The 52,059-nt window shown below is 66.9% G+C and carries 49 protein-coding genes and 1 tRNA gene; 34 read left to right on the forward strand and 16 right to left on the reverse strand.

The window, feature by feature from the left end:
- The first annotated feature begins 37 nt into the window (after positions 1–37).
- Positions 38–2,347, forward strand: coding sequence for an amino acid adenylation domain-containing protein (locus XINFAN_RS14695; RefSeq protein ID WP_233352221.1), 2,310 nt, complete (start codon positions 38–40; stop codon positions 2,345–2,347).
- On the opposite strand, the gene XINFAN_RS14700 is transcribed toward XINFAN_RS14695, so the two are convergent.
- Complete coding sequence (locus XINFAN_RS14700; protein WP_124087621.1) at positions 2,344–3,195, reverse strand: alpha/beta hydrolase; 852 nt, start codon at positions 3,193–3,195, stop codon at positions 2,344–2,346. The genes XINFAN_RS14695 and XINFAN_RS14700 overlap by 4 nt on opposite strands.
- Before the next feature lie 160 nt (positions 3,196–3,355).
- Between XINFAN_RS14700 and XINFAN_RS14705 the strand changes: the two genes are divergently transcribed.
- The 7 genes from XINFAN_RS14705 to XINFAN_RS14735 all read left to right on the forward strand — a co-directional run bounded on the left by XINFAN_RS14705 (position 3,356) and on the right by XINFAN_RS14735 (position 10,638).
- Entirely contained in the window at positions 3,356–4,819 is a 1,464-nt protein-coding gene (locus tag XINFAN_RS14705) for a YncE family protein (RefSeq protein WP_124087622.1), read from the forward strand.
- 104 nt (positions 4,820–4,923) lie between these two features.
- Positions 4,924–6,018, forward strand: coding sequence for an ABC transporter substrate-binding protein (locus XINFAN_RS14710; protein WP_124087623.1), 1,095 nt, complete (start codon positions 4,924–4,926; stop codon positions 6,016–6,018).
- Positions 6,018–7,055, forward strand: a complete 1,038-nt coding sequence (locus tag XINFAN_RS14715; RefSeq protein ID WP_124087624.1) for a FecCD family ABC transporter permease — start codon at positions 6,018–6,020, stop codon at positions 7,053–7,055. Before XINFAN_RS14710 ends, XINFAN_RS14715 begins: the two co-directional genes overlap by 1 nt.
- On the forward strand, positions 7,052–7,834 hold the full coding sequence (locus tag XINFAN_RS14720) for an ABC transporter ATP-binding protein (protein ID WP_124087625.1): 783 nt from the start codon (positions 7,052–7,054) through the stop codon (positions 7,832–7,834). Before XINFAN_RS14715 ends, XINFAN_RS14720 begins: the two co-directional genes overlap by 4 nt.
- Entirely contained in the window at positions 7,834–8,406 is a 573-nt protein-coding gene (locus tag XINFAN_RS14725; RefSeq protein ID WP_124087626.1) for a TRAP transporter small permease, read from the forward strand. The genes XINFAN_RS14720 and XINFAN_RS14725 overlap by 1 nt, the downstream gene beginning before the upstream one ends.
- Positions 8,403–9,668, forward strand: coding sequence for a TRAP transporter large permease (locus XINFAN_RS14730; RefSeq protein ID WP_124087627.1), 1,266 nt, complete (start codon positions 8,403–8,405; stop codon positions 9,666–9,668). The genes XINFAN_RS14725 and XINFAN_RS14730 overlap by 4 nt, the downstream gene beginning before the upstream one ends.
- Before the next feature lies 1 nt (position 9,669).
- On the forward strand, positions 9,670–10,638 hold the full coding sequence (locus XINFAN_RS14735) for a TRAP transporter substrate-binding protein (protein ID WP_124087628.1): 969 nt from the start codon (positions 9,670–9,672) through the stop codon (positions 10,636–10,638).
- Positions 10,639–10,715: 77 nt separating this feature from the next.
- Here XINFAN_RS14735 and XINFAN_RS14740 read toward each other — a convergent pair whose 3' ends face one another.
- Positions 10,716–11,111 carry a hypothetical protein gene (locus XINFAN_RS14740; RefSeq protein ID WP_160144629.1) on the reverse strand — a complete coding sequence of 132 codons (396 nt, stop codon included), beginning with the start codon at positions 11,109–11,111 and terminating at the stop codon, positions 10,716–10,718.
- A 177-nt stretch (positions 11,112–11,288) separates the two neighbouring features.
- On the reverse strand, positions 11,289–12,353 hold the full coding sequence (selD, locus tag XINFAN_RS14745; protein WP_124087630.1) for a selenide, water dikinase SelD: 1,065 nt from the start codon (positions 12,351–12,353) through the stop codon (positions 11,289–11,291).
- Between the two features lie 337 nt (positions 12,354–12,690).
- Here selD and XINFAN_RS22610 point away from each other — a divergent pair, with 337 nt between their 5' ends.
- From XINFAN_RS22610 to XINFAN_RS14795, 11 genes are all read left to right on the forward strand, one after another.
- On the forward strand, positions 12,691–13,290 hold the full coding sequence (locus XINFAN_RS22610; protein WP_124087631.1) for a molybdopterin-dependent oxidoreductase: 600 nt from the start codon (positions 12,691–12,693) through the stop codon (positions 13,288–13,290).
- Positions 13,291–13,302: 12 nt separating this feature from the next.
- Positions 13,303–15,771, forward strand: a complete 2,469-nt coding sequence (gene fdnG, locus XINFAN_RS14755) for a formate dehydrogenase-N subunit alpha (protein WP_494338102.1) — start codon at positions 13,303–13,305, stop codon at positions 15,769–15,771.
- Complete coding sequence (gene fdxH, locus XINFAN_RS14760) at positions 15,768–16,784, forward strand: formate dehydrogenase subunit beta (protein WP_124087633.1); 1,017 nt, start codon at positions 15,768–15,770, stop codon at positions 16,782–16,784. Before fdnG ends, fdxH begins: the two co-directional genes overlap by 4 nt.
- A complete protein-coding gene (locus XINFAN_RS14765; protein WP_124087634.1) occupies positions 16,784–17,491 on the forward strand; it encodes a formate dehydrogenase subunit gamma in 708 nt (235 codons plus the stop codon). The genes fdxH and XINFAN_RS14765 overlap by 1 nt, the downstream gene beginning before the upstream one ends.
- A gap of 45 nt (positions 17,492–17,536) precedes the next feature.
- Positions 17,537–18,463: a formate dehydrogenase accessory protein FdhE gene (gene fdhE, locus XINFAN_RS14770; RefSeq protein ID WP_233352222.1), complete on the forward strand. Its 927-nt coding sequence runs from the start codon at positions 17,537–17,539 to the stop codon at positions 18,461–18,463.
- Complete coding sequence (selA, locus tag XINFAN_RS14775; protein ID WP_124087635.1) at positions 18,463–19,839, forward strand: L-seryl-tRNA(Sec) selenium transferase; 1,377 nt, start codon at positions 18,463–18,465, stop codon at positions 19,837–19,839. Before fdhE ends, selA begins: the two co-directional genes overlap by 1 nt.
- On the forward strand, positions 19,836–21,740 hold the full coding sequence (selB, locus tag XINFAN_RS14780) for a selenocysteine-specific translation elongation factor (protein ID WP_124087636.1): 1,905 nt from the start codon (positions 19,836–19,838) through the stop codon (positions 21,738–21,740). Before selA ends, selB begins: the two co-directional genes overlap by 4 nt.
- Before the next feature lie 48 nt (positions 21,741–21,788).
- Positions 21,789–21,881, forward strand: a tRNA-Sec gene (locus tag XINFAN_RS21785).
- Positions 21,882–22,108: 227 nt separating this feature from the next.
- Positions 22,109–22,465 carry a cupin domain-containing protein gene (locus XINFAN_RS14785; protein WP_124087637.1) on the forward strand — a complete coding sequence of 119 codons (357 nt, stop codon included), beginning with the start codon at positions 22,109–22,111 and terminating at the stop codon, positions 22,463–22,465.
- Positions 22,466–22,669: 204 nt separating this feature from the next.
- Positions 22,670–22,981, forward strand: coding sequence for a hypothetical protein (locus XINFAN_RS14790; protein ID WP_124087638.1), 312 nt, complete (start codon positions 22,670–22,672; stop codon positions 22,979–22,981).
- Between the two features lie 577 nt (positions 22,982–23,558).
- Positions 23,559–23,813 (forward strand): hypothetical protein, encoded by a 255-nt coding sequence (locus tag XINFAN_RS14795; RefSeq protein WP_124087639.1) that lies wholly within the window; start codon positions 23,559–23,561, stop codon positions 23,811–23,813.
- Positions 23,814–24,245: 432 nt separating this feature from the next.
- Here the strand turns inward: XINFAN_RS14795 and XINFAN_RS14800 are convergent, their stop codons facing one another.
- Complete coding sequence (locus XINFAN_RS14800) at positions 24,246–24,446, reverse strand: hypothetical protein (protein WP_124087640.1); 201 nt, start codon at positions 24,444–24,446, stop codon at positions 24,246–24,248.
- 69 nt (positions 24,447–24,515) lie between these two features.
- Complete coding sequence (locus XINFAN_RS14805; RefSeq protein ID WP_124087641.1) at positions 24,516–25,214, reverse strand: spermidine synthase; 699 nt, start codon at positions 25,212–25,214, stop codon at positions 24,516–24,518.
- A 315-nt stretch (positions 25,215–25,529) separates the two neighbouring features.
- Here XINFAN_RS14805 and mnmH point away from each other — a divergent pair, with 315 nt between their 5' ends.
- On the forward strand, positions 25,530–26,579 hold the full coding sequence (mnmH, locus tag XINFAN_RS14810) for a tRNA 2-selenouridine(34) synthase MnmH (protein ID WP_124087642.1): 1,050 nt from the start codon (positions 25,530–25,532) through the stop codon (positions 26,577–26,579).
- A 133-nt stretch (positions 26,580–26,712) separates the two neighbouring features.
- Here mnmH and katG read toward each other — a convergent pair whose 3' ends face one another.
- Positions 26,713–28,914 (reverse strand): catalase/peroxidase HPI, encoded by a 2,202-nt coding sequence (gene katG / locus XINFAN_RS14815; RefSeq protein WP_124087643.1) that lies wholly within the window; start codon positions 28,912–28,914, stop codon positions 26,713–26,715.
- Between the two features lie 313 nt (positions 28,915–29,227).
- Here katG and XINFAN_RS14820 point away from each other — a divergent pair, with 313 nt between their 5' ends.
- The 3 genes from XINFAN_RS14820 to XINFAN_RS14830 all read left to right on the forward strand — a co-directional run bounded on the left by XINFAN_RS14820 (position 29,228) and on the right by XINFAN_RS14830 (position 32,145).
- Entirely contained in the window at positions 29,228–29,842 is a 615-nt protein-coding gene (locus XINFAN_RS14820) for a DUF6778 family protein (protein WP_124087644.1), read from the forward strand.
- Between the two features lie 135 nt (positions 29,843–29,977).
- On the forward strand, positions 29,978–31,744 hold the full coding sequence (locus XINFAN_RS14825) for an NAD(P)/FAD-dependent oxidoreductase (RefSeq protein ID WP_233352223.1): 1,767 nt from the start codon (positions 29,978–29,980) through the stop codon (positions 31,742–31,744).
- A gap of 50 nt (positions 31,745–31,794) precedes the next feature.
- Positions 31,795–32,145 (forward strand): cupin domain-containing protein, encoded by a 351-nt coding sequence (locus XINFAN_RS14830; RefSeq protein WP_124087645.1) that lies wholly within the window; start codon positions 31,795–31,797, stop codon positions 32,143–32,145.
- Positions 32,146–32,313: 168 nt separating this feature from the next.
- Here XINFAN_RS14830 and XINFAN_RS14835 read toward each other — a convergent pair whose 3' ends face one another.
- Entirely contained in the window at positions 32,314–34,599 is a 2,286-nt protein-coding gene (locus XINFAN_RS14835) for a glycosyltransferase family 61 protein (RefSeq protein ID WP_124087646.1), read from the reverse strand.
- 256 nt (positions 34,600–34,855) lie between these two features.
- Here XINFAN_RS14835 and XINFAN_RS14840 point away from each other — a divergent pair, with 256 nt between their 5' ends.
- The 4 genes from XINFAN_RS14840 (at position 34,856) to XINFAN_RS14855 (ending at position 38,606) form a co-directional block, all read left to right on the forward strand.
- Complete coding sequence (locus tag XINFAN_RS14840; RefSeq protein WP_233352224.1) at positions 34,856–36,727, forward strand: glycosyltransferase family 2 protein; 1,872 nt, start codon at positions 34,856–34,858, stop codon at positions 36,725–36,727.
- 133 nt (positions 36,728–36,860) lie between these two features.
- A complete protein-coding gene (locus XINFAN_RS14845) occupies positions 36,861–37,676 on the forward strand; it encodes a hypothetical protein (RefSeq protein WP_124087647.1) in 816 nt (271 codons plus the stop codon).
- Positions 37,677–37,734: 58 nt separating this feature from the next.
- Positions 37,735–38,367 (forward strand): DUF1989 domain-containing protein, encoded by a 633-nt coding sequence (locus XINFAN_RS14850; RefSeq protein ID WP_124087648.1) that lies wholly within the window; start codon positions 37,735–37,737, stop codon positions 38,365–38,367.
- Between the two features lie 86 nt (positions 38,368–38,453).
- Complete coding sequence (locus XINFAN_RS14855) at positions 38,454–38,606, forward strand: entericidin A/B family lipoprotein (RefSeq protein WP_124087649.1); 153 nt, start codon at positions 38,454–38,456, stop codon at positions 38,604–38,606.
- Between the two features lie 6 nt (positions 38,607–38,612).
- Here XINFAN_RS14855 and XINFAN_RS14860 read toward each other — a convergent pair whose 3' ends face one another.
- Positions 38,613–39,506 (reverse strand): DMT family transporter, encoded by an 894-nt coding sequence (locus tag XINFAN_RS14860; protein ID WP_124087650.1) that lies wholly within the window; start codon positions 39,504–39,506, stop codon positions 38,613–38,615.
- A 183-nt stretch (positions 39,507–39,689) separates the two neighbouring features.
- Here XINFAN_RS14860 and XINFAN_RS14865 point away from each other — a divergent pair, with 183 nt between their 5' ends.
- Positions 39,690–40,580 carry a LysR family transcriptional regulator gene (locus XINFAN_RS14865; protein ID WP_124087651.1) on the forward strand — a complete coding sequence of 297 codons (891 nt, stop codon included), beginning with the start codon at positions 39,690–39,692 and terminating at the stop codon, positions 40,578–40,580.
- Positions 40,581–40,818: 238 nt separating this feature from the next.
- The gene (locus XINFAN_RS14870; RefSeq protein ID WP_124087652.1) at positions 40,819–41,175 is read left to right on the forward strand and encodes a hypothetical protein; all 357 of its coding nucleotides are present in this window, start codon (positions 40,819–40,821) and stop codon (positions 41,173–41,175) included.
- 1,647 nt (positions 41,176–42,822) lie between these two features.
- Here XINFAN_RS14870 and irrA read toward each other — a convergent pair.
- Positions 42,823–43,254: an iron response transcriptional regulator IrrA gene (gene irrA / locus XINFAN_RS14875; protein WP_124087653.1), complete on the reverse strand. Its 432-nt coding sequence runs from the start codon at positions 43,252–43,254 to the stop codon at positions 42,823–42,825.
- A 203-nt stretch (positions 43,255–43,457) separates the two neighbouring features.
- On the opposite strand from irrA, the gene fabA reads away from it, so the two are divergent.
- From fabA to XINFAN_RS14890, 3 genes are read left to right on the forward strand one after another with little or no spacing between them, the layout of a single operon-like run.
- On the forward strand, positions 43,458–43,967 hold the full coding sequence (fabA, locus tag XINFAN_RS14880; RefSeq protein WP_124087654.1) for a bifunctional 3-hydroxydecanoyl-ACP dehydratase/trans-2-decenoyl-ACP isomerase: 510 nt from the start codon (positions 43,458–43,460) through the stop codon (positions 43,965–43,967).
- A gap of 24 nt (positions 43,968–43,991) precedes the next feature.
- Positions 43,992–45,218: a beta-ketoacyl-ACP synthase I gene (gene fabB / locus XINFAN_RS14885; RefSeq protein ID WP_124087655.1), complete on the forward strand. Its 1,227-nt coding sequence runs from the start codon at positions 43,992–43,994 to the stop codon at positions 45,216–45,218.
- 11 nt (positions 45,219–45,229) lie between these two features.
- Positions 45,230–46,018, forward strand: a complete 789-nt coding sequence (locus XINFAN_RS14890; protein WP_124087656.1) for an enoyl-ACP reductase FabI — start codon at positions 45,230–45,232, stop codon at positions 46,016–46,018.
- A gap of 462 nt (positions 46,019–46,480) precedes the next feature.
- Here the strand turns inward: XINFAN_RS14890 and XINFAN_RS14895 are convergent, their stop codons facing one another.
- From XINFAN_RS14895 to XINFAN_RS14925, 6 genes are all read right to left on the reverse strand, one after another.
- The gene (locus XINFAN_RS14895) at positions 46,481–46,714 is read right to left on the reverse strand and encodes a glutaredoxin family protein (protein ID WP_124087657.1); all 234 of its coding nucleotides are present in this window, start codon (positions 46,712–46,714) and stop codon (positions 46,481–46,483) included.
- A 346-nt stretch (positions 46,715–47,060) separates the two neighbouring features.
- A complete protein-coding gene (locus XINFAN_RS22530) occupies positions 47,061–48,662 on the reverse strand; it encodes a deaminase (protein WP_160144630.1) in 1,602 nt (533 codons plus the stop codon).
- 535 nt (positions 48,663–49,197) lie between these two features.
- Positions 49,198–49,398: a hypothetical protein gene (locus tag XINFAN_RS14910; RefSeq protein ID WP_160144631.1), complete on the reverse strand. Its 201-nt coding sequence runs from the start codon at positions 49,396–49,398 to the stop codon at positions 49,198–49,200.
- Between the two features lie 156 nt (positions 49,399–49,554).
- Entirely contained in the window at positions 49,555–49,920 is a 366-nt protein-coding gene (locus tag XINFAN_RS14915) for a ubiquitination-like system serine protease family protein (RefSeq protein ID WP_124087661.1), read from the reverse strand.
- The gene (locus tag XINFAN_RS14920; RefSeq protein ID WP_124087662.1) at positions 49,908–50,093 is read right to left on the reverse strand and encodes a hypothetical protein; all 186 of its coding nucleotides are present in this window, start codon (positions 50,091–50,093) and stop codon (positions 49,908–49,910) included. Before XINFAN_RS14920 ends, XINFAN_RS14915 begins: the two co-directional genes overlap by 13 nt.
- Positions 50,090–50,665, reverse strand: coding sequence for a peptidoglycan recognition protein family protein (locus tag XINFAN_RS14925; protein WP_124087663.1), 576 nt, complete (start codon positions 50,663–50,665; stop codon positions 50,090–50,092). The genes XINFAN_RS14920 and XINFAN_RS14925 overlap by 4 nt, the downstream gene beginning before the upstream one ends.
- 130 nt (positions 50,666–50,795) lie before the next feature.
- On the opposite strand from XINFAN_RS14925, the gene XINFAN_RS14930 reads away from it, so the two are divergent.
- The gene (locus XINFAN_RS14930) at positions 50,796–50,984 is read left to right on the forward strand and encodes a type II toxin-antitoxin system HicA family toxin (protein ID WP_124087664.1); all 189 of its coding nucleotides are present in this window, start codon (positions 50,796–50,798) and stop codon (positions 50,982–50,984) included.
- Between the two features lie 52 nt (positions 50,985–51,036).
- Positions 51,037–51,438 (forward strand): type II toxin-antitoxin system HicB family antitoxin, encoded by a 402-nt coding sequence (locus XINFAN_RS14935; RefSeq protein WP_124087665.1) that lies wholly within the window; start codon positions 51,037–51,039, stop codon positions 51,436–51,438.
- Here XINFAN_RS14935 and XINFAN_RS14940 read toward each other — a convergent pair whose 3' ends face one another.
- Positions 51,439–51,690: a hypothetical protein gene (locus XINFAN_RS14940; protein ID WP_233352225.1), complete on the reverse strand. Its 252-nt coding sequence runs from the start codon at positions 51,688–51,690 to the stop codon at positions 51,439–51,441.
- Between the last annotated feature and the right edge of the window lie 369 nt (positions 51,691–52,059).

A 52,059-nucleotide genomic window follows, 5' to 3' on the forward strand; every position in this document is an offset into this window, starting at 1 on the left:
CCCCCTGCCCCCCCCCGGCACCGCCCAAGGTGCCGGGATGGCTGCAAAACCCGCTGTCGGCCCGATGCGCGCCATCGTCGCGCCCGCAGCCGGCGCGGCACCCGCGGCCGACACCGGCGCGGCCCGGAGTATCCCGCTGGCCACCGGCAGCACAGCCGACCCTGCCGCCGCTGCTCTGCTGCCCGGCATCGCGGCCGCCTCCGGCTCTGCCGCCATCCGATCGGGCACTGGCACAGCCGAGCTCCCGCTTCCCTCACCCGCGCCCCATAACCTCGCCTATGTCATCTACACCTCGGGCTCGACCGGCGAGCCGAAGGGGGTGATGATCGAACAGCAGGCCATCGTGAACCGCCTGCTGTGGATGCGCGAGCATTACGGCATCGGCCCGGGCGACCGCATCCTGCAAAAGACCCCGGCCACCTTCGATGTCTCGGTCTGGGAGTTTTTCCTGCCCTGGCTCTCGGGCGCGGAACTGGTGATGGCGCCGCCGGGCGCGCATCGCGACCCGACCGCACTCGCTGCGCTGATCCGGCACCACCGGATCACCACGCTGCATTTCGTGCCCTCGATGCTTTCGGCCTTCCTGGCCGCGCCCGCGTCCGAGGGGCTGAGCATCGCCCGCACCTTCTGCTCGGGCGAGGAACTGACCGCCGACCAGCGCGACCGCTTCCATCGCCGCGTCAAAGGTGAGTTGCACAACCTCTACGGTCCGACCGAGGCGGCGGTGGATGTCAGCTGGTGGGACGCCGCGCCCGAGGACCGCTCGAACCCGCTGCCGATCGGCTGGCCGGTCTGGAACACCCGCCTCGTGGTGCTCGACGACCGGATGCGGCCGGTGCCCCCGGGCCTGCCGGGGAACCTTTACCTCGGCGGCATGCAGCTTGCGCGCGGCTATCTCGGGCGGCCCGATCTGACGGCGGAACGCTTCATCCCCGACCCGCACCATCCACGCGAGCGGCTCTATGCCACCGGCGATCTGGCCCGGCTGCGCGCGGACGGGGCGGTGGTCTATCTGGGGCGCTCGGACCATCAGGTGAAGATCCGCGGGTTGCGGATCGAACTGGGCGAGATCGAGGCGGCGATCATGGCCTCGGGGCTCGCGCGCGAATGCGTGGTGCTGGCGCGCGAGGACCGCGCGGGCGAGAAGCGGCTGGTGGCCTATCTGGTGCCCGAGCCCGGCTACGGGCCGGGGCTGCTGGCGCCGTGCCTCGCCGCGCGGCTGCCCGCCTATATGGTCCCCGGGGCCGAGGTGGTGCTGGACGCGCTGCCGGTCACTTCGAACGGCAAGCTCGACCGCAAGGCTTTGCCCGCGCCGGAACTGCCCACCGGCGGGCGGGCGCCCGCGACCGGGGCCGAGCGGCTGCTGTCGCGGCTTTACGCCGAGGTGCTGCATCTGGAGACCCCGCCCCCGGCCGAGGCGGATTTCTTCTCGCTCGGCGGCGATTCCCTTTCCGCGGTGCGGCTGGCGCTCAGGATCGCGACCGAGACCGGACGCGATCCGGGGCTGGGGACGATCTTCGAAAACCCGGTGCTCGACATGCTGGCGCGGCGGCTGGAGGAGGCCGGGCCGACCGATGACGGCCTCGGGCCCCTGATCCGGCTGACGGACGGCGCGGGCGATCCCTTGTTCCTGATCCATCCCGCCGGGGGCCTCGGCTGGGGCTACCGGGCGCTCGCGCGCAGCCTGCGCGGGCGCATGGTCCAGGCCGTGCAGCATCCGGGGCTGGACCCGGAGGAACCTTTGCCCGGAAGCCTCGCTGCGCTCGGGGCGCGCTACGCTTCGCTGGTGGCAAAGGCCCGGCCCGAGGGGGTGATCCATCTGGCGGGCTGGTCGGTCGGCGGCATCCTCGCCCAGGAGATGGCGGTGGAGCTGACGGCGATGGGGCGCGAGGTCGGCCTTGTGGCCCTTCTCGACAGCTACCCCGCCGATGTCTGGCGCGACGAGCCCGAACCCGACCCGGCCGCCGCGCTGCGGGCGCTGATCGCCATCGCGGGCCACGACCCCGAGGCGCATCGCGATCTGGACACCCGCGACAAGGTGGTGGCCTTCCTGCGCGCGGGCGACAGCGCGCTCGGCGCCCTGCCCGCGCAGGTGCTCGACGGCGTTGTGCGGCTGGTGACGGACACCAACCGGCTGGTGCGCGGGCACCATCACCGGCGCTACGGCGGCACGCTGACCCATATCCGCGCCGGGCGCGACCATGAGGGGCGCGGCCTGACCGCCGATCTGTGGCGGGATTACGCCGGGCGGATCGAGACGCTGGAAATCCCGTTCCTGCATGCCGAGATGATCTCGCCCGCCGCGGTGCTGCTGATCGCGCCGGAACTGGCGCGGCGGATGGATTAAGCGGCGGCGAACGGCAGCGCCAAGGGCAGCGATCCGGCGATGGTCTCGATATGGACGAGGCCCGGCAGCACATGCACCCGGGGCGCGAACCCCGGATGCCGCGCCAGCCCGGCGACGAAATCCATCGTCGCGGGCGCCGGCCCGTCGGGCGGCGGCCCGCCTGCGCCGGTGCGCTTCTCGCGGTCGCCGAGCGCGACCAGCAATTCGGGCGGATCCTCCAGCGGCGCGGCCCCGGCGGCGATGCGGCGGATCAGCGCCTCATCCCACCAGATCGAGGGGCTGATCGCAGCGAAACGCGCGAAGGAGCGCGGCCGGGTCAGCGCGGCGTAAAGCGTGAACAGCCCGCCAAAGGAATGACCCCAGAGCGTGCGCCGCGCCGGATCGACCGCGACCCCCTCTTCGGCGGCCGCGCGCAGCGGCCCGGTCAGCCGGTCGAGGAACTGCGCCGCGCCGCCGGCCAGCCGCCCCTCGTGGACGTGATCGGGACGGATGCCGTCGCCCGGCCCACCAGTTGCCTCATAGTCGGGCGCGGTGAAGTCGAGCGTCCGGCGCTCGCGCGCGAACTGCCGGTCGGTGTCGTAGCCCACCCCCACCAGCATCAGCCCCGGCACCATGGCCAGATGCCCGGGCGTCAGGAAATCGAACGCCGCATTGCCGTCGAGCAGATAGAGCACCGGCCAGCCGCCCGCAGGCGCCGCGCCACGCGGCACCGCGAGATAGAGCCGGTGCCCCGGCCCGGTCTCCACCCGCTTTTGCGAGAGGGTATGGCTGGGCACATCCGCGCTCAGGATCCGCAGTTCGGCGGGTTTCCTCGCATGGTCCGGGCCGGTTTTCCCCGTGTCAGACATTTTACGCTCCCCTCCCGCCGGAAACGGCCGGGTCCGGCGTGGAATAGTGGCGGGGGAATTAGTTGACAATCCCCGTCAAGAATATACTCCTGCGGGCAACAGAAGCCAGACCGGCACAGCCTGCCAGACCCGCAGCGACAGATCAAACGAGGAAAAAACCATGGTGCTTCCAACCCGTTCCGCCCTGCGCAGCCTTCTGGGCGCCTCGGCGCTGGCGCTGGCCCTGGCCGCCGGTCCGGCCGCCGCGGACACGATCTTCACCTCCACCTCGGACGGTTTCGCCGGTTCGGTGCGCGCGGGCGCGGCCGAGCAGGGCGCGGCGGTCGTCGCGGGCAGCAAGGTCGCCATCACCGGCGAGCGTCTGGTACCCGGCCAGGAGATCACGCTGATGCGCGGCAATACCGTTCTGAACGAGGGCGGCCCGATCACCGTCGACGCCGAGGGAAAATTCCGCTTCGATCTGACGCTGGACGCGGGTGCCATGAGCGGCTTGCAGCCGATCCTCGTCATCGCCGAGAAACCGGCGGCCGCCACCGTGGTCGATCTGAAAATCTCGCCCGATGTGCCGGTCTCGGGGGCGGAGAATTTCGAGATCACCAGCGCGCCGGTGACGCGCGGCCTCTACCAGGTGGCCTGGAGCCCGTCGCAAAAGGCGCTGTTCGTCACCGCCGCGGTCGGCCGCCCGCCGGTCAAGGATTCGTCCCTGAACAAGGTCGACGCGGAAACCCTTGAACTGCTGGCCAGTGTCGTCCCCGGCGAGGCGCCGCCCCCGCCGTCGCGCGCGGGGGGCGAAGGCGCCCCGGCTGCTGGCGGAGCCGCCCCCGAGGATGACGGCCGCCCGCCGCTCTACGCCGTCTACGGCGTGGCCGTGGACGAGGCGAACGGCAATATCTGGGTAAGCAACACCCGCCAGAACACCGTCGCGGTCTACCGGCTGGACGATCTGTCGCTGGTGAAGCAATTCGAGCCCGGCGACGTAACCCATTCCTTCAGCATCGAAATCGACGAGACGAACAACCGCGCCTATGTCAGCGAGGCGCGCCAGTCGCAGATCGCGGTCTTCGACACGAAGACGCTGGAGCAGCTCGATCCGATCGAACTGAGCTCCGACAGGCGCGGCGAGAGTTTCGCGGCCCAGGGCATCCATGTGGACGAAACCACCGGCCAGTTGTTCACCGTCAGCCTGGAGACCAGCGAAGTCGCCGTCACCGATCTGAAATCGGGCGAGACCCGCAACATCGCGCTGCCGGGCGCGCTTGGCGCGGCCTCGGTCGCCTATGATCCGGTCGAGGATCTGATCTTCATCTCGTCGCAGCAGACCGACAATCTGCTGATCGTGAAGGGCGCCGACGGCACCGTTCTGCATGACGTGGAGACCGGCGCAGGCGCGCTTTACACCACGTTCGAGCCGAAAAGCCGCCTCGTCTTCGTCGGCAACCGCGGCGCGGGCACCATCACCGTGGTCAACACCTCGGGCGAGATCGTCGCCAATCTGGAATCGGGCAGCTATCCGAACCAGCTGATCGCCGATGGCGAGGGCAACGTCTGGGCGGTGAACAAATCGCGCGGCGAAGACGACGAAAGCGGCGACCGGATCTGGAAGATCACGCCCAAAGCGCAGTAAGACAGCGCGCAAGGCCAGTTTTGCGGGGGCGGTCATGAACCGCCCCCGTCTGCCGTTCCCGGCTTCCGCCAGGCGAGGCCGGGCTATCCGAGAGGACCCGAAGGATGATCCGGTTTCGCCCCCTTGCAGCTTTCGCCCTGCTTCTGTCGCTGGCCCTGCCCGCCGCGGCCGAGATCCGGGTGACAGACATCCTCGGGCGCGAGGTGGTGCTGGAGGCGCCGGCGAAGCGGATCGTGCTGGGCGAAGGGCGGCATATGGCGGTGCTTGGCCTCCTGCACGACGACCCGGTGGCGCTGGTCGCGGGCTGGCGGCTCGACAAGGCGCTGGACGATCCGACGCTGGCCGCCTACCGCGAGAAATTCCCCGCCATCGACGGGATCCGCCCGGTGGGGTCCGGCAACCGCGACATCTCGGTCGAGACGATCATCGCGCTTGATCCCGATCTGGTGGTGCTGTCCCTGATGGATCAGGGAGATCCGGGGATGGAGCGCGCGCGCGATCAGATCGAAACCGCAGGAATCCCGGTGGCTTATGTCGATTTCTTCGCGCATCCGCAGGAGAATTCCATCCCCTCGCTGCGCATCCTTGGCGCGCTGACCGACGGCGCCGGACGCGCCGAAGACTTCGCCGAATTCTACGAGACCCGCCTCGCGCGCATCCGCGAGCGGCTGGCGGATCCGGGCATCCCCCGCCCGCGCGTGTTCTTCCATGTTCATGCCGCGCCGGTGAACTGCTGCTCGACCGTCGGCTCGGGCGTGTTCAACGATTTCATCGCCACCGCCGGCGGCCAGAACATCGGATCTGAGGCGGTCGACGGCGTTCTGGGCAATGTCAGCCTCGAATTCCTGATCGGCTCGGACCCCGATTTCTACATCGCGACCGGCGGCGCCCATATGGCGGCGCGCGGCGGGCTGGTGCTGGGCACCGGCGTCGCGGAAGACGACGCGAAGGCGAGTTTCGCCGCGCTGACCGGGGCGCCCGGCTTCTCCTCGTTGCGCGCGGCGGAAGAGGGCCGCGCCCATGGCGTCTGGCATCTGTTCAACGACACGCCCAGCCATATCGCGCTGATCGAATATCTGGCGAAAACCTTCCACCCCGACCTTTTCCCCGATGTCGACCCCGAAGGCACCCTGCGCGAGATCGAGAGCCGCTTCTCGCCGGTCGCGGTGCCCGGAACCTGGTGGGTCGGGACCGAGTGATGTCCGACGCGCTGATCGCTCGCTATCACCGGCAGAACCGCCGCCGCGCCGTCCTCGTGGGCACGATGGCGCTCGGCGCGCTGCTTGCGGTGGTGCTGGACCTGATCACCGGCCCCGCCGGCCTGCCGTTGTCGGAAACGCTTCGGGCGCTGACCGGGGGCGAGGTTTCGCGCGGCACATCCGTCATCATCTGGCAGGTGCGGCTGCCGGTGGCGATCATGGCCTTGCTCGTGGGCGCGGCGCTGGCGCTTGCCGGGGCCGAGATGCAGACCGTGCTGGAAAACCCGCTTGCCGAGCCCTTCACCCTCGGCGTCTCAGCCGCCGCCGCCCTTGGCGCCGCCACCGCCATCGTGCTTGGCCTGACGCTGCCGTTCCTGCCCGCGGTCTGGGGCGTCTCGGCCAATGCCTTCCTGTTCGCGCTGGCAGCCCTTGGCCTGTTGCAGCTGATGGGGCGGATCCGGGGTGGCGGGCCCGAGGTGTTGATCCTGTTCGGGATCGCGCTGAACTTCACCGCCGCCGCCTTCCTGTCGCTTCTGCAATTCGTCGCCTCGGCCGATGCGCTGCAACAGCTGGTGTTCTGGACCATGGGCAGCCTCTCGGCCGCAAGCTGGACCGGGGCGGCGCTGCTCGCCACAGCGATCCTGATCACCGCGCCCTTCGCGCTGCGCGCCTCCTGGCAGCTCACCGCGCTACGCCTGGGCGAGGAGCAGGCGCGCAGCTTCGGCGTCGATGTCACCGCGCTTCGTCGCTGGGCGCTGTTGCGCGTCAGCCTGTTGTCGGCGGCGGCGGTGTCGATGGTCGGCGTGATCGGCTTCGTCGGCCTTGCCGGGCCCCATATCGCGCGGATGCTGGTGGGCGAGGATCACCGCTTCTTCCTGCCCGCAAGCCTTCTGACCGGCGCGCTGGTGATGTCGCTGGCCTCTGTTCTCTCGAAGACCATCGTGCCCGGGGTGCTGCTGCCGGTGGGGCTGGTGACCTCGCTGATCGGCCTGCCGGTGTTCTTCTCGCTGATCCTGCGCGGAAAGGGTCGGCGATGAGCGGGCTGTCCATCCGCGACGTTTCCGTCAGCTACGGCCGCCGCCCGGTGCTGGCGGGCCTCAGCCTGCCCGATCTGGCGCCGGGCGAGGTCACGGTGCTGGCCGGGCCGAACGCCGCCGGGAAATCGACGCTTCTGCGCGCCATCGCCGGGCTCGCGCCCGCGCGCGGGCAGATCGCGCTCGGGGGCGAGGATCTGGCGCGGCTCAGCGGCCAGCGCCGCGCCGCGCTGATCGGCTTCATGCCGCAGACCCTGCCCTCGGGCGCCTCGCTCGTGGTGCTGGAGACGGTGATCGCGGCCCTGCGCGCCGGGTCGGGGCGCGAGGAAACCAGCCCCGAGAGCCGCGCCATGGCGGTGCTCTCGCGCCTCGGCATCGCGTCCCTCGCGCTGGACCCGCTCGACCAGCTTTCCGGCGGGCAGCGCCAGATGGTCAGCCTCGCCCAGGCCGTGGTACGCGACCCGCGGCTGTTGCTGCTCGACGAGCCCACTTCGGCGCTCGACCTCGCCCGCCAGGTGCGGCTGCTGACCGAAGTGCGCCGCATCGCCGCCGAGGGCCGCGTGGTGCTTGCGGTGCTGCACGATCTGGCGCTGGCCGCCCGTTGGGCCGACCGTATCGCCATCCTGCACAAGGGCGGGCTCTACAGTTTCGGCCCGCCCGCCGAGGTGGTGACGCCCGCGATGCTGGCCGAGGTCTACGGCGTCAGCGCCCGGATCGAGACCTGTTCGCGCGGCCATCTGATGGTGCAGATCGACGGCGAGATCGCCGCCCCCGCCCTGTGATGTCCGGGGCGGATCTGCATATCCCGCAGGCCCCCCACGGCCCGCTCGCACGGCTGAGCCATCTGGTGATGCGCGCCGAGGCGGCCCTGGGCGGCGCGATCTGCGGCGTGATCTTTCTGCTGATGCTTGCCAGCGCCACCTTCCGCGGCCTGCGCCATCCGCTGATCTGGGCCGACGAACTGGCGGTGCATCTGATGGTCTGCCTCGCCTTCCTCGGCGCCTCGCTCGCCATCGCGCTGCGTGGCCATATGACCATGGGCCTGTTGCCCGAGACCCTGCCGCCCCGCCCCCGCGCCTGGCTTGCGCTGGCGGGGGATGTGCTGATCCTGATGTTCCTGCTCGTGATGGCGCTGGTGATCTGGCGCTGGCTCGACTTGCCCGGGCTGATCCGCGCCGGATCGGGCGCGGCGCTGGCGCAGAAGACTTTCAGCTTCATCTACACCGACCCGACGCAGACGCTGGGGATCAGGAAGATCTGGTTCTGGCTGATCATGCCCGCAACCGGCCTGACCGGCCTGATCCATGTCACCGCGCAGATCGCGGGCGACCTGCGCGACTTGAGGCAGCCATGATCGCGGGGCTTTCCTTCACCGTCCTTCTGCTGCTCGGGGCGCCGATCGCCTTCGTGCTGGTCGCCGCCGCGCTGATCCTGATCCATGAGGGCGGCAACCAGATCCTGCTTGAGGGCCTGCCGCAGCAGTTCTTCGCCGGGATCGAGAGCTATCCTTTGCTGACGCTGCCCCTCTTCATCCTTCTGGGTGAGCTGATGGGCGCGGGCGGCATCGGGCGGCGGCTTCTGGCCTTCGCGGCGGCGCTGATGCTGCCGGTGCGGGCGGGGCTGGCCTATGTCAACCTGCTGGCCAATCTGATGATGGCCTCGGTCCTCGGCTCGACCGTGGCGCAGCTGACGGTGATGTCGCGGCTTGCGGTGCCCGAGATGGAGCGCGCGGGCTATCCGCGCGACCTTTCCGCCGCCGTCACCTCGGCCGGAGGGCTGCTGGCGCCGGTGCTGCCGCCCTCGATGAACCTGATCGTTTTCGCCGCGGTGGCGCAACTGCCGGTGGGCGATCTGTTCCGCGCGGCGCTGCTGCCGGGCCTCGCGCTGGCGCTGGCCTTCGCGCTGGTGATCGGCTGGCTCGGCTGGCGCCACAACCTGCCCCGGATCGGGCGTCAGAGCCTGAGCGCGCGCCTCAACGCCGCCCGCGCCGCCCTGCCCGCGCTTCTGGTGCCGGCGGTGGTGGTCGGCTCGATCCTCGGCAGCGTGGCGACGCCCACCGAATCCGCCGCCCTCGCCTCGCTGGTGACGATCCTCGTCGCGGTCTTCGTCTACCGCGAGATGCGGCTGAGCGACCTGCCCCGGGTGCTGGTGCGCACCGCCGTCACCTCGGGCGCGGTGCTCTATCTGGTGGCGGCGGCGCAGCTTCTGGGCTGGGTGATGACCTTCGGCAACCTGCCCCATGAGGCCGCCGCGATGATCCGCGATCTGGCAGACTCGCCGCTGATGTTCCTGATCCTCATGAACATTCTGCTTCTGCTCATCGGCACGGTGCTGGAGCCGGTGCCGGGCATCATCCTGACCGCCCCGGTGCTGCTGCCGATCGCCACCGATGTCTATGGCATCGACCCCTTGGCCTTCGGGGTGATCCTCTGCCTCAACCTCGCGCTCGGGCTGCTGACGCCGCCGGTGGGCGCCGGGCTCTACACCGCCTCGCTGATGACCGGGGTAAGCGCCGGGCGGCTCTCGTGGCTGCTGACGCCGTTCTTCGGCGCCGTGCTGGCGGTGCTGGCCGGTCTGACCGTGATCACCGCCCTGCAATCATCCGTGGGAGGATAAGATGACCCCGCTTCGCCGCCTGTTCGCCGCGCTGTTCGCGCTGACGCTCGCCGCGCCCTCTGCCCGGGCGGACGAGCTGCGCATCGGCCTGATCACGCCGCCGCCGCATCAATGGACCCGCTCGGCCGAGGCCCTGGCCGCGGCGCTGGACCAGGAGACCGGCGGGCGGCTGAAACTGGCGGTCTTCCCCTCGGGCCAGCTCGGCTCCGAGGCGCAGATGCTGCAACAACTGCAATCGGGCGCGCTGGACCTGGCCTTCCTGACGGTGGGAGAGCTGACCAACCGCGACGAGGCTTTCGGCATCCTCACCGCGCCTTACCTCGTGAAAGACGCCGAGGCCGCGGCGAAACTGCTGGAAGGGCCGACGGCTTTGAGGCTCCAGGACCATCTCGGCCCGCTCGGGCTGAAGGGCCTTGGCTATGGCATGGCCGGGATGCGGATCGTGGCGCTGTCGAAGCCCCTTGACGGCACCGTGGCGGGGCGCAAGATCCGCACCGTGCCGCTGGCGCAGGAGCTGGATTTCTGGACCCGCGCCGGCGCCGCCCCCACGCCGCTGCCGCTGCCCGAGCTGTTCGACGCCTATACCAACGGCCAGATCGACGGGATGCAGATCGACTACGAGGGCACGTTCAACAACCGTTTCCACGATTATTCCGCCGTGGTGCTGGAGACGGAACATATGATCTTTCCGATGGTGGCCGTCGCCTCGGCGCGCAAATGGCAGCATTGGACGCCCGAGGATCAGGCCCTGATCGCCCGGCTGGTGGCCGAGGAAACCGCCCGCATCCGCGAAGCCTATCCGCAGATCGACGCCGATTACCGCGCGAAACTGGAAGAGGCCGGGGCCAATCTGGTCCGGGTGGGCCCCGAGGTTTTCGGCGATGCGGTCGCCACCTGGTATGAGCACTGGCGCAGCCGGACCCCGCTGCTGGTGGAACTGGAAGCCGAGGCGAAGGCGCTGAACGAGTGAGCGGGGAGCCGTCTCCAGCCGGGGTTCAGGCTGCATGCAGAGTGCCTGCTTTGCGGACAGAGTTGCCGGTCGGACAGCTAAACCGGCTCTCCGTAGATAGTCGCAAATTTGCCCATCACTACGCTGAGGCGATGCATTTGGTCGTCAGATAATTGCAACCGTGACAGGGAAGCCGACAAGGACTGAAGTTCCTTCCGATCCAGATCCTTGTTCTCGCCGACAGTCAACTCAAAGACCTGCTCGAACTGATCTAAAGCAGTAGCAGCCTCGCCAGCCAATGCCGCAACCCTCCATGCAAAAGCTGATGCGCCAACGGTTTGACCATGTTCACGGATGAGAAGAACGGCAAGAGGGACAAGGCTCATGAACTCGATAAGAACCCCTTCATACCGCTGGAGGTCCGATAGCGATGGGTTGGACAGAACCTTGCTCAGCTTTTCTGTATGGCTGCTTATCGGTTTCAAGACATGCACTGCGCCTTCCCTCTCTCATCTAACCTGGTCTCTTGGCTCAGGCCTTTGCCAGTATTGTGGCAGGCTACTGAATGACCGCAAAGGGCTCGAAACCGCCCACCGGCCAGTGCGGGCCCGGATCCGTGTCCTCATGATCCCGGGCGATCACGGGGGAAGCGTTCTCTCCGGGCAGCCCCCTCACACGATGGTCAGCCCCGGCGCGGCCTCGCCCACCCTGCCGATCACGGCGGCCTCGGAGAAGCCGTCCTCGCGGAAGATGCGCAGCACCTCGTCCGCCGCTTCGGGCGCGCAGGCGACCAGCAGCCCGCCCGAAGTCTGCGGATCGCTCAGCAGCGCCTGGTCCACCGACGACATCTCGCGCGCGAAGGCGATCTCTGCGCCATAGCTGGCCAGGTTGCGGCCCGAGGCGCCGGTGACGAACCCTTCGCCGGCCAGCGCCACCGCGCCCGCGAGCATCGGCACCGCGGCCCAGTCGATGCGGATCCCGAGGCCCGCGCCGCGCGCCATTTCCAGCGCATGGCCGCCCAGGCCGAAGCCGGTCACATCGGTCATCGCATGGACGCCGGGCAGCCGCGCCAGCCGCGGCCCCGGCGTGTTCAGCCGCGTGGTGGTGCCGATCATCTCGCGATAGCCCGCAGCATTGAGTTTGCCCTTCTTCAGCGCCGCCGAATAGACGCCGACCCCGAGGGGTTTGCCGAACACCAGCACGTCGCCCGCCCGCGCGGCGGCGTTCTTCTTCACATGCGCCGGATCGACCACCCCAAGCGCCACCAGCCCGTAGATCGCCTCGACCGAGTCGATCGTATGGCCCCCGGCGATCGGGATCCCGGCGGCGCGACAGGCCTGCGAGCCGCCTTCGAGGATCCGGCCGATGGTCTCGACCGACAGCACGTTGATCGGCATCCCCACCAGCGCCAGCGCGAAGATCGGCGTGGCGCCCATGGCATAAACGTCCGAGATCGCATTGGTCGCGGCGATGCGGCCGAAATCCTCGGGGTCGTCAACGATGGGCATGAAGAAATCGGTGGTGGCGACGATGGCCTGATGCTCGTTCAGCTGGTAGACGGCGGCATCGTCCGAGGTCTCGATCCCGACCAGCAGCGCCTCGGGCACCGGCAGCGCCGAGGTGCCGCGCAGGATGCCCGACAGCACGCCAGGCGCGATCTTGCAGCCGCAGCCGCCGCCATGCGACAGCGAGGTCAGCCGCGGCTCCCCGGCGGGAATGGGGGCTGTCTGGGTCATGGCGCGGATCTTCCTCTCGGTCGGGCCGGTCCCCGGCCAGTCTCCGGCCGGTACCGGGATTGTGCCACCGCCCGCCCCCTGCGGCAAGAGGGCGAGCCCCTGCCCGGCGCGCTCACGCCGGATTTACCCGGAGGATCGTCGCCGTAAATCCGGCAAGATCAAGGGCCTGACGGCTTCCGCAAGTCGTTATGTCGGAAGGGAAATATTGCCTCTTTCCTTGACAGGCCCGCGCAACCAGGGGACGATTGAGCCTGTCAATACCGTGATTGAAGCAACCCATCACGCCCGGGACCGGCAAGCCCCCCGCGCATGACAGGCAGTAATAAGGAGAGGTCACATGAACATCGACCTTTCGCGCCGCGGCTTTATGAAGCTGGCGGGCGCGGGGGTGGCCACCACGTCTCTGGGCGCCATGGGCTTCCACGAGGCCGAGGCAGCCGAAGCCGCCCATGTGCGCGACTTCAAACTGGCCACCACCACCGAAACCCGCAACATCTGCACCTATTGCTCGGTCGCCTGCGGGATCATCCTTTACTCGAAGGGCGATCTGGCCGCGGGTGAAAAGGCGGAACTCCTCCATATCGAGGGCGACGCCGACCATCCGACCAACCGCGGCACGCTCTGCCCGAAGGGCGCGGCGCTGAAGAGCTACGTCAGGGCCGAGACCCGGCTGACCCGCCCGCGCTACCGCGCGCCCGGCGCCGACAAATTCCAGGACATCTCCTGGGACGAGGCGCTCGACAAGATCGCCCGCGCCGTCAAGGACGACCGCGACGCCAATCTGATCGAGCGGAACGCCGAGGGCGTGCCGGTCAACCGCCTGACCACCACCGGCTTCCTTGCGGCTTCGGCCACCACGAACGAGACCGCCTGGGCGACCTGGAAAGTGGTGCGCTCGCTGGGGATCGTAGGATTCGACAACCAGGCGCGCGTCTGACACGGCCCCACGGTGTCCAGTTTGGGCCCGACCTTTGGCCGTGGAGCGATGACGAACTCCTGGACCGATATCAAGAACACCGACCTCGTGGTCATCATGGGCGGCAATGCCGCCGAAGCGCATCCCTGCGGCTTCAAATGGGTGACCGAGGCCAAGCACCACCGCGGTGCGAAACTGATCGTCGTCGATCCGCGCTTCAACCGCTCGGCGAGCGTGGCGGATTACTATGCGCCGATCCGGCCCGGCTCGGACATTGCCTTCCTGATGGGGGCGATCCGCTGGATGATCGCGAATGACAAGATCCAGTGGGATTACGTCCGCAACTACACCAACGTCTCTTACCTGGTGCGCGACGACTTCGGCTGGCAGGACGGCATGTTCACCGGCTATGACGAGGAAAAGCGCAGCTACGACCAGACCAGCTGGGAATATCAGATCGGCGAGGACGGCTATGTCCTGACCGACGAGACCCTGACCCATCCGCGCTGCGTCTGGAACCTGCTGAAAGCGCATGTCGACATCTACACGCCGGAATTCGTGGAAAACGTCTGCGGCACGCCGAAGGACCGTTTCCTGAAGATCTGCGAGATGATCGGGGAAACCTCGTCGCCGACGAAGACGATGACCTCGATGTATGCGCTCGGGTGGACGCAGCATTCCAAGGGCTCGCAGAATATCCGCGGCATGGCGATGTTGCAGCTTCTTCTGGGCAATATCGGCGTGCCCGGCGGCGGGATGAACGCGCTGCGCGGCCATTCCAACATCCAGGGCCTGACCGATGTGGGTCTGATGTCGAACCTTTTGCCCGGCTATCTGTCGATGCCGCGCGAGACGGAACCCGACTTCGCGACCTATATGTCCTCGCGCGGCAACAAGCCTTTGCGCCCGAACCAGATGAGCTATTGGCAAAACTACGGCAAGTTCATGGTTTCCTTCATGAAATCGCTGTGGGGCGACAAGGCCACCGCCGGGAACGGCTGGGGCTACGACTGGCTGCCGAAGCTGGACATCCCGCAATACGACGCGATGCGGATGTTCGAGATGATGACCAAAGGCGAGGTGAACCTCTACTTCTGCCAGGGCTTCAACGCGCTGCTCAGCTTCCCCAACCGGGGCAAGATGACCGAGGCCTTCTCGAAGCTGAAGCTGATGGTCGTCATGGACCCGCTGGAGACCGAGACCGCCTCGTTCTGGGAGAACCACGGCATCCACAACGACGTGGACAGCGCGGCGATCCGGACCGAGGTGCTGGAGCTGCCCACCACCTGCTTTGCCGAGGACGAAGGCGCCACGGTGAATTCGGGCCGCTGGCTGCAATGGCACTGGGCGGGGGCGACCCCTCCGGGCGAGGCGAAGTCCGATGTGTGGATCATGGCGCAGATCTATCAGCGGGTGCGCAGGCTCTACGCCGAAGAAGGCGGCAAGGCGCCCGAGCCGATCCTGAATCTCGCCTGGGATTATGAGGATCCCGAAGAGCCGACCGCGGCGGAACTTGCGCGCGAGCTGAACGGGCGGGCGCTGGAAACGCTGTATGACGCGGCCGATCCGACCAAAGTGGTGCTGGAGAAGGGCAAGCAATTGTCGGGTTTCGGCCAGATGCGCGACGACGGCACGACCTCGGGCGCCTGCTGGATCTATACCGGCTGCTTCACCGAAGACGGCAACAACATGGCGCGGCGCGACAATGCCGATCCGTCGGGGATGGGCGTCTATCAGAACTGGTCCTTCTCCTGGCCGGCGAACCGCAGGGTGCTTTACAACCGCGCCTCCTGCGACCTCGACGGCAAGCCATGGGATCCGAGCCGGGTGCTGATCGAATGGAACGGCGAGAAATGGGCGGGGGCGGATATTCCCGACATCGCCGTCACCGCCAATCCGCGCGAAGTGGGGCCGTTCATCATGAACCCCGAGGGCACCAGCCGGCTGTTCAGCCGCAAACTGATGCGCGACGGGCCCTTCCCCACCCATATGGAACCGTTCGAGAGCCCGATCGCCAACCCGCTGAACCCGGAAATGCGCGGCAACCCCGTCGCCCGCATGTTCCAGGGCGACGTGGCGCAACTGGGCGACCGGACCGAGTTCCCCTTCGTGGCGACCTCTTACCGGCTGACCGAGCATTTCCACTACTGGACCAAGCACAACCATGTGAATGCCGTCACCCAGCCCGAATTCTTCGTCGAGATCAGCGAAGAACTCGCGGCCGAGCGCGGCATCCGCAAAGGGGGCCGGGTCCGGGTGTGGTCGGCGCGCGGCCAGGTCTGGGCCAAGGCGGTGGTGACGAAACGGATCCGCCCGCTGACCTGCGACGGCCAGACCGTCCATGTCATCGGCATCCCGATCCACTGGGGCTTCAAGGGCGCGGCGCGCAAGGGCTTCGGCCCGAACACGCTCGGGCCCTTCGTCGGCGACGCCAATATCGAGACGCCGGAGTTCAAGGCCTTCCTCGTCAACATCGAACCCGCATCGGAGGGCGTGGCATGACAACCGAACGCGCACCCCAGCCGACCACGGCGGCGGCGAACCCGCCGGTTCAGCCGATGGCCTCGAACCTGTTGCCGACGGATCTGGTCCGTATCTCGGCCACGGCCAATGTGCCGGCCCCCGAGCGGCAGCTCACCAAGGTCGCGAAGCTGATCGACGTGTCGAAATGCATCGGCTGCAAGGCCTGCCAGACCGCCTGTATCGAGTGGAACGACACCCATCCCGCGGTGGAGGAAAACGTGGGGGTCTACGAGAACCCCCACGATCTGACGCCCGAGATGTATACGCTGATGCGGTTCTCGGAATATGAAAACCCCGGGACCGGCGATCTGGAATGGCTGATCCGCAAGGACGGCTGCATGCATTGCGAGGATCCGGGCTGTCTGAAAGCCTGCCCGGCCCCCGGCGCCATCGTGCAATATTCCAACGGGATCGTCGATTTCATCTCGGCCAACTGCATCGGCTGCGGCTATTGCGTCTCGGGCTGTCCGTTCGACATCCCCCGCATCCACCAGACCGCGCATGTATCGAAGAAATGCACGCTCTGCTCGGACCGGGTGGCGGTGGGGCAAGGCCCGGCCTGCGCCAAGGCCTGCCCGACCCAGGCGATCACCTTCGGCACCAAGGACGACATGATCGCGCTGGCCAACGAGCGGATCGAGGATCTGCAATCGCGCGGCTACGACAATGCCGGGCTCTACGATCCGCAGGGCGTGGGCGGGACGCATGTGATGTATGTGCTGCATCACGCCGACAAGCCGGGGCTCTATGCCGGGCTTCCGGCGGATCCGCGGATCTCGCCGGTGGTGGAAAGCTGGAAGGGCACCACCAAGACCGTCGGCCTCGCCGCCATCGGCCTTGCCGCGGCGGGCGCGGTGCTGCACGGCATCTTCGCCAAAGCCAACAAGGTCTCGGCCGAGGAAGAGCATGAGGCCGAAGAGCTGGTGGTCAAAACCGCCTCCGCGCCTGTGCCGCCGTCTTCGGTGCCGCCGGAAAACCGGGGGGGTCTGTGATGCGCCGCGAATATTCGCATGAGGGCGACCATATCGAGGCGCTGAAACCCGTGGTGACGGTCAGCCGCTACCGCGGGATCACCCGGGCCAACCACTGGGTGACGGCCTTGTCGCTGATCCTGCTGGCGCTGTCTGGGCTCGCGCTGTTCCACCCGTCGCTCTACTTCCTGTCGGGCCTGTTCGGCGGCGGCCAGGTGGTGCGCTGGCTGCATCCGATCATCGGCGTGGTGCTGTTTCTCAGCTTCTTCCTCTTGTTCTTGCAGATGTGGAAGCTGAACCTGCCCCGCAGGGAGGATGCCACCTGGGTCGCCCGTATCGGCGATGTGATGGCCGGACATGAGGAGAAGCTGCCCGAGCTCGGCAAATACAACGCCGGGCAGAAGGGGGTGTTCTGGGCGATGACGGTGCTGATCCTGGTGCTGATCGTGACCGGGCTGATGATCTGGGAGCAGCAGGTGCATCTGTGGCGCGACTATGCGCCCTGGGCCGCCACCATCCCGGCACGGCGGATCGCGCTGCTGGTGCATGCGCTCTCGGCGGTGGGGATCATCCTCGTCTTCATCCTGCATGTCTATGCCGCCTTCTGGACCCGTGGCACCCTGCGCGCTATGACAAGGGGCAACGTGACCGGGGGCTGGGCCTTCCGTCACCACCGCAAATGGCTGCGCGAAGTGGCGCGGCGGCAGAATACCCCGCCGGCGGAGTGATCCGCCGGACCCGGCCCCTCGCGGGCCGGGCGGCCCGAGGCACGCATGACCAAAGACATCCAGCCCGACCCTTCGATGCCCGATCCTTCAATGATCGGCGGCGTCCCTCAGGCGCCGCTGGTTTTTCTGCCCGATCCGGTGCGGGTCTTCGACACCCGCGCGAAACGCTTCGCCTTTCTGGCAGAAACCAGCCGGCTTGGGCCGTATCTGAGCTTCCTCGCCGCTCTGACGGAACTCCAGGCCCGGCTGGCGGCGGAAGACCCCGCCCCCGGGGGCCCTTCGGCGGAACAGATCGCCCGGGCGAAAGCCGCGAAAATGCCGCCCCTCGACCGGGCGGCATTGGCGGACGACCCGGCGCTCATTCGCCTGCTGGATCGGTTCTGCGACGAGGCGGCGAAGCTGGAGATGCCCGAGCCCGCCCGCCTCGCGCTGAAAGCGGTCATCGCCGCCGATGAGGGCGACCGGCGATGGCTGCTCACGAACGTGCTCTCGGACACCATCCCCGAGGACAGCGCTGCGCCGCATCTCTTCGCCTCGGCCGCGGTGCAGGTCCATCTCGCGCGCCTTGCCGCCACGCTGAACGCCAAAGATCTGCAACCGATCCGCACCGGCCTCTGCCCGTGCTGCGGCGGCCGCCCCACATCGTCGCTCGTGACCGGCACCCCGGGGATCGAGAACGTGCGCTACGCAAGCTGCATGTCCTGCGCGACCTTGTGGAACGAGGTGCGGATCCATTGCCTCGCCTGCGGCACCAACAAGGGGATCTCCTACCGTTCCGCCGAAACCACCGAGGCGACCGTCAAGGCGGAATGCTGCCAGGAATGCCACTCCTGGGTGAAGATCTTCTACCAGGTGAAGAACCCGAGCCTTGACGCGGTGGCCGATGATGTCGGCAGTATCGGTCTCGACATGATGATGAAAGAGACCGATCTGAAACGGGCGGGCTTCAACCCCTATCTCGCGGGCTACTGATGGACGGGTTCCGCGCCCTGCCCTCGGTGGATCAGGTCCTGCTCTCGCCCGCGGGCGCGGCGCTGATCGCGGGCCATGGAAGGGCCTCGGTGCGCGAGGCTTTGCGCGCAAGGCTCGACGAGATGCGCGACGCGATCCGCGCGGGCGAGGATGGCGCTGTGCTGGCCGCCCGGCTGCCCGACCTCGTGGGCGCCGATCTGGCGGCGCGGGCGCGCACCCGGCTGCGGCCGATGCTGAACCTGACCGGCACGGTTCTGCATACCAATCTGGGCCGCGCGATCCTCGCCGATGAGGCGGTGCGGGCGGCGGTTGTCGCCATGGCCAACCCGCTGGCGCTGGAATTCGACCTGGAGACCGGCGGGCGCGGCCAGCGCGACGACCATCTGCGCGGGCTCCTGGTCGAGCTCACCGGCGCCGAGGACGCCACCGTGGTCAACAACAACGCCGCCGCCGTGCTGATCGCTTTGAACACGCTCGCCCAGGGCCGCGAGGCCGTGGTCTCGCGCGGCGAGCTGATCGAGATCGGCGGCGCCTTCCGCATGCCCGACATCATGGCGCGCGCAGGCGCGAAGCTGGTCGAGGTCGGCACCACCAACCGCACCCATCCGCGCGACTACCAGGACGCGATCACCCCCGGGACCGGGGTGATCCTCAAGGTCCATACCTCGAATTACCGCATCGAAGGTTTCACCGCCGAAGTGCCCGCGCCGCAGCTCTCGCTGATCGCGCGCGAGGCGCGGGTGCCGCTGGTGAACGACCTCGGCGCGGGCTCGCTGGTCGATCTGTCGGCCTGGGGGCTGACGCGCGAGCCGACCGTCGCCGAGGCGGTCGCCGAAGGCGCCGATCTCGTCACCTTCTCGGGCGACAAGCTGCTTGGCGGGCCGCAGGCCGGGTTCATCGTCGGGCGCAGGGATCTGATCGCGGCGATCAACCGCAACCCGCTGAAACGCGCGGTGCGGCTCGACAAGATCCGCATCGCGGCGCTGGAGGCCACTTTGCGGCTCTACCGCGACCCCGACCGGCTGGCGGAACGGCTGCCCACGCTCAGGATGCTGGCCCGCCCGGCGGCGGAAATCGCCGCCCAGGCCGCGCGGCTGGCGCCGAAGATCCATGTGCTGCTGGAACCCCTCGGCTTCGCTGCCGCCCCCTGCGGCTGCGCCAGCCAGACGGGCTCCGGCGCGCTGCCGGTCGATACCTTGCCCTCGGCCGGGCTGCGGCTGACCGGCCAGGGCGGCGATGCGCCCGACCGGCTGGCGGCGAAGCTGCGGGCGCTGCCCTGCCCCGTCATCGGCCATATCCATGACGGCGCGCTGATCCTCGACCTGCGCTGCCTCGACGACGATCAGGCGCTCATCTCGGCGCTCACCGCGCTATGATCATCGGCACCGCGGGCCATATCGACCACGGCAAGACCGCGCTGGTGCGCGCCCTGACCGGCCAGGACACCGACCGGCTGGCCGAGGAAAAAGCGCGCGGCATCACCATCGAACTCGGCTTCGCCTATGCCGATCTGGGAGGCGGAGCCATCACCGGCTTCATCGACGTGCCGGGGCATGAGCGGCTGGTCCATACCATGCTGGCGGGCGCGGGCGGCATCGACTTTGCGCTGCTCGTGGTCGCCGCCGACGACGGGATAATGCCGCAGACCCGTGAGCATCTGGCGATCCTCGATCTGCTTGGCCTCACCCGCGGCGCGGTGGCGCTGACGAAAGCCGACCTTGCCGACGGGCCCCGCCGGGCTGAAGTCACCGCGCAGATCCGTGCGGCGCTGGCGGGCAGCGGGCTCGCCGATGCGCCGGTGATCCCGGTTTCCTCGCTGACCGGCGAGGGCATCGCCGGGCTGCGCGCGCTGCTGGCCGAGGCCGAAGCCGCCACCACCCTGCGCCGCGCCGGGGGCGGTTTCCGCCTTGCGGTGGACCGCAGCTTCACGCTGGCGGGCACCGGCACCGTGGTGACCGGCACCGTGCTCTCGGGCCGGATCACCCCGGGCGAGACGGTGACGATCAGCCCGAAAGAGGGGCTGAGCGCACGCATCCGCGGGGTCCACGCCCAGAACCGCGAGGCCGGAGAGGGCCGCGCCGGCCAGCGCTGCGCGCTGAACCTCGCGGGCGAGAACATCCATAAAGAGGCGATCCACCGCGGCGACGTGGTGCTGACGCCCGGGCTGCACGCCCCCACCGACCGGATCGACGCCGATCTCACGGTGCTGGGGTCCGAGCCGAAACCGCTCGGCACCTGGTTTCCGGCCCGGCTGCACAGCCATTCGTTCGAGTGCGGCGCGCGGATCGTGCCGCTCGCGGACCCGATCGTCCCGGGGGCCTCGGGCCTCGTGCAACTGGTGCTCGACCGCCCCATCGCCGCCGCCCTGGGCGACCGCTTCGTGCTGCGCGACGTTTCGGCCAGCCGCACCATCGGCGGCGGGCGCTTCCTCGACCTGCGCGCCCCTGCCCGCAAGCGCCGCGCGCCCGAACGGCTGGCATGGCTGACAGCCGCGCGCCCCGAAGACCCCGCCGAGGCCCTGCGCGGCCAGCTTGAGATCGCCCCGGTCGATCTGCCCGGCTTCCTGCGCGACCGGGCGCTGCTGCCCGCCGCGGGCCCGGCGCTGACCGTCGCCGCGGGCGCGCAGATGATCGGCCCGCTCGCGCTCTCCGCCGCCCGCCTCTGCGGCCTGCGCGAGGGGCTGGCGGCGACGCTGGCGCAGTTCCACGACGACAACCCCGATCTGCCCGGCATGGGCCGCGAGCGGCTGCGCCTCGCGCTCACCCCCCGTCTGCCGAAAGACGTGTTCCTGACCTTCCTGCGCCAGGAGACCGACGCGGGCCGCGCCGCGCCCGATGGCGCCTTCGTCCGCCTGCCCGGCCATGAGGTGCGGCTGTCGCCCGAAGACGAGGCGCTGCTCAACCGCATCCTCCCCGCGCTTTTGGGCGAGGCCCGTTTCCGCCCGCCGCGCGTGCGCGACTTCGCCGATGCCTTCGGCGTGGACGAGCGCGAGATCCGCCGGGTGATGCGCCACAGCCAGAAGATGGGCCGCACCGATCAGATCGCCCATGATCATTTCTTCGCCCGCGAGGTGACGCGCGAGATGGTCGCCATCCTGCACGACCTTGAGGAAGCCACCGAGGGCGGCTGGTTCACCGCCCCGGCCTTCCGCGACCGGGTGCAGAACGGGCGCAAGGTGGCGATCGGGATCCTCGACTTCTTCGACCGCCACGGCCTGACGCTCCGGCGCGGCGATCTGCGCCGCATCAACCCGCACCGCGCCGATCTGTTCGACTGAGCAGCCTTGCGGCAGGGCGCGGGGGCCACTAGCCTGACGTGTCGATATGGAAGGGAATCGTCCCCGGTGGGGCGGCCGGTCTTCAAAACCGGTTGGGGCAGCGAGCCTGTCCCGGGTGGGTTCGACTCCCACTCCCCTCCGCCGGAATTCCGAAAGCATCCGCGAAGGGCACGGCTTACGGGCGATGCTTTCCGCCCGGCCGCTCCGCGCACTCCGGCGCCGGGATCGCGCCTGTCAATCAGGATTTCAGGCATAAGAAACAAAGTTTCCTTGAATGACACAAGATCCCGGGCCATCCTGCCCCGGGGCGCCTGCCGCCCCTGCAACTTGCCAGGAGAAACAGTCTCTTCAGACTGCGGGAGGACATAATGGCTATCAGGAAGTTCGGAACGTGGAAGGCGCCCGGGGTCGAACCGATCACCTCGGACCTCGACTGGTGGCATCCGGTGGAAGGCTCGCCCACCATGAAGACCTGGATCGAATATCAAAGCCCCGACGGCAAGTATCTGAGCGGATACTGGGAAGCGACGCCGGGCAGCTACCGGGTCAAATACGAGGTGGACGAGTTCATCCACTTCTTCGAAGGGAAGGCGACGCTGATCAACGACGGCGAAGAGCCCCGCAGCTTCGTGGCGGGCGACACCTTCCTGATCGAAGCCGGTTTCGACGGGATCTGGCGCACCGAGGAAACCGTGCGCAAGACCTTCGCCATCCGGGTGCGCTGACAGCGCCGGGCAGCTTAGGCGGACCCGGCCCGGTGCCCTGTGCCGGGCCGGGCTGGCGCCGCCGGGGCCTCCTGCGGGGTCTTCCGCGGGGTCTTCTGCGGGCGATGTGCAGGTCTTTCTCCATTCAATCCGCGCCCGCCGCGTGAAAAACCTGCGGCGGCGGGTTGTGGCGGCGGCGGTTTCGCCGGATGTTCGACGCCGAGAATGCAGACTGGTCAGGACATGCCCGCAAACAGCCTCTCCCGGATCCTCTTGTCCGGCCTGTGCCTCGCCGCACTTTCCGCCTGTAGCCGCTCCGGCGAGATATCGGCCGCCTCCGGCGATCAGGTGACGATCCGCCTGGAGCAGGGGACGCATCGCGCCGCCGAGGCGCAGGCCGGGGCCGAACGGCTCTGCGCGGACTTTGGCCGGAAGCCGCAATTCCTGGCCATGACGACCGAGCCCGGCAGCCTTGCCCGCCACATCATCCGCTACGATTTCGCCTGTGTGGCGCAAGGAGATCCCGCGCTTTCGTGATGGTGCGGGGCCTCGTAGTAGAGCCGCCGCGCGGGCGCGCGCCTCAGATCAGCCCCGGATCACCATCCGTCATCCGGCCGACGATATCGCCAGCCGGCCTGTCGTCGCGCCCGGGGCCCGTCACGGGGCAGATCCTTCAGCAAACGGCCCGACCCGGCAGCAGGGACCACCACAGATTTCCGACCCGCCCTTCGGAGCAGGTGGAAGAGGAACATTCCAGGGACGCTGTGGTTTAACCCGGGCGGAACAACCGGCTGCGAAATCCGTCGCTGCGCGCAGGGGCGGTCCCGGAGATCGGCGGCCTGCGACCCGCGGCGAATCCGGCTTTCCGGCGAGGCTGGCGGAAAGCCGCATAGAAGGCAGTCTGGTGAAACAGACCGCCAGGAGACCGCCAGGAGACCAGGCAGAGAAAGTGTCGCCCGCCTTCCCTGCCCGCCCCCGGCGGCCGGTGGGGGCGGAACAGATTTCGCGCCTTGCGGTTTCCCTGTCCGGGCGGCCCCCGGACCGGACCGTATCGCCTGCGGCACCTTCCACCCCACCGCGCGCCGCCCGGACCAGACGAAAGGACGCAGCACAGATGACGAAGCCCTGGACCTATCGCCCTGCCGATTCCGGATCGCCCGGCTGGCAGGACAATGCGCTCAGCAATGCCATGGCCTGGGCCTCGGATACGTTCCTGAGCAACTGGTGCACCCGCGAGGGACACTGGTCTTTCGCCGTGGCGAACCCGCTCTGGGCGGAATGCAGTTGCTGCCTGACCTTCCGCGGCCTCGTCCTCGGCCTGATCGCAGGCTTTGCGGCAGGCCTGATCGCGGGGGCCTGGCTCTTCTGATCCTTCGTCCGGCAGGCTTCGCAACCGGGCGGGGTAAAGCACAAGCGCCGCACAGAGGCCCCTGAAATGGCCCCTGAAATCAGGGGCGCCCGAAGAGGACCGGGCACTGGTGCGCGTCTCAGAGACGGAAGAATTGCATCGGGACCGCCTCATCGCCCTTCTGTCCCCCCGTGGCGCGTGAACCGGCGGCGATCTTCGCGGGGCTCCGCGAGGCGGGCGGCCACGACGGAGCCGGGCAAGGCCGGCCATCACTCGGGGTTTCGAGCGCGCGCCAGCGGCAGGCATGGCGCATATCCTGCGCCCATACCGCCCCGCCCCGGGACCAGGCGCCGGGCCGCGCCATCCGGTATTTCCCGAACCGCGCGCGGTCTTTCCGGCCCCGCGGCGCCTGCGCGGCGATCCCGGTCGCGCGGCCAGGATCCATGCGCCCTTTCAGCAATCATTGTCCTTGTCGATCATGCCCGGACGGTCGCGGTCCTCGCACATGGCGCTGTCGGGGTTGCGGCCGCGGGGAATCGAGGGCTCGGGGTCATTCTGCCGCCTCGCCTTCTCGCGCACCACCCCGGGCTCCACCCGGCGCTGTTCGGGGGTCTTCGCATCGTCCTTGCCGGTGATATTTTCTGCGGATTTCATCCTGGCCTCCTGTTGTCCGATCACAGGGGAAACCCGCATCCCGGCGTGTTGTTCCGGGATGCGGCCGCGTCAGCCGGCCTTGCGCAACCCCAGCCGGGCGGCATCCGCCGAGCAGCTGTAGATATGGTGCATGGCATCGACCCGCCCCGGCATCAGCGCGATATCCTCACGGATCCAGGCCCAGGGATGGGCCGCCAGCGCGCGCTCGAACGGCGCCGAGACGGTGGCCGACCAGAAGGCGGCGATCCCGCCCGGCCGCAGCGCCCCCGCCACCGCGGCAAGGCCCTGCCCCTGGTAAAGCCCGGTGTTTTCCGGCCGCACCAGGAAATCCGGCCCATTGTCGGTGTCGAGCAGGATCAGATCGTATGCGCCCCGCGCCCCGGCGAGATGCGCCTGCACGTCGCCGGGGATCAGCCTGGTCCGCGGATCGTCCAGCGGGCGCCCCGCGAGAGGCCCGAGCGGGCCGCGGTTCCAGGCAACGATCTCCGGCTCCAGCTCGCAGACCGTGACCTCTGCGCCCTGCCCCACCAGATCGAGCACGCCGCGCAGCGTATAGCCCATCCCCAGGCCGCCGATCAGCACATGGCGCGCCGTGAAATCGCAGCGCCGCAGCGTGCGCAGGGCAAGCTGATCCTCGGAATGGTGGTTCAGGTTCGACATCAGTTCGATGCCGTTGTAGCGGATCTCGAAGATCTCTGCGCGCCGGCGCAAGACGATCTCGTCGCCCGAGGCGCTTTGCGCCCGTGCGATGGTTTCCCACAATGTCATGTCGTTTCCCGTGATGAGGCGAGGCCCGCGGCAAAGCGCGGGCGGTTTCAGCGCGAGGGGCCGGGTTGCCGGGCACAGACGGCCCGACAACCCTCAGACATTGTTCGCGCGAAGCCCGATCAGAAGCGGAAACAGCGCCGGAAGGTTGGACAGGTTCGACATATGCCCTCCTTCTGCGGCGCGGGTCGGGGGCACTATGCCCGCCGGGGGCCGGGGGTGCAACCTGCCCCATTGAGACGCAGGCGGCACCGGCCTATAGACGGGCGAAAGCACTCCTCAGGCTGAGGGTCGTATCATTCAGCCCACAGGCGAGGAATGCCGATCACCCTGACCTCTGTAAGCCAGCCGCTGAGCCTCGGCTTCGACGCCATCATCGACGTGCGCGCGCCCTCGGAATATGCCGAGGATCACCTGCCCGGCGCGATCAACCTGCCGGTGCTGAGCGACGAGGAACGCGCGCAGGTCGGCACGATCTACAAGCAGGTCTCGCCGTTCGATGCGCGCAAGCTGGGCGCCGCGCTGGTGGCGCAGAATGCCGCGCGCCATCTGATCGGGCCGCTCGCGGCGATGCCCGGGGGCTGGCGGCCGCTGGTCTATTGTTGGCGCGGCGGGCAAAGGTCCGGCTCGTTCGCCACGATCCTTGGCCAGATCGGCTGGCGGGTGGAGCGGATCGGAGGCGGCTACAAGGCCTGGCGCGGGCTGGTGGTCGAGGCGCTGTATCAGCGGGCCTTCACGGCCCCGGTGGTGCTGCTCGACGGCAATACCGGCACCGCCAAGACCGGGATTTTGCAGCTTCTGCCGGGGCTTGGCGTGCAGGTGCTGGATCTGGAGGGGCTGGCGGGGCACCGCGGCTCGCTGTTCGGCTCGGTGGGGCCGCAGCTCGGCCAGCGTGCCTTCGAGGGGCGGCTGGCGCTTGCCATGGCGGCGCTGGACCCTGCCCGTCCGGTGGTGATCGAGGCGGAAAGCGCGCAGATCGGCGCGCGCCGCCTGCCGCCCAGACTGTGGAAGGCGATGGCCGCCGCGCCGCGGATCGTGATCGAGGCGCCGGGAAAGGAGCGCGCCCGCTACCTCGCCCGCGCCTATGCCGACGTGACCGGAGATTCCGCGCGGCTCTTGCGCACGATTGCGGCGCTGAAACCCTGGCAGCCCGCGGCGCGGATCGCCGCCTGGGAGGGGATGGTCGGCTCCGGCGATCACGAGGGGCTCGCGCTCGAACTGATCACCTGGCATTACGATCCGCGCTACAGCCGCCACCGCAACCGGCTGGCGGTGAAGATGGCGCCGCTGGTGGCGGAGAGCCTTGCGCCCGAAGCCCTGCCCGGTCTCGCCCGCCGGGTGGCGGCGCTGGTGCCCGGACTGGTCTGAGCACTTTCCATTATCGAATATTCTGTCCGTCGCAATCACCAGAATGCGCCAGACGGCTTTCCCTTATCGAACATCAGGGAAAGGAAAACCCCGGCGGTCGCCCGCCGGGGTTCGTCATTTCGTCAGACCGCGATCAGCGCAGATCGAAACGGTCGGCGTTCATCACCTTGTTCCAGGCGGCGACGAAATCGCGCTGGAATTTGCCCCGGGCGTCGTCCTGGGCATAGACCTCGGCCAGCGCGCGCAGTTGCGAGTTCGAGCCGAACACCAGATCGACGCGGGTGGCGCTCCAGCGCGGCGCGCCGGTGTCGCGGTCGGTGCCCTGGAACAGCCTGCCGCTCTCATCGACCGGCTTCCACACCGTCGCCATGTCCAGCAGGTTGACGAAGAAATCGTTCGTCAACTGGCCGGGGCGGTCGGTGAAGACGCCATGCGCCGCGCCACCGTGGTTGGCGCCCAGCACCCGCAGCCCGCCCACCAGCACCGTCAGTTCCGGCGCGGTCAGGGTCAGAAGCTGGGCCTTGTCGACCAGCATTTCCTCGGGCGACAGGCTGAAGTCGGTGCGCTGCCAGTTGCGGAACCCGTCGGCGCCCGGCTCCATCACCGCGAAGCTGTCGATCTCGGTCTCTTCCTGGCTGGCGTCGGTCCGGCCGGGCAGGAACGGCACTTCGACCGGCTGACCCGCGGCCTGCGAGGCCGCCTCGATCGCCGCGGCACCGCCCAGCACGATCAGATCGGCGATCGAGACCTTCTTCGCGCCTTTCGCGTCGAACCGGGCCTTGATGCCTTCCAGCACGTCGAGCACACGCGCCAGTTGCGCGGGCTGGTTGACCTCCCAGTCCTTCTGCGGTGCGAGACGCACGCGCGCGCCATTGGCACCGCCGCGCAGGTCGGAGCCGCGGAAGGTCGAGGCCGAGGCCCAGGCCGCCCCGACCAGTTCCGCGACGCTCAGCCCCGAGCCGAGGATCTCGGCCTTGAGCGCGGCGATGTCGGAAGCATCGACCAGCGGGTGATCGACGGCAGGAATCGGATCCTGCCAGATCAGATCCTCGGCCGGCACTTCCGGCCCCAGATACAGCGCCTTCGGCCCCATATCGCGGTGGGTCAGCTTGAACCAGGCGCGGGCGAAGGCATCGGCGAACTTGTCGGGATTGTCGAGGAAGTCGCGCGCGATCTCGCGGTAGACCGGGTCTTCGCGCAACGCGAGGTCCGAGGTCAGCATCGACGGCACGGTGCGCTTGCCCTTCACATGGGCGTCGGGAACGGTGTCCTTGCCCATGCCGTGTTTCGGGATCCACTGATGCGCGCCGGCGGGCGAGCGGGTCAGTTCCCATTCATAGCCGAACAGGTTCCACAGGAAGTTGTTCGACCATTTGGTCGGCGTGGTGGTCCAGACCACCTCCAGCCCCGAGCCGATGGTGTGTTCGGCATTGCCCTTGCCGAAGCTGTTCGTCCAGCCAAGGCCCTGGGCCTCGATCGGCGCCGCTTCCGGGTCGGCGCCGACGTTATCGGCCGGGCCCGCGCCATGGGTCTTGCCGAAGGTATGGCCGCCCGCGATCAGCGCGACGGTTTCCTCGTCGTTCATCGCCATCCGCGCGAACGTGTCGCGGATGTCGCGCGCCGAGGCCAGCGGGTCCGGGGTGCCGTTCGGGCCTTCGGGGTTCACGTAGATCAGGCCCATCTGCACCGCAGCGAGCGGGTTCTCCAGCGAGCGGTCGCCCGAATAGCGCTGATCGGCCAGCCATTCGCCCTCGGAGCCCCAGTAGATGTCCTCCTCGGGTTCCCAGACATCGGCGCGGCCGCCGGCGAAGCCGAAGGTCTTGAATCCCATGCTCTCAAGCGCGACGTTGCCGGCGAGGATCATCAGATCGGCCCAGGACAGGCTGCTGCCGTATTTGCGCTTGACCGGCCACAGCAGACGCCGCGCCTTGTCGAGGTTCACGTTGTCCGGCCAGGAGTTCAGGGGCGCAAAGCGCTGCGTGCCCGAACGGGCGCCGCCTCGGCCATCGGCGGTGCGGTAGGTGCCGGCCGAATGCCAGGCCATGCGGATGAAGAACGGGCCGTAATGGCCCCAGTCTGCCGGCCACCAGCTCTGGCTGTCGGTCATCAGCGCGGTCAGATCCGCCTTCACCGCCGCCAGATCGAGCTGTCTGAACGCCTCGGCATAGTCGAAGGCCGCGCCCAGCGGATTTGCCGCGGTGCTGTTCTGATACAGAACCTTCAGATTGAGCTGATTCGGCCACCAGTCACGATTCGAGCGCCCCCTGCGCGCCGCGCCGCCACCGGCACCATGAATCACCGGGCACTTGCCGCCGCTTACGTCGTTTCCGTCCATTCTCATCCTCCCTGGGCTGCGCCCGACAGCCGTTTCGCCCCCCGGATCGGAGGCAGACTGTTCAACTGCCGGCGTGACGCGCTGCATATTACCAAAGCCGCCGGCCTTGGATAGAGTAAAATTAGAATAAGTATAAATCCAGAGTGCCAGAGCCGGGCAGACCCGGATTCCGGCCGCGCCGGTGGGTCATTTCCCCCGGATTTTTCTGGATTTTTGCCGCCGGGGGCGTCATATGAACGAAATCAGGCCATGAAACCGCCGTGTTGCAGCGGCAGAACCGGATCCGATTATCAGACGTATGCGGAGAGCCGGAATGCTCAGAAAAACCTTTATCACCCTGGGGCTGACCCTGTTTCTCGCGGGCTGCTTCGGCAGCGGCACCTTCCAGACCAATTATCAGCAGATCGACCGCAGCATCGCGCGGGACTGGCGCGTGGCGAAGATCTCGGTCGAGGTGCCGCGCAGCCTCTCGGTCTCGGAAAAGAACAGCTATATGCCGAGAGCCGATATCGTCTGGCACGGCGATCCGATGGGTGACCGCTACGCCCAGATCGAGGCGATCTTCCGCGATGCGCTGCAAAAGGGCACCAGGGATTTGCGCGGCAGCCGGCCGGTGACGATCCAAGCGGTGGTGACCCGGTTCCATGCGCTGACACCGCGCGCGCGGGGGATGGACGGCAATGTCGGCGTGCATGACATCCGCTTCGACATCACGGTCTTCGACGCCCGCACCGGCGCGGCCCTGACCGCGACGCAGGCGGTCGAGGCCGATTTTGCCGCGCTGGTGGGCCAGGCCGCAGCCGATGCCGATGCCCGCGGCTATACCCAGAAGGAAGAGATCGGCGAACATCTGGTCAAGGTGTTCCGCAACTGGCTGGGCGGCTATGGCGAAGACCCCCGCAACAGCTTTTCGCGCATGGGGCGCTGACCGCAATCAATGCCATCGCAAGGCCCGCCCGGCAGATCCGGGCGGGCCTTTCTGTGCCGCACCGCCCCGCCGCGGGCCATTGTTTTTCAATACACCCTTTCAGGCACCCCGGCCCGGAAACGGCTGTAAAGAATCATGACTGAATTTCAGCACCACCTCGGGTGCCTGTTCGCCCGCCAGTTCATCCGCGAAAACCTGATCCTGCGCGGCGCATATCGCGTGACGGGCACTGAGACCGCGGCAGACAGCGGCAGCGTCGCGATCCTGTCCTGCGGCAAACCCCATCCGGGGGCGGCTCTGCCCCGGGGATGTAGCCGTCCAGCCCCCGGCACCGGCGAGGGCCGCGGGAATGTGCCGACCGGCACGCTGCGCGAGACGATTTATCCCGGCCCGGCGATGAAATACGAAAGGGTGCTGCCCGACGCCCCCCTCGTCGCAGGCAGAGCGACAGAGGAAAGGCTCCGATCTAGCTGGCCCTGGGCGGCGAAGGACGGCATTGACAGGACGATGATGATGGATGCGAAGACCAACGGCGAAGTTTCCTTCTGGTATGCCGATATCGGCGGCGTGCCGGGCTGTCGCAAACCGCTGCCCGGCAGTATCGAGGCCGATGTCTGCATCATCGGCGCCGGGTTCACCGGACTCTGGACCGCATATTATCTGACCGAGGCCGAACCCTCGCTGCGCATCGTGGTGGTCGAGAAGGAATTCGCCGGTTTCGGCGCTTCGGGCCGCAACGGCGGCTGGTGCACGGGCGAATTCGGCTGGAACCGCGAGAGATACCTCTCGACCGGCAGCCGCGAGGGCGTGATCGACTTCGAGCGCCAGCTGCGCGCCACCGTGGCCGAGGTGAAACGGGTGACGGAAAAGGAAGGCATCGACTGCGACTTCCTGATGACCGACTGCCTGACCTTCGCGCAATCCCCGGCGCAATGGGACCGTCTGCAAGCCGACCACGCCGCCGCCATGTCCTGGCAAGTGCCCCCCGGGCGGCTGGAGCTGATCGACGGGCCCGAGGCCACGTCGCGCATCCGGGTGCCGAACGCCCATGGCGCGCTGGTGCGCCACAACGTCGCGCGCGTGCAGCCCGCGAAACTGGTGCGCGGCCTCGCCGACGCGGTCGAGCGCCGCGGCGTGAGGATTTACGAGCAGACCACCGTCACCGGCCTTGAGAAGGGCCGCGTCATCACCGACCGCGGCACCGTCCGCGCGAAACGCATCGTCCGCGCGACCGAGGGCTTCACCCATGGCATCGCCGGACAAAGGCGCGAATGGGTGCCGATGAACAGCGCCATCCTGGTGACCGAGCCGGTCCCCGACGCGCTCTGGGATCAGATCGGCTGGGACGGCTGCCAGCTTCTCGCCGACGCTTCCCACGCCTATTGCTACGCCCAGCGCACCCGCGAGGGGCGGATCGCCATGGGCGGGCGCGGCGTGCCCTACCGTTTCGGCTCGAAAACCGACGTGCGGGGCCAGACCCAGCCCGCAACGGTGGAAAAGCTGAAAGAGATCCTCTTCCGCATGCTGCCGCAGACCCGAGGCCTCGCCCTCGACCATGCCTGGTGCGGGGTGCTGGGCGTGCCGCGCGACTGGTGCGCCACCGCCGGCCTCGACCGCGAAACCGGCATCGGCTGGGCCGGAGGCTATGTGGGCCTCGGCGTCTCAACCTCGAACCTCTCGGGCCAGACCCTCGCCGATCTGGTGCTGGACAAACAGACCGGGCGCACCACGCTCCCCTGGGTCAACCGCAAGCCCCGCAAATGGGAGGTGGAGCCCTTCCGCTGGCTCGGCATCCATGGCATGTACCAACTCTATCACATGGCCGACCGGCAGGAGCGCGCGAAGGGCGGCAGAACCACCTCGCCGCTGGCGATACTCGCCAACACGCTGACCGGACGCTGACGCCCCCCGCAAGGGCGCCGCCCTTCCCATTCCTCAGGAGTTTCCCGACCGTGATCGACCTTTCCGTCTTCACCGGCCTCGCCGGCATCGACCTCGGCACGCTTGCCGACAAGCCGACCACCCTGACCCCGGGCCAGCAGGAAGCCGCGACCTCGCTCTGGACCTCGCCCGACGGCGCGCTCGACATCGGGCTCTGGGAATGCAGCCCGGGCCGCTTCACCGCCGACCGCTCGAACGCGGCCGAGTTCTGCTATTTCCTGCAAGGGAAAATCGTGATGACCCATGTCGACGGCACGAAAAAGACCCTCGGCCCGGGCGATGCGGTCATGCTGCCAAGGGGCTGGAAAGGCACCTGGGAGATCCTGGAGCATACCCGCAAGATCTACGTCTTCCAGTCCTGACCAGGCGTCAACAGCCCCGGGGCCTGCGCGGCGGCACCGGAAGCTTTTCTCCGGTCCTGATCTTCATCCTGACCGAAATACCCTCGGGGGGAGGCGCCGCCTGCGGCGCCCGGGGGGCAGACGGCCCCCCGCCTTCCTTCCCCCGCCCGGTTCAGGCCGCCGCGCCGCTCATTCTTCCTCGTCGCCATGGCGCTCGCCCGGGGTGAGCGCGCGGAAAGGCTGATCGCGCCGGTCCTCGAACGTATCGAGCATGGCGCGGATCGCGGCCTCGTCGGGCAGATCGGGGCGGAAGTCCGGCGGCACATAGCCCAGGGCCTTCAGCCGGTCGAACAGCGCCCCGAAACCGATCTCGCCGACCGAACGGAAATCGGGCCGGGTCGCCTCGCCCGCCACCCAGTCGCGGCGGATCACGTTGATCACATCGGGAACGACGCCGCAGAACGAGCGGAACTGAAGATCGTAATCCGCCACATTGGCAAGCGAGCGGCGCAGGATCATCGCCACCCGGCTTTCCGGCCGCAGCACATAGGCCGCCAGATGCAGCGCCGATCCATCCAGCGCCACGATCCGGCGCGCGGCCTTGTAACGCGCGATCTGCACGTCCAGCGGATGTTTCTCGGGATGGAAGATCTCATAGCCGAGCCGCGCGAGATTCTCCTCGATCACCGTCTCGCCCAGGATGCCGCCCCGCGCCGCGTTGAGCCGCGCGCGAGAGATGTAAAGATCTTCTGCCCCCTCGGCGGGCGCGGCGCCGCGCAGCCGTTCCTGCATGAAAGCGCGATAGGCCGGCGAGCCGGCATAGCGTTCCAGCCAGCCGAAGCCGAGCTCGGGCACGATCAGCCGCTCGACCCGATGGGTGAACTCCAGGCTGCGGATCGGAATGTCGATCCCGAGCAGTTCAAAGAATTTCCGCTGGCTGCGGATGGCGCGCGCGCCGCCGGCGACATCGCCGCGGTAGGGCAGGTAAAGGATGCTGTCGGGCTTTTCGTCCAGATGCGCCAGCGCCCAGAGTCGCGCGGTGGATTCCACCAGGAAATGGCCGAAATGGCCGCGAAAATGGCCGGCGTAAAGATGGGTTCCCGGCAGATCGCCGATCGGCTCGTCCGGGGAAAGCAGCGGCGCCGGGCAGGTCTTGCGGGCCCTGATCCAGACCCGGGACAATTCGCACCACCGCCCGTCGTGATGCAGAACCCCCGAGGCGCGCGGCTGGTCGTGATCACGCTCGGGCACCACCAGCGCCTCGGAAAGGGTCAGGATCTCGCCGGTAAAGGGCGGCGCCAGATCGTGGCTTGCGATCACCCTGCGGCTGTCCCCGACCGGATCGCGGGGCTTGCCGACCGGCGCCGCCAGCCGGCGTTCAAGCGAGCGCGCGGTCCTGCGGGCAAAGCGGCGCTCGGGATGCAGCGCAAGGATGCGGCGCGCGGCGCGCGCGGTCAGCATCATATGCCCGGCCTGCTCTCCGGCAGCCAGAAGCGCGGTCTGCCAGGCCTCGATACCGCGGCGCTGCCGCAGCAGACGCCGCGCCCCGGCGGGATCGAGCGTCCCCCTGACCAGACCCTCGATCAGCCCGTTCAGCAGATCGGTGCGGCGCAGCGCGCGCATCAGCCGATGGCCGAGGAAATTGACATGCAGCCTGCGGACATGATCGCCGCCGATCCGGTCCGCATGGGCCCGGTCCTCGGGGGTGAAGGGGTCGTAGACCAGCCAGACCTCGGATGCCGGCGCCACGGTTTCCGCCGCATCGCGCAGCGGCAGATCCTGCCAGTCCAGCTTTCTGGCGTATTTCGGATAGCGCTGATCGAAGGGCGCCAGATCCGGCGCCAGCGTCGATTGCGGTGAAAGCGCCACCACCGCCGCCCCCGGCACCAGCGCGGAAAGCGTCAGCGCCGCGAACCCCCCCATCGAGGTTCCGATGAACACCACCCGACGAAAGCGGGCGAAAAAACCCGCATCGCGCAGTCTGGCGATCATCTCCTGGCTTTCGGCATTGCGATACCAGTCGCGCCTCTTCGCGATAAGGCCGAGGACCGAGACCTCCATCTTCAGCGCGCGCCCCATCAGCCAGGGCTGCGCCGGCTCATAGGCGCCGATCGAGGTGGTGTTGTCGAAAGTGACTATCAGCACGTCCGAGCGGTGGACGAACCAGCCTTCGACCCGGCGACCGGGCAGGAAGAATTCGTCCCGCATCGCAGCCTCGGCCGCCGAGGCGCTGGCCTCGGGGCGCGGCAGATAGGCGCTGCGCGGCACGCGCCTGCTCTTCACCCGCCCGCTTTTCGAGATTTTCATCCCCGGCCCCGGCGCCTCTGCCGCCGCTGCGGCTTTCGCGGCGCGGGCTCTGGCCGCCCTGCGCTTCGGCGGCCGGCTTTCCGTGGGCGCGGCCTCTGCTGCGGTCTCTGCGGCAGCCTCTGCGGCGGGCTCTTCTGTTCCGGTCTGCTCTCCGGCGCGTTCAGCCATCACGTCCTGTTACCTGTTGTTCCACCTGCCTGCCGCGACGCCCCTGCCGGTTTTTATATTCAGGCCTTACGGCTGGCCGGTCCCGTCGCGCCGGTGCCATTGTGGCGCAAACCTCTGTGAAAGGCCATCGCCGACCGCAGCACAAACCTTATAAAACATGGGATTGTTGCCTCGCCCGATGTTGCTCAGCGGCGACTGCCTCCGCTATTGACATGAAAACCGCGCTTGCGGGCGTGGCGAAGACGGAGGCGGCAGGATGAACCATGCGGATCACAAAGCGCCGGGCAGCCGGACGAGGGGGGCCTCGGACATCTTCGGCTCTGTCCCCTTCGGGCTGAAGCGCCATCTCTCGCCGCATGGCCAGGTCACCGCCGTCTCGATGATGAAGGACGAAGGCCCCTACGTCATCGAATGGGTGGCGCATCACCTGGCGGTCGGCTTCACCGATCTGGTGGTCTATACCAACGACTGCTCGGACGGCACCGACGATATGCTGATCCGGCTGGAGGAGCTTGGCCTTGCCCATCACCGCCGCAATGTGATCCCCGAGGGGATCCGGCCGCAGCCCTCGGCGCTGAACCACGCCCAGGAAGAGCCCGTCGTCTGCCTCTCCGACTGGGTGATGGTGTTCGACGCCGACGAATTCCTGTCGATCCGCTACGGCGACGGCACGCTCGACGATCTGATCGCGGCGGCGAAGGCGCAGGACGCCAATGGCATCGTGGTGACCTGGCGGATCTTCGGCTCGGGCGGGATGGTCGACTGGTCCACCGCCCCGGTGAGCGAGCAGTATCTGCTGGCGGCCCCCCCCGAATGGAACAAGGGCTGGGGGGTCAAGACGCTCTTCACCTTCGACCCCGATCACTGGAAACTGGGCATCCACCGGCCCAAGATCAAATCGAAATGGATCAGGACCGATTTCCCCGACCGGGTGAAATGGCTGAACGGTTCGGGCCGCGAGATGGAGGATTACTTCAAGTTCCGCGGCTGGCGCTCGATCACCCGCACGGTGGGCTACGACTGGGTGCAGCTCAACCATTACGCGGTGAAATCGGTGGACAGCTACGCGATCCGCAAGCTGCGCGGCAATGTCAACAACAAGAAAGACAAGTATAATTCGGATTACTGGTCGCTGCAGGACCGCAACGAGGTGCGCGACGAGACCATGCTGCGCTATACCGCGCGCCGGAATGCGATCATCGCAGAACTGCTGAAAGACCCGGTGCTGGCCGGGCTGCACAGGGCGGCGCTCGACCGGGTGGAGGCGCGGCTGGCCGAGATCCGCGGCACCGATGCTTACGCCGATCTGGTCGCCGGTCTCGCGCAGGCGAGCCAGGTGCCGATCCACCAGATCACCGCCAAACCGCCCCAGGCGCGCGATCCGGCAAAGATCGCCGCGCTGATGAGCGAGGTGGAAAAGACCCGCAACGCCAAAGCGAAGGAAAAGCGCCTCTCCGAGCCGCGCGAGCCGGTCGAGAGCGTGCCGCTCGGCAACTACTCCGCCGGTCCGGTCGTGTTCACGGGCGAGCCCCAGGGCGACTGGGTGGACAATCATACGGTGAAACTGCCGCTCGACCCACGGATCTTCAGCGCGGCGATCCTGCCGATCATCGCCAAAGGCAAGTTCGACCGCGGTCTTGCGCGGCGGATGCCCCAGGTGCTGGCGAAAGGCGCGAAAGTGTTCGAGGCGGGCGCGGGGGTGGGCTTCGTCGCCGCCCATCTGGCCGCCACCCGCCCCGATCTGACCATCACCCTGCAAGAGGACGATCCCGGCCTGCGCCAGGCCATGCACGCGATTTACGCGAAGAACGGGCGCAGGTTCACCGAAAGGCTGCGGCTCGACGACACACTCCTCGGCGCGGATCCCGCCGCCACGCTGGCAACGCTTGCCGCGGGTGCCGACAGCCTGCTGCTTGCCGCGGCGCAGATCACCCCCGGTGTGCTGGAGCGCCTGCTGGCGCAGCTGCGGCCCGCGCAGATCTTCCTCTACGGCCGGTTGCTGGAACACAATCGCGCCCGGGTGGCGGATTACGAGGCGGTCTTGCTGGCGGATTATCTGGCCGTTCCCGGCTTTGACCCGAACCTGACATTGTTCGCGATCCGGAAAGACATCGCCGGGCCGGGCTGAGCGGGTTTCACCGTTCCGCCCCTTTTGCGCCACAGGAAAACCCCGGCGCACCGGCACAAAGCCCGCGATTCTTGAGCCGGTGCCGCGCTTGCTGTATCCGTCCGGTAAACAAACCCCAGGTTGAGGTGCCGCCTTGTCAAACCCCGTCCGCCGCCCGGTCGCATCGCTCTGGATCGGCCCGCGCCTGCATTACCTCAACCAGCTCTGCCTGCTCAGCCATGTCCGCCAGGGCCATCCGACCACGCTCTACTGCACCGACGAGGTGTCGAACGTCCCCGAAGGGGTGACGGTGCGCCCGGCGACCGAGATCATGGACATCGACATGGACATCGTGCGCCAGACCTCGGAGAGCTTCCTGTCGAACGTGTTCCGCTACAAGATGATCCAGGCGACCGATGCGGTCTGGATCGACTGCGACGCCTTCTGCCACAAGCCCTTCCCCGACGAGATGCAGAACATCTACGCGGGCCACGGCTTTCGCGGCGCGCTGAACTGCGGCGTGGTCTATATCCCGAAGGATGGTGAACTGATCCACCAGTTGCTGGATTATTACGACAACCTGCCCGAGGCCCCGGCCTGGTTCAACAAGCAGCAGCGCAAACGCATCGACAAGCAGGACCGTTCGCTGCCCCAGGCGGTCAGGATCTACAACGCCGAGCGCACCGCCTTCGGGCCGCAGGCCTTCACCTGGTTCGCCCAGCAGACCGGCGATTACGAAAAGGCCTTATCGTCGGATTACCTCTATCCGGTGCCGTTCCAGCTGAACGACGTGTTCTACGACCCCTACGGAAGGGTCGAGGGGCATTTCACCGACAACACGCTCTCCGTCCATCTCTACACCAACGGCACCAAACCCTGGTGGCGCAAGAACCCGCCCCTGCCCAACTCCTACGCCGCGCGGATGTGCGAAGAGATCGGCGTCGATCCGGCGCAGGCGCTGGAAGAATAGCTTGCCCTGCGGCGCGCGAGCGGCTTTGCTGCCCGCGCGCAAAGGACAGGAGCGGCGAATGGCTGAGCATCAGGATACCACGACCATCCGGCCCGGAGAGATGTTTGAAATCCCTGCTCGCCGGGGCCGCGCCATCCCGGTGAACAAGGGCCAGGTGCTGCGGATCGTGAACACCCATGGCGCCCAGGTCGGCGATTTCTTCGCCTTCGACGCCGCCGATCCCGCCGTCTTCCTGTCGATGGAGCATCTGCGGGCCGGGCTGCGCCGGATCTCGCCGCGCCCGGGCGACGTGCTGCCCGACAACCGCCGCCAGCCGCTCATGACGCTGCTGTCGGACAGCTCGCCCGGCGTGCATGACACGCTGATCGCCGCCTGCGACATCCACCGCTATGAGCAGCTCGGCCATCAGGGCCATCACGACAACTGCGCCGACAATCTGCGCATGGCGCTGGCCGAAGTGGGCGTGCGGGCGCCGGACGTGCCCTGCCCGCTGAACCTGTGGATGAACATTCCGGTGGCCGAAGACGGCAGCCTCTCGTGGCGCGCGCCGGTCTCGCGCCCCGGGGATCACGTCCGGCTGCGGGCCGAGCGCGATCTGATCGCGGTGATCTCCTGCTGTCCGATGGATCTTCTGCCAATCAATGGCGAGGATGCGGTGCCGCGCAGCCTGTCGGCGATGATCGAGGGCTGAGTTCCGCTCATCTCCGGGGTCTGACGGAACCCCCTCCCGGGCGGGCGGGTTTTTCCGGCGTATCTGAGACAAGCCGGAGATCCGTCATGAGCATCGCCCCCCTGCCCGCCCGCCTGCTGCCGCTGGCTCTCTTGCTGGCGCTTGGCGCCTGCAACACGATCGAGGGCGCCGGGCGCGACATGCAGCAGGCGGGCAGCGCGATCAGCCAGGAGGCGCGCCAGGCCGAAGCGGGGATGTGATCGCGCTCAGCCGCGGGTGGTGGCCAGCCAGACGCCCCCCAGCGTCACCGCAAGGCCGAGGAACATGCCGGAGGTCAGCGGCTCGCCGAACATCGCCCAGCCCCAGAGCATGGTCACCGGCGGGCTGAGATAGATCACCGCCCCCACCCGCGCCGCCGGGTAAAGCCGCAGCCCGAGGTAATAGACCCCGTAGCACAGGAAGGTCGAGGCCAGCACCAGCCAGGCGATGCCGAAGGCGAAGCGCGCATCGGTGGGCGGCGCCAGCCCCGCGCCCGGCAACAGGCACAGGCCGAACAGCGCCGCCGCCGTCAGGCACTGGATGCACAGGCTCTGGTGGATCGCCATATGCACCGCCCCCAGCCGCTTTTGCAGCACCGTCGCCAGCGCGAAGACCAGCATCGAGCCCACGGTCAGCCCATAGGCCCAGAACGGCGCATCGCCGAGGCCAAGGCCGTCGAGCGAGACCATGAACACCCCGAGCGCGCCGATCCCGGTGCCCAGCCATTGCCGCGCGCTCAGCCGCTGGCCGAGCATGGGCTGCGACAGCGCCGCGATAGCGATCGGGATCAGATCCGAGATCAGCGCGACGATGCCGGTCGGCACCCGCTGCCCGATCGCCAGCGCGAAACCGCCGAGGTAAAGGAACATCATCGCCACGCCGAAGCCCATCTGCTGCACCAGCGCGGCGCGGCCGATGCGGGGGCCGAAGGCCAGCGCGAAGGGCAACAGGATCAGCCCCGCGACCAGAAGCCGCCAGAACAGCACCTGCACCACGCTGGCGTTCTCGCTGGCAAAGCGGATGCCGACATAGCCCGAACTCCAGCACAGGATCAGCGTGACCGCGATCAGCGGCCACAACAGGGGATGCGGCCGGGCGGCGGCTGTGATCTGGCAGGTCATGATGCCTCGGGTGCAGGAAGGTCTCGCCCCGGGGTGTAGCCCGCCGCCCGCCAGGCCGCACATGACAAATTTCGATGCAACCATGACCATCGGCGCAAATCCGGCATGGCTGATTGCCGGGCCGCGGTTTCTGCGTCATGTCTGAAGGGCAGACATTCACAACAGGGCACAACAGGGGGCGCCATGGCCGGAATCCTGTCCCGCCGTCTCGACATCGACGCGCTGCGCGCGCTGACCGCCATCGAGGACCAGGGCGGCGTGACCCGCGCCGCCGAAGTGCTGGGCCTGTCGCAATCGGCGGTCAGCCACCGGATCCGGCGGCTGGAGGCCAGCCTCGGCTGCGATCTGCTCGACCGGCGGGCCAATGCGCCGCTTTTCACCGGCGCGGGCCGCGATCTGCTGGCGCGGGCGCGGCGCATCCTCGGGCTGCATGACGAGGCGGTGCTCAGCCTGTCGAAAAGCCCGCTCCAGGGCCGGATCGCGCTTGGCATGACCGAGGACACCACCTGCACCGACCTGTCGCGCATCCTCGGCCGGTTCCGCCGCCTGCATCCCGAGGTCTCGGTGCGCACCCGGGTGGGGATGAGCCTGACGCTTCAGACCATGCTGGCCGCGGGCGCGCTGGACGCCGCCATCGTCCAGATGTTCCGCCATGACGTGCGGCCGCAGGATCTGCTGCTGTTCCGCGAAGAGCTGCACTGGGTGAAATCGCCCGATCTCGACCTGCCCGCCGACCGGCCTGTCCCGTTTCTGTCGTTCGACGAGAACTGTTTCTACCGCCGGTGGGGGATCGACATGGCGCAAGACGAGGGCAGGTTGTTCGAGACCGTCTTCGAATGTTCCAGCGCGGCGGGGATCACGGCGGCGGTGCAGGCCGGGCTCGGGGTAGCGCTGCTGTCTTCGCGCTATCTGAAGCCGGAGATGGAGATCCTGACCGCGAACCTGCCCGCGCCTCCGGATCTGGCCTATGTGGTGCGCCGTGCGAAAAAGCCGCGCAATCCGGCGCTGGAAAGCCTGATCGCGCAGATCGCCGACGAGATAAGCCGCAGCGGCCAGTTGCAGATTCCCGCCTGACCTTGGTGACCACGACCCGGCGGCGGAAGCAGGATCATCAGCCCCGCCAGCGCGCCGCCCGCCTCACCGGCTTTCGTGGAAACACCGTGCCACAGCCCGCCCCCGCGCACCTTGCGGGCAGCGCCAGCCTGATCACCCTTACGCGCGCCGGTGCCGCTCTGCCCCTCCGCGCCCGGGAGAGCGGGAAGAGGCCTTCCACGACAGGATCTTCGTCACCAGAGAAAAGGTCCTGCGGGACATGATCAGCCCCGATGGCCCTTACCCCGGCTCCAGCGAGCTTTGCTTCGGCACGGCCCCGGGCCGGGAACTCAACAGGGTCGAGGTGCTCCGCAGCCAGCAGTCCCCATCGCAGTGCGCGAACGCCACCGAAGGCGCGATCATCGTCAACGCCTGGGACCGGGGCAACGGCCTGGTGTTCGCGAACATGCTCCATGTCGACGACGAATTGCCGCCTGACCTTCGCCCCCCCGACGAGACGCTCAGCCACGTGGCTGGGGCCTGCAACGCCTGCACCCGCCAGTCGGAGGCCCTGAACCGCGACGGATTCCCATCGTCCCGAACCGCAAGCACAATCCGGGCCTCGATGGTAAGCTGAACCGGCGTTTCGCCGGGCAATGGACGCTGACCCGCGGCCTGCGCGACCACATCCGCCGCCGGGGCGCTGCCTCGCCACAGCTTGCCAGCAGCGACATGGATTTCCGCCCGACCTGCGCGGAAGTGCCGCCACGCCCGACCGGGTGGTGGCGGCCCGGTCTCGCAAGGCGACAACCCGGGCGGGACCTCGCCCGATTTCGGCGGCACCGGAACCGGCGAGAGGACCGCCTGGGCGCCCGGCACGGGGCTCAGCCCCGGCGCCGGGTGGGACGCGAGCGGGCAGCCCACCCTCGGCGGCCAGGCGCGTTTCACCGACGCTGTTACTCCGACACCGCCAATACGCCGGCCTGTGAGGTGCAGGATTACAGGCTGGTGGACATCATCGCCGGTCACAGACTGGATGGGAACCTGCCGGACGGGCGCGCCCGACCCCGCCGGAGCCCCCCTCGCGGCACGATGCCGGGCAGCCGGGCAGTCTGACCGCGCCGCGCATGGTGAGGATCGGCATCCGCGGCCCCTTCTGAGCGGATCCGCGTCAAGACCCTGGTCGCCCGCGCAGGGCCCGCCGCCTTGAGGGCGGCAGACCGGCATGGCAATGCAGATCCGACCCAGAGCATATCGGTGGCGCCGGCCTGGCTGAGCGGCGAGAGCTTGCGGCAGCAGGATCAAGGATCTCTGTTCCCGCGATCCGGCGAGGATGATGGCCTCGTCGCGCGCGGGAGCGAAAGGATCGGGTTGATCACCACTTTCAGCCATCCCTGTAGGGAAGCACGGCAACTGATGTCGCCGCAGGGGCTCGGCGAGGACCGGGCGGGGTGGAGCGTGGTCCCCGCGCTTCGGGGCACGAGAATTTCGCCCTGCCGGAGATGCTTTCGTCCGGGGTCCACTGTAGCCGCGCCGCCGAGGTCACTGAAGGTCAGCTCCGGCTTTGGGCCAGCTTTCCGGTGGGCGCTGTCCCGACACCGGTTCGGTGCTGCCGATCAGCCACCGCGGCGCGCATTTCGGGGGAGAAGGGAATTGAACCCGCCAGAACCCGGGCAGCGGCCGATGCAGGCGGGCGGCCACGGGATCGACTTCGCCGCAGCCAGCGCCGGTATGGTCTTTGCCATGACGCCGGAACCGGAGACGGTGGCGCGCAGAAGCCCGTGGCGACCCGGCCTTGCCCCTTGCCGGCCGGACGCGCGCCGGATGACCCCGGCCGATCTGCCCGCCGCCGCTCCGCAGGGCCAGCCCGGAGACAAGGCGCATGATCATCGCGTCAAGGCGGTGGGTAGAAGAGTTGCTGGCGCAGCCCGAGGTGCCGGCCCCGGTCCATCTAAAGGTGATCGGCGCGGCGATCCGCCGCCGGGGCGATCAGTGATTCATCGCCGTGTCAGGCGGTTCGCTGCGCTTGCCGGATCTGACGCCGGACGATCTGATCCCGCGCCGACATGGGCTGTTCCGCCAAAGCCACAGCGGCGCGGCCCTGCTGTCGCATCGGGAAGCAGACTGAGGCGCGCAAGTCTGGTGCGGTCCTATTCCGGGACCGGGGAACGCCGGATCGCCATCATGCCCCGACGGCCAGCGAGAGGCCGGCGGCACAAACCAAACCACAGCGTGAGGGGGCCGGCGGAACCCGGGCCGGGATCCTCCGGCAGCCAGAATCCGCTCAGGGATTGCGGCGCAGGCGGATCACCACATCGACGCGCGAGACCTCGGTCCCTTCCGGCGCCGAGGGCAGGCGCGCGACCTCAAGCTCCTCTTTCGGCGCGTCGGTCAGCACCGCATTGTCTTCCCAGAAGAAATGCGGGTGATCGTCCATCCTTGTGTCGAAATAGCTTTTCGCGCCATCGACCACGACCTCGTTCATCAGACCCGCGTCGCAGAAGGCGCGCAAGGTGTTGTAGACGGTGGCGAGGCTCACCTTCTCATGCGCGCCCGCGGCCATCTCAAACAGGCTTTCGGCGGTGACGTGGCGGTCCTCGCCGTCGCCGACCAGCAACGTGGCCAGGGCCAGCCGCTGCCGCGTCGGGCGCAGCCCGCCGTGCTCAAGCCATTCGGCCGCCCGCTCATGTGCCGTCTGCCCTGCCGTCTGTGCCATGGGCCGATCTCCTGCCGCTCCTGCCCGCCCGGGATGATCCCGGCGGGGCCTGTCGCTGGAATGATTATAAAGTGCGCTTGCCCCCGGTTTCAATGGAAAACGCAAATTTCCGCCATTGCGTTCGCGGGTGCAGCACCCTTGCCCTGGGTTCGGTGCCTCTGTTAGAGGAAAAGCAGGAGAAGATCAGACGGATCGGGGAGAAGATGGGGCGTTATCCGAACAAGTTCGACCGGGAAGACCTGCTGGCCTGCGCAAGGGGCGAGCTTTTCGGCCCCGGCAACGCCCAGCTTCCCGAACCGCCCATGCTGATGATGGACCGCATCACCGAAATCTCGGAGGATGGCGGCGAACATGGCAAGGGCCATGTGGTGGCGGAATTCGACATCCACCCCGATCTGTGGTTCTTCGCCTGCCATTTCCCCGGCAATCCGATCATGCCGGGCTGCCTCGGGCTTGACGGTCTGTGGCAGCTGACCGGCTTCAACCTCGGCTGGCGCGGATGGGAGGGGCGCGGCTATGCCCTGGGCGTCGGCGAGGTCAAGCTGACCGGCATGGTCCGCCCCGAGCGCAAACTGCTGCGCTATTTCGTCGATTTCACCAAGGCGGTGCAAACCCGCCGGCTGACCATGGGTGTGGCAGATGGCCGGGTGGAAGCCGACGGCGAGACCATCTATCTGGTCAAAGACATGAAGGTGGCCCTCTCGGCCTCGTGATCCCTAGGTAAGGACTATAACCGTATGCGTCGCGTCGTCATCACCGGCCTCGGCATCGTCTCACCCATCGGCAACAATGTGGCCGAAGTGGAAGCCAGCCTGCGCGCCGGCCGGTCGGGCATCGTTTTCGCCCCCGATTACGCCGAACGCGGCTTCCGCTCGCGGGTGCACGGCCAGCCGCAGATCGTTTTCGAGGACCATATCGACAAGCGCGACCTGCGCTTCATGGGCGACGGCGCGGCCTATAATTTCATCGCCATGAGCCAGGCGGTCGCCGACAGCGGGCTGGAGGCGAAAGACGTCTCGAACGAGCGCACCGGGATCATCGTCGGCTCGGGCGGGCCTTCGACGAAATCCTTCTTCAAGGCGCATAACATCGTCTCGGAGACCGGCAGCCCGAAGCGGATCGGCCCGTTCGGCGTGACCAAGGGCATGTCCTCGACCACTTCGGCCTGCCTCGCGACGCCCTTTAAAATCAAGGGCGTGAACTATTCGATCACCTCGGCCTGCTCGACCTCGGCGCATTGCATCGGCAACGGCGCCGAGCTGATCCAGTTCGGCAAGCAGGATATCGTGTTCGCCGGCGGCGGCGAGGAACTGGACTGGACGCTGTCGTGCCTGTTCGACGCCATGGGCGCGATGTCGTCGAAATACAACGACACGCCCGACCGCGCCTCGCGCCCCTATGACGCCAATCGCGACGGTTTCGTGATCGCGGGCGGCGGCGGCGTGGTGGTGCTGGAAGAGCTGGACCACGCGCTGGCGCGCGGCGCGAAGATCTACGGCGAAGTCACCGGCTACGGCGCCACCTCGGACGGCCACGACATGGTGGCGCCGAGCGGAGAAGGCGGCGAGCGCTCGATGAAGCTCGCGCTCTCCACCCTGCCCCAGGGCCGCCGCATCGGCTATGTCAACAGCCACGGCACCTCGACCCAGGCCGGCGACATCACCGAGATCGAGGCGATCCGCCGCGTCTTCGGCGAGGAGAACATGCCGCCCGTCGCCTCGACCAAATCGCTGACCGGCCATTCGCTCGGTGCGACCGGGGTGCATGAGGCGATCTATTCGCTGATCATGATGAACAAGGGCTTCATCGCCGCCTCGGCCAATGTCGAGACCCCGGATCCGGCGCTTCGCCCCGGCGAGGTGGTGACGGAACTGCGCGAGGCCGAGATCGACAGCGTTCTGTCGAACAGCTTCGGCTTCGGCGGCACCAATGCCACGCTGGTGATGAGCAAATACAAGTCTTGAGGGAGCGCGGCATGGCCGGACTGATGCAGGGAAAACGCGGCCTCGTGATGGGTGTCGCGAATGACCGTTCCATCGCCTGGGGCATCGCCTCGGCGCTTTCCGCCGAAGGGGCGGAGCTTGCCTTCTCTTACCAGGGCGAGGCTTTCGGCAAGCGGGTCGAGCCGCTGGCGGCCTCGGTCGGCTCGGATTTCCTCGTCGATGTCGATGTGACGGATGAGGACTCGCTCGGCCGCTGCTTCGACGCGCTGAAATCCCGCTGGGGCAGGCTCGATTTCGTGATCCATGCGGTGGCCTATTCCGACAAGACCGAACTCACCGGCCGCTTCACCAATACGACGCGGGCGAACTTCCTGAATTCGCTGAACATCTCGTGTTTCAGCTTCATCGACGTGGCGCGGCGCGCGGCGGAACTGATGCCCGAGGGCGGCAGCCTGATCACGCTGACCTTCCAGGGCTCGAACCGGATCGCGCCGAATTACAATGTGATGGGTGTGGCCAAGTCCGCGCTGGAATCGGCGACGCGCTATCTGGCGAACGACCTCGGGCCGCAGGGCGTGCGGGTCAATGCGATCTCGCCCGGCCCGATGAAAACGCTGGCCGGATCGGCGATCGGCGGCGCGCGGGCAACCTTCCGCCATACCGAGGAAAACGCGCCTTTGCGCAAGAACGCCACGCTGGAAACCATCGGCGGCACCGCGGTCTGGCTGTGCTCGGATTACGGCGCCGCGACCACCGGCGAGATCGTCCATGTCGACGGCGGCTATCACATTCTGGGCTTCCCCCAGGCCGAAAACATCTGACATGGCCGGGCTCCGCCGCCGGGCGTGAGGCCGGGGGGCTCCGGCAACTTTCCGCGCTGCCCGGCGGCACTGAGGCGGTTCATGCAAAGCAGGTGAACGCCGCTGGTTCGCTAGAGCCCGCAACACGGCGCGGGAAGATTGCTCCCGATACCGGATCATGACCCTGAACGGACATATCCGGGCGAAGACCTCAGATCTCTGCGCCAAAGGCGCCGAATGACCGGGACTCGCCCGTGATGCCATAGGCGCTGCGGAGGCCAGGGCCGGCAAGCGTCCCACCGACGATTGCCACATGGGAAACCAGTGCGGTTAACCCACTGATTACCATGCGATATTTTCCGAAGGATGGAGCGGGAGCGGGAGACGCGCTCCAGCCAATCCCGAGCAGGGAATATATCTCTTATTTTATTGCCAATCTCAAATCGACATGGAGCGGATTGTTGTACAGATTGGTGCTCAAGTCTAGGTGCTTGTCCCGCTGACCTCAGCGATCATATCCGCCCGAAACCCCGACCAGACCTGATCCCCAGCCACCACCAGCGGCCCCTCCCGCGAGCCTGCGATCCTCGCCAGCCGCTCGACATCATCCGGCCAGTCAGCCCCTGCCCTCTCCTCATAGGCCAGTCCGGCCTGATCCAGCGCGCGCTTGGTCGCAACGCACGGGCCACAACCCGGCGAGGTGTAGATGATGATCATGGGAGAGATCCTATTCGTGATCGTGAGGCACGTTGTTGAAGCTATCGAGCCATTGCATCTTGTGCCGCATGAGATCGGGTGTGCCGAAGGATACCCATAATTCGCCCATGCCCGCACATTGCGAACACCGCAGGCCAGCCTGAACTGCAACAAAATCGAGCCCTTCCCCCGGCGCTACAACGTCAAGCCGACGCTGATCGAGGGAATGTAGGAGTACCCGGTATCGACTGGGTATATTTCATGATTTCCCTGAACGCTGCATGTACGATCATATGTGGACGCTGCGCAACAGGTATTGCACACGGGCAGTAATAACCTTCAAATTTTCCACGCACTGCTGGCCAAACTAGCTTCGAAAATTTCTGGTCGGGCGAACGCCAACAGGCCTCGCGGCTCTCGTTCGAGTTTTCGCTGTCTTAGGGCCAAATTTTACAGCATCCACTTTCCTCGCAGCAAACATCGCAGCAACCTGCGACAATCCACTTTTGAAGCCAGACAAGGCATGAAACTCAAGAAAGGTATGAGTTCCAGTTTTATTATCAATCATTGGCGTCGGATCATCAAACTGCCACTTCTTAACCCTATTCAGTTCGTCACGCCTCTTTTTCCCCTTCTCAAATATCTCCCTATATCTTCGCGGAGCTATTCCAATAAAATGCTCAACAAGCACTTTATCAGAATCCCCCCTTGATACCGTCAATGCATCCCCACTCAGCTCGAAGGCCTTACTTTTAGCATAAGGCTCAATGTAAACTATTCGCGTGACGCCAGCTGCAATGAGATGTTTTGCACAGTTATGACAGGGAAATGTAGTCACGTATATCGTGGATCCCAGTGTCGACCTACCTAAACGCGCAGCATCAGCAAGGGCAGACATTTCAGCATGAGTTATCCTTCCAAATTCAGTAATATCAGAAATAAATGCATCTTTCAAAACATGATCCAGAGCCGGGTCTCTCAACACTTCAACAGGATCAAAATTCATTTTATCGAGCTTCGACAGGGCATGCACAAAGTCGTATATTAGTCTTGTAGTCTCAAGTTTATTTGGCTCAACTCCCCTCTCAATATCGCGCTGAGGGTAATCATCATCACACCAATAATTCCCCCCTTGCGACTTAGGCACCTCATTACACCCAAGTGTGATAACATCTCCAAACTTGGACATTATGGCAGCACCTACCTGCCTACTAAGATCAAGCGTTCGAAATGATGCCGTCTTCGCAAGAAAGCTACCAAACTCATCTCGTGTCGGGCTAATCATATTAGACCCAAAGAATGCCTCTATAAATCTGCCAATTTGAGATCCAATTTCGTTTGCGTTCCCACCAACGAACACATCCGCGCTATGATATACGTTTATAAGGCTTTGGCCAAATGGTGAGCCGGCCTCATCTTTATCCCTAATAATAAGCTGTCTGGCTTCGGATTCGCGTTTCACCTGAGATAGTTCTGGAGCCTCTCTGCCCACAATGCTTAAAACAGATTGAAACTGATCCCCTTCACTCACCGCTATAGAAATCTGAACGAACTTCTTGCCGTATACCTTCGAAAGAAGATCTGCTTCCTGCTTTCGCTTGAGCTGACGAACAATATATGCCTTCTTTGAAGCCTGGAATATCCTTGCGTTTTTTGCATTCAGCTCCCTCGGCTTATTGAATTTAACACGATTAGCCACAATTGAGGCAATGGCGACTCTAGCAAGAAAATCCTGCTTTCCGGAGTACCTAACCACGTCATTCATAAGATTTATTTTCTGGGTATATGTATCAATTTCAAAACTGGAGAATTCATGCAGCATCGCTTTCAAATCGCGCGTCAGGTGAATAACAACGGCTTCATACCCGACCTTCATAAGTTCAACCCTTAATGCCTCTTGAGCAGCATCAATATTGCTACCCAATGGGCCCACCAAGCCAAAAACGAGCTCGGGCGTAAGGACGTCCATATGATTTTCTGAATCACCCCCAATAGAATTAATATCTTCGCTCAAAATACACCTCAAGTTTCGGCGAACTTCCAGCTCCCAGTGAAGAACTGATCTTGCAATAGTCAAGCAAAAAGAGATACTGGACGTGCCCCAACATTCCGCAAACATTGGAGAACACCATGCCCGCGATCAAGGATTGCCAAGCAGCCGCCCAAGCAAGAGACGCGGAGTTTGCGAAGGAAGTCCTTGAAATTGCTGACCAATCTGACAGGAAAACGGCCCTGCTGCCGGACTCCATCAGGCGCGCAATGGCATCTTATCTTGAACCAGAATCTGATCCAGGTAAGCCATGGGAAACTTGGCTCTAACCCCCGCAGCCCGCCCCTCCGGCGGGCTTCTTCATGCGCGCCCCAGCCTGAGCCAGAGCGCGTCGAGGAATAGCGAGAACCGCCAGTCCGGTTGCGGTGTCACTTGACGCCCCACCTTGCGAAGATCGACCAGGACGCGGCCACCGCCCCGCCGTCAGCGGTCAGCAGATCTGGAAAATGGCTGATCAATCGCACCCCGCGTCGATCAGCGCGATCAGCCGGGCCCCGGTGACCACCGCCCGGTCATCCGCCGAATCCGCCAGGGCCGCCGCATGATCGGTGCGCGCCTCCCGCGAACCATCGCAGAGCGCATCACCGCTGGTTTGCGTCCCGTTCACGCAGCCAGCGACGAGCAGCGTCAGGGTCATTGCCGTGATCAGGCGCATCATCCATTCCTTTCCGGGTTTTCGCATAGCGTTCTGCGGCCTCCAGCGCCGTCTCTTGCCGCGCTGACGCCCTGCCCCGCCACCACGCAACGGCAAGGGCGGCGATCACCGCCCCTGCGCCGGCCAGCCAGCCGGAGAATTCGGTGAAAATCCATGTCAACATTTCTCGCTCCAATCCGGCAGATCCACGGTCTGGCCAGCGAGAGCATGGGTGCAGTCGCCCAGGAACTGGATGCGTCCGTCCGTCACGAAGCTGTGGCAGCACAGACAGTCGCATGGCCAATCCGGATCACCGGATCTGTCGCAATGCTTGCCGTTCGGCTGGACAAAATGGCCGCTCTGAACGAGGATCGACGGGGTGAAGGTTGGCGCATCCCCGCTTCCATTCCATCCCCACCGTGGCCCCGACCCATTCCCGACCGTCACACGATGGGTCTCGTTGCAGCCAGGACAGCGGAATGCCAGGCTACCATCGGTAAGGCGGTTGAGTTTTGTGCCAACAAGAATTGTCACGTCGCCCATCCGAACCTCCGGGCAAGCGCATAGGCGCCCTCGGTCAGGGCTCCGATGCCTGCGCCGATCAGCAGCACCAGATCCGGCTCTGCCGCGGCCGCCTCGGGCGGGCTGAACAGGCCATAGGCGACCAGCGCGCCCGCGATGTAGCGCGCGAGGATACGAGAGAGGGGAGCGATCATTTGGACCTCCAGAGCAGGTTGCTGATGATTTCGACGATGCGGGCCAGCCAGCCCGGCTGGGTCGCGGCGGCCGGTGCGGCCGTGGTGCGTCGGGCGGTCCTGACCCGCTCGCGGATCAGATCGCCCACCGCCAGCGGATCGCCGGGCTGCGTCATGCCGGGCAGCCAGGTGATGTCCCATTTGCCGCGCTGCGCGATGCCCAGCGTGGGCTGCACCTCGGCATGGGTCAGCACCGTCTCGCGTGTCACCGGGATCTGATACTGGTCGCAGAGCGCAACCAGCAGGTGCGTCAGCGCGGCTTCCTGCGCGGCGGTGATCGGCGCAGAGCCGGGCTTGAACGGCCGCTCCTGCGCGCCCGCCATCGCCGCCAGCGCCACGCCGATACTGCCGGTGTTGCAGTTGAGCGTGTGGGCAGCATAGGCACCGGGTTTCAGCGGCCCGGCGTTCGCCCGGACCGGATGCAGCCCGCTATGCAGTTCCCCGGATCCATCGAGGATCAGGTGATAGTGTTCCTTGTCGAGGCCGGTCGGCTTGTGAGGCCCGCCGGTCCAGTGGATGATGATGCGCTTCATCGGCGCCTCCTGTCGCTGGACATGAAAAAGCCCGGCGCGGTGGCCGGGCGGTTTATACACACTTATTTGCGCATCAATGCTTGACTGTGCTGTGGAAAGTATGTATATATGTATTCAGAAAGGAGGGGCGATGGAGCTTGAGACAAACTCACGAAAGCTCCTGAAGGTTCTGAAAGAAGCGGGCTTCGAGGAAGTGTCCAAGAAGGGATCACACCTCAAACTTCGGAAAGGGGATCGAACCGTGATCCTGCCCCACCCGAAGAAAGACCTGCCGCCCGGAACCGTCAGGAGCATCTACCAGCAGGCCGGGCTTCTTTAGCCCGGTCTACCCATCGCCCCCTCCCTACGAAACAACCACACGGGCAAATGTCATGCGCTACTACATCGCTATCGTTCACCAGGACGGGGACAGCGCCTTTGGCCTGACCTTCCCCGATCTTCCCGGCTGCTTCGCCGCAGCCGATACATGGGACGCCATTCCCGCCGCCGCGACCGAAGCTCTTGATCTGTGGTTTGAAGATCAACCGGACGCTGAGCCCGCATCTCTCGACGGCCTTCGCCGTCGGAAGGACGTGGCCGAAGCCATGGCAGGTGGGGCCGTTCTTCTGCCGATCCCCTACATTCCTGCGGATACTGCGGTCGACCGTGTAAACATCACCATGGAGCGCAGCCTGCTGCGCGCCATTGACGAAACCGCCAGGGCCAGAGGGATGACCCGCTCGTCCTTCCTCGCCTCGGCCGCACGGCGGGAACTGGTCGGGGTGACGCCCTGATCAATCCCGCCGCGCGAGCAGCGTCTTGATGTCCCGGCGGACCTCATCCAGCATTGCGTTGGTCGTGTCGCGTGCCTCCTTGTGCGCGCGCAGATCCTCTTCGCGTTGTCGCCAGAGCCTGCGGATCTCAGCCGCGTTGGCTTTGGTCCGCGCCTCGCCGCGCACCAGCCAGACGATCAGCGCCACCAGAGCCAGCAACTGCGCCCAGACAGCTTGAATGATGGCCAGGAGGCCGTGTGGGGTGTCAGGCATCGTATCTCCTGCGCATGAAAAAGCCCGCCGGAGCGGGTCAGAGTGTCATCCAGGCTGCGATCAGCCATGCGGCGAGCGGCAGGATCAGGAGCCAGCAGGCCATGGATCGGCCCTCACCAGCCCCAGCACGGCGAGCGCGACACCCACGTCATCACCAATGACCGCAGCGAACCGGTCGGGGTGCGTCAAGCGCCAGATGACGCAGCGCCTCCCATGCGGTGACGCGGATCACCAAGGCATTTGTCGCACCGCCACGCGCGCGCCAAATCTCCGCCCCGGGTCAGAGCCGGATCACAGCAGCCCGGCATCGCCACAGATCAGCTGGGCGATCTGCTCATGGCCGTATTTGTTCGGATGCAGCCCGTCCAT

Source organism: Pseudogemmobacter humi (genome assembly GCF_900609055.1).
Classification (GTDB): domain Bacteria; phylum Pseudomonadota; class Alphaproteobacteria; order Rhodobacterales; family Rhodobacteraceae; genus Pseudogemmobacter; species Pseudogemmobacter humi.

Bases quoted from the DNA above. Each gene is read 5' to 3' on its own strand.
- XINFAN_RS14935 (WP_124087665.1), top strand. From the start codon at position 51,037: ATGCGCTACTACATCGCTATCGTTCACCAGGACGGGGACAGCGCCTTT.
- XINFAN_RS14820 (WP_124087644.1), top strand. From the start codon at position 29,228: ATGCTCAGAAAAACCTTTATCACCCTGGGGCTGACCCTGTTTCTCGCG.
- XINFAN_RS14910 (WP_160144631.1), bottom strand. From the start codon at position 49,398: ATGCGCCTGATCACGGCAATGACCCTGACGCTGCTCGTCGCTGGCTGC.
- selD (WP_124087630.1), bottom strand. From the start codon at position 12,353: ATGACCCAGACAGCCCCCATTCCCGCCGGGGAGCCGCGGCTGACCTCG.
- XINFAN_RS14710 (WP_124087623.1), top strand. From the start codon at position 4,924: ATGATCCGGTTTCGCCCCCTTGCAGCTTTCGCCCTGCTTCTGTCGCTG.
- XINFAN_RS14835 (WP_124087646.1), bottom strand. From the start codon at position 34,599: ATGGCTGAACGCGCCGGAGAGCAGACCGGAACAGAAGAGCCCGCCGCA.
- fdxH (WP_124087633.1), top strand. From the start codon at position 15,768: ATGACAACCGAACGCGCACCCCAGCCGACCACGGCGGCGGCGAACCCG.
- XINFAN_RS14765 (WP_124087634.1), top strand. From the start codon at position 16,784: ATGCGCCGCGAATATTCGCATGAGGGCGACCATATCGAGGCGCTGAAA.
- XINFAN_RS14920 (WP_124087662.1), bottom strand. From the start codon at position 50,093: ATGATCGCTCCCCTCTCTCGTATCCTCGCGCGCTACATCGCGGGCGCG.
- XINFAN_RS14895 (WP_124087657.1), bottom strand. From the start codon at position 46,714: ATGATCATCATCTACACCTCGCCGGGTTGTGGCCCGTGCGTTGCGACC.
- XINFAN_RS14865 (WP_124087651.1), top strand. From the start codon at position 39,690: ATGGCCGGAATCCTGTCCCGCCGTCTCGACATCGACGCGCTGCGCGCG.
- XINFAN_RS22530 (WP_160144630.1), bottom strand. From the start codon at position 48,662: ATGGACGTCCTTACGCCCGAGCTCGTTTTTGGCTTGGTGGGCCCATTG.
- selA (WP_124087635.1), top strand. From the start codon at position 18,463: ATGGACGGGTTCCGCGCCCTGCCCTCGGTGGATCAGGTCCTGCTCTCG.
- XINFAN_RS14805 (WP_124087641.1), bottom strand. From the start codon at position 25,214: ATGACATTGTGGGAAACCATCGCACGGGCGCAAAGCGCCTCGGGCGAC.
- fabB (WP_124087655.1), top strand. From the start codon at position 43,992: ATGCGTCGCGTCGTCATCACCGGCCTCGGCATCGTCTCACCCATCGGC.
- selB (WP_124087636.1), top strand. From the start codon at position 19,836: ATGATCATCGGCACCGCGGGCCATATCGACCACGGCAAGACCGCGCTG.
- fabA (WP_124087654.1), top strand. From the start codon at position 43,458: ATGGGGCGTTATCCGAACAAGTTCGACCGGGAAGACCTGCTGGCCTGC.
- XINFAN_RS14785 (WP_124087637.1), top strand. From the start codon at position 22,109: ATGGCTATCAGGAAGTTCGGAACGTGGAAGGCGCCCGGGGTCGAACCG.
- XINFAN_RS14855 (WP_124087649.1), top strand. From the start codon at position 38,454: ATGAGCATCGCCCCCCTGCCCGCCCGCCTGCTGCCGCTGGCTCTCTTG.
- fdhE (WP_233352222.1), top strand. From the start codon at position 17,537: ATGACCAAAGACATCCAGCCCGACCCTTCGATGCCCGATCCTTCAATG.
- XINFAN_RS14695 (WP_233352221.1), top strand. From the start codon at position 38: ATGGCTGCAAAACCCGCTGTCGGCCCGATGCGCGCCATCGTCGCGCCC.
- XINFAN_RS14800 (WP_124087640.1), bottom strand. From the start codon at position 24,446: ATGAAATCCGCAGAAAATATCACCGGCAAGGACGATGCGAAGACCCCC.
- XINFAN_RS14840 (WP_233352224.1), top strand. From the start codon at position 34,856: ATGAACCATGCGGATCACAAAGCGCCGGGCAGCCGGACGAGGGGGGCC.
- XINFAN_RS22610 (WP_124087631.1), top strand. From the start codon at position 12,691: ATGAACATCGACCTTTCGCGCCGCGGCTTTATGAAGCTGGCGGGCGCG.
- XINFAN_RS14930 (WP_124087664.1), top strand. From the start codon at position 50,796: ATGGAGCTTGAGACAAACTCACGAAAGCTCCTGAAGGTTCTGAAAGAA.
- XINFAN_RS14705 (WP_124087622.1), top strand. From the start codon at position 3,356: ATGGTGCTTCCAACCCGTTCCGCCCTGCGCAGCCTTCTGGGCGCCTCG.
- katG (WP_124087643.1), bottom strand. From the start codon at position 28,914: ATGGACGGAAACGACGTAAGCGGCGGCAAGTGCCCGGTGATTCATGGT.
- XINFAN_RS14925 (WP_124087663.1), bottom strand. From the start codon at position 50,665: ATGAAGCGCATCATCATCCACTGGACCGGCGGGCCTCACAAGCCGACC.
- XINFAN_RS14860 (WP_124087650.1), bottom strand. From the start codon at position 39,506: ATGACCTGCCAGATCACAGCCGCCGCCCGGCCGCATCCCCTGTTGTGG.
- XINFAN_RS14870 (WP_124087652.1), top strand. From the start codon at position 40,819: ATGATCAGCCCCGATGGCCCTTACCCCGGCTCCAGCGAGCTTTGCTTC.
- XINFAN_RS14790 (WP_124087638.1), top strand. From the start codon at position 22,670: ATGCAGACTGGTCAGGACATGCCCGCAAACAGCCTCTCCCGGATCCTC.
- XINFAN_RS14940 (WP_233352225.1), bottom strand. From the start codon at position 51,690: ATGCCTGACACCCCACACGGCCTCCTGGCCATCATTCAAGCTGTCTGG.
- XINFAN_RS14890 (WP_124087656.1), top strand. From the start codon at position 45,230: ATGGCCGGACTGATGCAGGGAAAACGCGGCCTCGTGATGGGTGTCGCG.
- XINFAN_RS14700 (WP_124087621.1), bottom strand. From the start codon at position 3,195: ATGTCTGACACGGGGAAAACCGGCCCGGACCATGCGAGGAAACCCGCC.
- irrA (WP_124087653.1), bottom strand. From the start codon at position 43,254: ATGGCACAGACGGCAGGGCAGACGGCACATGAGCGGGCGGCCGAATGG.
- XINFAN_RS14825 (WP_233352223.1), top strand. From the start codon at position 29,978: ATGACTGAATTTCAGCACCACCTCGGGTGCCTGTTCGCCCGCCAGTTC.
- XINFAN_RS14720 (WP_124087625.1), top strand. From the start codon at position 7,052: ATGAGCGGGCTGTCCATCCGCGACGTTTCCGTCAGCTACGGCCGCCGC.
- XINFAN_RS14725 (WP_124087626.1), top strand. From the start codon at position 7,834: ATGTCCGGGGCGGATCTGCATATCCCGCAGGCCCCCCACGGCCCGCTC.
- XINFAN_RS14730 (WP_124087627.1), top strand. From the start codon at position 8,403: ATGATCGCGGGGCTTTCCTTCACCGTCCTTCTGCTGCTCGGGGCGCCG.
- XINFAN_RS14915 (WP_124087661.1), bottom strand. From the start codon at position 49,920: ATGGGCGACGTGACAATTCTTGTTGGCACAAAACTCAACCGCCTTACC.
- mnmH (WP_124087642.1), top strand. From the start codon at position 25,530: ATGCCGATCACCCTGACCTCTGTAAGCCAGCCGCTGAGCCTCGGCTTC.
- XINFAN_RS14795 (WP_124087639.1), top strand. From the start codon at position 23,559: ATGACGAAGCCCTGGACCTATCGCCCTGCCGATTCCGGATCGCCCGGC.
- XINFAN_RS14735 (WP_124087628.1), top strand. From the start codon at position 9,670: ATGACCCCGCTTCGCCGCCTGTTCGCCGCGCTGTTCGCGCTGACGCTC.
- XINFAN_RS14715 (WP_124087624.1), top strand. From the start codon at position 6,018: ATGTCCGACGCGCTGATCGCTCGCTATCACCGGCAGAACCGCCGCCGC.
- XINFAN_RS14850 (WP_124087648.1), top strand. From the start codon at position 37,735: ATGGCTGAGCATCAGGATACCACGACCATCCGGCCCGGAGAGATGTTT.